The sequence below is a fragment of the Rhodococcus sp. WS3 genome, from assembly GCF_003797085.1.
Classification (GTDB): domain Bacteria; phylum Actinomycetota; class Actinomycetes; order Mycobacteriales; family Mycobacteriaceae; genus Rhodococcus_F; species Rhodococcus_F globerula.
Genome location: NZ_RKMA01000003.1, coordinates 916,537 through 974,207, shown reverse-complemented (window position 1 = coordinate 974,207; position 57,671 = coordinate 916,537). Strand labels below are relative to the sequence as shown.

Sequence of the window (57,671 nt, the reverse complement as noted above, 5' to 3'; positions counted from 1 at the left end):
CTTCAGTTGGTCGATCTGCTCGATCGGGGCTTGCGCGGTCCGATTCCGATGTGGGTCAATACCACCGCCGAATACGCGAAAAGGCGCTTTGCCGGACAGTCGATCGACAATGCCATGAGCAGTGCCGAGGCCACATGGGGGCGGCAATTCAGCGACGGTGACGATCCCAGCAATGTCTACGTCTTCGGTGAATCCAGTTCCTTTGCCGACCTCGCCGCTACGGCGCCACTCGAGGACGAATGTGTCTGGGCCGAGGAGCCAACCCGGTTCGGCGTCCTTGCCAACCGGTTGTGGTTGCCCGTGTTGCTCAACGAAAGTGCGGAGTAGTCATGGACTTCGACCTGCTTGGCCCCCTTCCTTCGGGCACAACGGTATTGGAAGCAAGCGCGGGCACGGGTAAGACCTACGCCATTGTGGGTCTGGCAACTCGGTGTGTCGCCGAAGGTGTGGCGGATATTTCGCAGGTACTGCTGGTGACGTTCAGTAGGGCTGCAACACAGGAGCTTCGTGAGCGGACGCGTGAGCGGTTCGCTGGTGTATCGGCTGCGCTGGCAGACCCGGACGGTGCTCGTCACTCGGACGACGTGTTGATTCGTCTTCTGGCATCTGTCGACGACGAAGAGGTGGCACGTCGTCGCCGCAGACTTCTGCAGGCACTCGCGGAGTTCGATTCCGGCACCATGACCACAACGCACAGCTTCTGCCAGCGGATGCTCGACGGTCTGGGTATCGCGGGTGAGCGGGAACCGGATGCGACGTTTGTCGAATCGGTCGACGATCTGATCGACGAGGTTGTGTCCGATCTCTACCTCGTCCGCTACAGCGCCCTGGATACGTCCCCACCGTTTTCTGTGAAGGATGCGCTGGCGATCGCGCGGAGTGCGGTCGCAGACGGGCAAGCTGTACTCGAACCCGATGCCGACGAGGACACCATCCCGGGGCAGCGGGTGTTGTTCGCGGCGGCAGCGCGGGACGAGGTCGAACGACGCAAACGTGCCAGGGGGATTCGCGACTTCAACGACCTCCTGACCTTGCTGCACGGGGTGCTCGCCGACCCCGATTACGGACAGGAAGCCTGCCGCCGCGTGCGCGAGAAGTTTCGTGTGGTCCTGATCGACGAATTCCAGGACACCGACCCACTGCAATGGGATATCTTGCGCCTCGCGTTTCACGGGCACACCACGCTGGTTCTTGTCGGTGACCCCAAGCAGGCTATCTACGCGTTCCGTGGAGCCGAGGTGCTGAGCTACCTCGACGCCGTACAGCAGGCCGATTCGCATCAGGAACTCACTACCAATTGGCGCAGTGACCCCGGTCTGCTGGCTGCGCTCGAGCATCTGTACGGCGGTGCCGCGCTGGGTAACGACAGCATCGTCGCTCATCCGGTTGCGTCGTCGCACAAGGTTTCCCGGCTTCCCGGGCAGCCGGCGATGCGTTTGCGTTATCTGCCGCGCACCGGCGCAGGTCCGCTCAATCGGTCGCAATTTCCCGCGGTCGGCAGATTGCGGAGCCGCATTGCCGACGACCTGGCCGCCGACGTCGTGCGCGTGCTCTCGAGTGGTTCCGAGCTGAGTCTCGGTGGTGTGAGCCGGCCTGTTGTACCCGGCGACATTGCAGTCCTGGTGCGTAATCACAAGCAAGCCGAGATGATTCGTGGCACGTTGGAACTCGTCGGTGTTCCGTCTGTATTGACCGGCGGCTCCAGCGTCTTCGCGACGGCGAGCGCAAAACACTGGCTGTGGCTGTTGCAGGCCGTCGAGCAGCCTCACCGTGCAGACCGGGTGCGGCTGGCTGCGCTGTCGCCGATTCTGGGCCATACGCCCGAGGCGATGGATTCCGATGGCGACGCCGTCGTGGCTGCCGTGTCCGGGCAGTTGCGAGTGTTTGCCGAGCTGTTCCAGCGAATCGGGTTTGCGGCGGTGTTCGAAAGAATATCAGGTGAAACAGGTTTGGAGCGAAGAATCCTGTCGTCGCCGTCCGGCGAACGTGATTTCACCGATCTGCGTCACGTGGCGCAATTGCTCGGCCGAGTCGCGGCCGAAGAATCGTTCGGCCTGAGCGCCCTCGTACGGTGGTTGGGGGATCGGATCAAGGACCCGGCGTCGGGAAGCGTGAGTGATCGCAGCAGACGTCTGGACAGCGACGCAGCGGCAGTGCAGATCGCCACGGTTCACGCCAGCAAGGGCCTCGAGTTCCCGATTGTGTACGTGCCCTTCGGTTGGGACAGCGTCGGCGGATTCGCCGCAGCGACCCAGATGCTCCACGACGGCGACGGACGCCGGATTCTCGACGTCGGTGGGGCTGAAGGGCCGGGTTACAACACTCGGAAGCTGACTGCTGAAACGGAGGGAGCGGGCGAAGAGTTGCGTCTGCTGTACGTGGCGCTCACCCGGGCGCAGTGCCAGCTTGTTCTTTGGTGGGCGCCGGCATTCGGTACGTCACGATCCGCATTGCACAGGTTGCTGCTCGGGCGTACACCCGGAATCGTGGAGCCCGCCCGAGTGGTGAAAGTTCTTGATGACGGCGCCATTGCCATGCGATTGGAATCGTGGCCTGCTGACCGCTCGGACGTGATTTCCGTCGAGTCGGTCGGGCCGCACCCACCGTCGGTCGATCGTTGGTCCGAATCCGTCTCGGAGACCTACCAGTTGGAGGCAGCTCGCTTCGATCGTGACCTGGATACGCTGTGGCGCCGGACGTCGTATTCGGCGTTGACGGCGGGCGCTCATCATGCGCCCACCACCGGCAGTGAGGTCGAGGATCCGGGGAAGGACGACGAACCGTCGGACTTCGTGGACGTCGGACCCGTGGAAGCCTCACCGCTGGAGGCATTGCCGTCGCCCATGAACGGACTTCCCGCGGGCGCCGCGTTCGGCACGTTGGTTCACGAAATTCTCGAAGTTGTCGATACCTCCGCTGTGGACTTACGCAGCGAACTCGAGATGCGATGTGCACAGGCGGTTTCTGCGCGGGCTGCGGACCTGGACCCGGTGGCGCTGGCGAACGCGCTCTTTGCGGTCATGCACACGCCACTGGGCTTCGGAACGCTGGCGACAATCGATCCTTCGGATCGACTGCCGGAGTTGGACTTCGAATTGCCGCTGGCCGGTGGTGACGATCCGGTGTCATTGATGGTCACGCTGCGTCAGGTGGCCGAACTTCTCCGAAAGCATCTGCCGCACGACGACATTCTGGCGGGTTATGCCGATCACCTGGGGCGGGTCGACGCCATACCGATGCGGGGATTCCTGACCGGCAGTATCGATGCAGTACTGCGCATTCCGGGGCCGTCGTTCGTGATCGTCGACTACAAGACCAACAGGTTGGGGCGCGGTGATCTCACGGCTGCGCATTACACCCGGGACCTGATGGCAGCTGAGATGATTCGCTCGCATTACCCGCTTCAGGCTCTGTTGTACTCGGTTGCATTGCATCGCTATCTGCGGTGGCGACTTGCGGATTACGATCCGGGGCGGCATCTGGGCGGAGCGCAGTATCAGTTTGTCCGGGGGATGCTCGGACCGGAAAGTCCGCCGGAATGCGGTGTCTTCGAGTGGAAACCACCGGCCGCGCTCATCGTCGAGTTGTCGGATCTGCTCGCGGGTCGATCTTCGCCTGACGTACTGGAGTTCTCATGACCGAAGCGCAGTTGGCCCAGCGAGCACGTGGGATCGTGCGCACGTTCAACGAGGCCGGGGTCCTTCTGGCCGCCGACGTCCACGTTGCTGTCAGATTGTGCACGCTGGGCGGGGAACCGTCGCCAGGCGTGATGTTGGTGGCCGCGTTGGCAGTTCGGGCGGTGCGCTCGGGATCGGTTTGCCTGGATCTACGACGCATGCAGGATGTCAGCGTCGACGGGGCCACCGAAGCCGAACTTGCCGCGTTACCCTGGCCGGAACCTGAAGCGGTGATCAGCGCGTTGCGGTTGAGCCCCTTGGTGATCGGCGGAACTGCCGGGCCGTTGCGACCGCTGCGACTGGTGGATAGCGATGACGGAGAGTTGTTGTACCTGGACCGGTACTTTTTGCAGGAGCAGACAATTCGGCGGGTGCTCGACGAGCGAGCCGAGACGCATCCGACAGTCGACACCGAACAGTCGCGCACCCGATTGCAGACAACTTTTCAGGGGGATTCAGGCCATACCAGTGGCCCTGACCGTCAGCGCATTGCGGCAGCCCTGTCGCTTACACACTGGACGACGGTTATCGCGGGTGGCCCGGGTACCGGCAAAACTCACACGGTGGCACGTATTCTTGCGCTGCTTCTCGAAGAGCACGGCAGCGAGTTACGAATCGGTCTGGCTGCGCCCACCGGCAAAGCGGCTGCGCGATTGCAGGAGTCGGTGCGCGAGCAGGCGGAGCAGTTGAAACTTCCGGCAGACCTCACGGCGATGACGCTGCACCGTTTGTTGGGCTGGCAACGGGGCAGCGCCAGCAGGTTCAAGTACAACGCGTCCAACCGCCTGCCGTTCGATGTGATCGTGGTGGACGAGACGTCGATGGTGTCGTTGACGTTGATGGCTCGATTACTCGAGGCCGTGCGTCCTGACGCGCGACTGCTGTTGGTCGGAGATCCGGATCAGTTGACGTCGGTGGATGCCGGCGCGGTCCTCGCGGATCTTGTTGCACGACCGTCGAATGCGGAGGGAAACAAGGCGCTGGCCGACATTGTCGGTGCGGACTTGGAACCTGGAGGTACTGCCGAATCACTCACCGCGCACGATCGTGAACGTCTCCGCGGCGGCATAGTTCAACTTTCCCGTGGCCGACGATTCGGCGGAATCATTGCGCAGTTGGCAAGCGCGGTTCGGGAGGGCAAGGCAGAGGAGGTTATCGGCCTTCTTCGTAGCGGTGATTCCGCCGTGTCGTTTCACGCGCCCGAAGACCTCGACGCGCTGCGTTCCGATATCGTCACGAGCGCTGAGTCCGCGACTGGATTCGCGAAGCAGGGTGACGCGATGAGAGCGCTGAAAGCGATGGAATCGCATCGGCTTCTGTGCGCACACCGCGACGGCCCGTACGGCGTCAGTCGGTGGGCAAAACAGGCCATGGACTGGGTGGGGGCTGCGGCAGGGGAGTTCCTGAATCCTGAACAGTGGTATCCCGGCCAGCCGCTGTTGGTCACAGCCAACGACTACGAGGTCGGCATCTACAACGGAGATACCGGAGTGATTGTCGAGGGCGAGGGCGGAGTGCTCATGGCAGCCTTCCAGCGCGGCGACAACAATTTCCAGTTGCACCCGAGCTCATTGTCGTCCGTGCAGACGGTCTATGCGATGACCATCCACCGAAGCCAGGGCAGTCAATACGACACCGTCTCCGTCATGTTGCCGGCCGAGGCGTCGTCGCTGCTCACTCGGGAGTTGTTGTACACCGCGATTACTCGCGCGCGAACTCATGTTCGGGTGATCGGAACAGAGGAGTCCGTGCGCGCCGGCGTCGAACGCCAAGTGCTCCGGGCCAGCGGCTTGCGTCGTGCCATCCGTCCCTACGACGGTTGAAATGGCTGCATAAGTTCCTCTGGAAGCCCTCGACCTTCAGGTGAGATTGAGTGCGTTTGTATCTGGGTATGTACTTCTGTGCATGCTCCGCTGTCGATGCTTCATCGAGAGATACGAGACACTAGATGGACTCTGCTGATGCTGAACCCCTCAGTAAGTCGGAACGCGCCGAACTCGAGAAGTTACGCGCCCAATTTGCGGCTACCAAGCCGACTGAGCGGCAACGGGCTGAGCATTCGGGGCTTCGGTGGATCGGCGTCTGGATCTTGCTCATTTTGATTCTTGTGCTGTCGTTCGCCGGTGTTCTCGCGCGTTATGCACGCAGCGAATTGCTCGATTCCGAACGCTACGTGCAGACTGTTGCGCCGCTGGGGTCGAATCCTGTCATCCAGGGCGAAGTCACCGACCGGATCACCGATGAAATCGATTCACAGTTGGACATCGAGAAAGTGACAGCGGACGCGTTGGCAACGCTGACCGAGAATGCGGAGCGGGTGCCGCAGGTAGTGGTCGGTCTCGCGCCGGTCATTGCTGATCAGGCAAAATCGTTCATCCACCAGACAGTCGGCTCCGTGGTGTCCTCGGACGCATTCGAGAATCTGTGGGTCGAGGCGAATCGTGAAGCCCACCAATCCTTGACGGCGGTATTGACCGGCGACACGCGGGCTGCGGTCGATATCAGTGACAAGGGTGAGGTCAGCATCTCGCTGGCCCCGCTGATCGAGAAGGCGCGCAGCGCACTCGTCGATCGTGGGTTTGCTTTTGCCGACAAGATTCCCGATGTCGACAAGTCCTTCGTGATCTTCGAATCCCCGAAGTTGGTCAAGGCTCAGCGTCTTGTGTCTGCGCTGGACAAAGCGTCCTCGGTTCTTCCGTGGGTGATCATCATCCTCGCCGCCGGGGCAATCTGGTGCGCGCCCAAGGGATCGCGTCTGCGGACTTTGTCGCTGGTCGGAATCACCGTTGCCGTGGCGATGGCGCTCCTCGCGGTCGCGCTCAGCATCGGGCGCGCGGTGTACCTGGACGACATTCCTGCAGACGTGTTGTCGCCCGCGTCAGCCGGGGTTATCGTCGACACCCTTCTCCTGCCGCTCAAGACCAGCCTGCGGGCCGTCTTCGTTCTCGGCGTCGTGATTGCGATCGTCGGCTATCTGACGGGTGGATCGTCGTCGGCGCTTGCCGTGCGCCGCGGATTCAGCAAGGCAGTCGACTCTGTCAGATCACCGAGTACGGATCGTGAACCACGCGCCATCGAGACGATATGCGCAAAATACATTGTGGCGCTTCGCGTTTTGGTCGTTGTCATCGCCGTGGCTGTACTTGTCTTCTGGCGCTACCCGTCGGGTGTTGTCGTAGCGGTGACGGTGCTCGTGACAGTGCTCGCGTTGGTTGCGCTAGAGGTGATTGCGCGGCCGGCTCGGGTGCATTAGGGCCTTCGGCCCCGTGCGCCTTTGTGGTAGTCGGCACTACCAGAAAGGCGCACAGGGCCCGCAGGGCCTCAGACGTACGGCGAGTACGCGGGCAGATCCAGCTGACCGTTGCCGGACAGGCCGATCACGATCACCTCAGGTTCGGTGACGGAACGCGCGTGAGCGATCGCACCCGCAACTGCGTGGGTGGATTCCGGAGCCGGGATGATGCCCTCGGCGCGGGCGAAGATCAGACCGGCGTTCAGTGCATCGTCCTGATCGATGGCGATGGCATCCATCAGTCCCAGGTTGACAGCATGGGAGACCATCGGCGACATACCGTGGTAGCGCAGTCCGCCGGCGTGGATGGCCGGGGGAACGAAGTCCTTGCCCAGGGTGTGCATCTTGAGCAGTGGGGTCAGGCCGGCAACGTCACCGAAGTCGTAGCGGTACTCGCCCTCGGTGAGGGACGGGCAGGCCGACGGCTCGCAGGCAACCAGACGAGTCTTGGTGCCCTCACGCAGATTCCGTCCCAGGAACGGGAAGGTCAGGCCGGCGAGGTTGGAACCGCCGCCGGCGCAACCGAATACGGTGTCAGGGATGGCGTCGCCGGCTTCTTCGAGCTGAACCATGGCTTCCTGGCCGATGACGGTCTGGTGCAGCATGACGTGGTTCAGGACGCTACCGAGTGAGTAGTGCGTGTTCGGATCCTGCGCGGCAACCTCGACTGCTTCGCTGATCGCCATGCCCAGGGAGCCCGTGGTGTCAGGGTGCGATTTCAGCAGTGCGCGACCGGCTTCCGTCAGATCCGACGGCGACGGGTGGCAGATTCCGCCGTAGGCCTCCATCTGGATGCGGCGGTACGGCTTGGAGTCGAAGGACGAACGGACCTGCCACACCTCGACGTCGAGTCCGAGCAGCGCGCCGGCGAAGGACAGCGACGCGCCCCACTGGCCGGCACCGGTTTCGGTGGTGAGCTTGGTGGTTCCCTCGATGGCGTTGTAGTACGCCTGAGCCACAGCGGTATTCGGCTTGTGCGAACCGACGGGGCTTACGCCTTCGTACTTGTAGTAGATGCGGGCAGGCGTTCCCAGTGCTCGCTCGAGGCGGTGTGCGCGGAAGAGCGGGGAGGGCCTCCACATGCCGTAGATCTCGCGGACGGTCTCGGGGATCTCGATGTACCGCTCCGTCGACACTTCCTGCGCGATGAGATTCATCGGAAACAGCGGTGCCAGGTCCTCAGGACCGAGTGGCTCGCGGGTGCCCGGGTGCAGGTGCGGGGGAACGGGTTCGGGGAGGTCGGCCGCCAGGTTGTACCAGTGCGTCGGAACCTTCGACGGGATGGAAACGCCCAATGGTTCGAGCGAACGGTTGAGTGGGGTGGTGGTCAACTAACTCTCCTTCATGGATTTCGGTACCTGGTTCGCGGTATCGGGTGATCCAATGCTGGAGCGTTGCGGACCACCCGATCTCGTCTGGGCAGCACACAGTTGCGGCTGACCGTCAGCGGTCAGGCCACCAGCTGTGCGGGGCGGGGAAGGTCACGAGCCGATGGTACATCGAGTGCCCGCATGGTTGCTGAACCGTCTCGGTCTGTGGACTGGGCGAGGATCGAGTGAGCACGGTTTGTCTCGAGTGAGCATGGACTTCAGCAGGCAGGAAACCGTGCTCACTGTGCAGAAAGGGTGCTAGCTCCGGGACGTAGCATGAACCCGACAGATGAACGAGAGGAACGGAGGCGCAGTTGCGATGGCAGACCTGAGCTCGCGTGAGCGGATGATCCGCAGCGCTGTCGAGTTGATCAGCCGCAACGGCGTCGACGCGACCTCGTTCAACGACGTGATCAAGCACAGCAGCGCCCCGCGCGGGTCCATCTACCACCACTTTCCGGGCGGCAAAACCCAGCTGATGGTCGAGGCCGTGCAAGCTGCCGGCGCCGTCATCACGCGTCGGATCAGTGCGGCGTCGGCTACCGGATCGCCGGCCGACATCATCGATGCAGTCGGCGATATCTGGCGTCGCAACCTCGCGAACTCCGATTTTGCGATCGGCTGTCCGATCATCGCCGGTGGGCTCGCCCGGGCGAGCGAACCCGAAGTTGCGCAGGCCGCTGCCGAGGTTCTGGCGGGTTGGCAGACACTTGTCGAGACCGCGCTTGGTGAGGCAGGCTCACCGCCGGATCAGGCCAGGTCGATGGCAAATCTGACCATCGCCTCGATCGAGGGGGCCGTTGCGCTGTGTCAGACGACGCGCAGCATCGAGCCCCTCGAACGAGTGATGGCAACCCTGCAGGATCTGTCGGAAATTACTGTGGCGCACCGATATTAAGTTCGTCGGGATGCGCGCCGACGCGAGTGCCGTCGTCGAGCGTGGCGATTTCGCTGAGGTCGAGTTCGGTGAGTTCGAAGTCGAAGACGTCGATGTTCTCCGCGATGCGGGCATCGTGCACGGACTTCGGAATGACGATGAGGCCGTTCTGCAGATGCCAGCGGATCAGTACCTGCGCGGCCGACTTGCTGTGCCGATCACCGATTCGGGTGATGATCGGGTCCGTCAAAAGTGTGTTCGGCTTCGACGCCGGACCCCATCCTGCGTTACTGGTCCCGCCGAGTGGGCTCCACGATTCGACCGCAATTGCGTGCTCGGCAGCCTTCTCACGAATGGCGTGCTGGGGGAGATGGGGATGCAATTCCACCTGATCCACAGCGGGAAGCAGCCCACCTCGATCGACAAGAAGTTGCAGGTGGTGGGGTTCGAAGTTGCAGATGCCGACGGCCTTCGCGCGGCCTGATTCAGCGATCTTCTCCATGGCGTCCCACGTGCGGAGCAGTCGTTCCTTGTCCTGGAGCGGCCAATGGACTAGGTACAGGTCGACATAGTCGACGCCCAATTTCTTGATGCTGGTGTCGAACGCTGCCAACGCCGGTTCGTAGCCCTGATCGGAGTTCCACAGCTTTGTGGTGAGGAAAACGTCCTCACGGGCAACCGATGATGCCGCGATGCCGCGTCCTACGCCCTCTTCGTTGCCGTACGCGGCAGCGGTGTCGATGTGGCGGTAGCCGGCGTCGTCGAGTGCAAAGCGCACGGCGTGTTCGGTTTCGTCGTTGGTGGCCTGCCAGACTCCTAGGCCGAGTTGCGGGATCGTGGTTCCGGAATTCAGGCTGATGTCGGGGATGCTCATGTATTCAGGCTAGCGAGGCTGCCGACGGATTGCCTGGCATCATGTATTCACGTGACCCGAATCCGAATGTTTGCCACCGACCTCGACGGCACCCTGCTGCGCTCCGATCGAACGATTTCGGAGCGGACGGCGCAGGCGATGGAGAGCGCACGCCTGGCGGGAATCGAAGTGGTGTGGGCGACGGCTCGCGCTCGGCATTCGGTGCATACGTTGGCAAGCTCTTGCGGGTTCCGGGGTAAGGCGGTGTGCGCCAACGGTGCTGTGATTCTAGATCTTGCCGACGGTACACCGACGATCGTCGATACTGTCTCGATCGAAACATCCTTGGCGGCAACGGCAATGGAACAAATCCGCACACTCGTTCCCGGCGTCGTGTTCGCGAATGTCGGGCCGACACAGTTCTTTGCGGAACCCGAATACGCTGCGCTGTGCGACTTCACGGATCACCACAGGCACGTCCACGAGATGGTTCTTGCCGATACGTTGCCGCTGGAGATCGAACCGATGGTGAAGATTGTCGCCCGGCATCCGGACGTGTCGAGTTCCGATCTCTACCGAACCGCCGCGGCAGCCGGAATTACCGGCGTCGAACTCACTCATTCCGGTGCCCCGTACATGGAAATGGCGGCATCCGGGGTGTCCAAAGCCAGTGCACTCGCACAGTTGTGCGCCGCTGAAGGCATTGACCCGTCGGAGGTCGCGGCCGCAGGTGACGCCGTCAACGACCTGCCGATGTTGATGTGGGCAGGTACCGCCTTGGCGCCGTCGAACGCGCTACCGGAAATTCTCGAACTTGCAGACCGAGTGCTGGCGAGCAACGACGAGGACGGGGTGGCGAGCTACCTGGAGGAATTGGCGTCTTCGAACCACGGCTAACTCGCCAGTCTGGTGTGATCGCCGCCGGCGGCATGCTGCGCTAACAGTTTGATCGCATGCTCGACTGTCGCGGCGAGAATGTCCTCCGGCTCGCCGCTGAATACCTGTTTCTCAGTCTCGGCGACACCATGATCGACAACCCCGAACCACACTGTTCCAGGATCTTGGTCCTCCTGGGGTTCTGGGCCTGCCTCCCCGGTGACGGCCAGAGCCAGCGTGGCACCCATCAGGGTTGCAGTGCTGTGGGCCATGACTCGCACCGCGTCTTCACAGACGACGGGGCCGTCCGGAACGTGGAGCACGGAATGCTTGACCGCCGGACTGTACGCGACAATCCCACCACTGAACCAAGACCCGGCATCGGGCGCCTTTCCCAGGTGCGCAGCGATATTTCCGGAGGTCAGCGATTCTGCTGTTGCGACAGTCAAACCGCGTCTTGTTGCTGCGGTTGCCAATTGCTCACATACGTCGTCGAGGCCGCGTTCAATGGGGAGTTCGGGTTGCGGATCGGTGCTCACCTCTATTGTCCTTTCAGTTCGCAGAAGAAGTGTGAAAACGTTCCCATACCCGGTGCGTTTTCAGCAGTTCTGTTACGGCGGTGACTGCTTCCTCCGGGGTCGGGGCAACTACCACCCCGAATGCCGAGTCGTCGATTCCGGCAGCCCCAGTGCAAGAATACGGGAATGGTGTTACCTACCAAGTCGAATACACCTTCCTCGGTGTAGAACTTGGTCGCGAACCCGCGAGTGTCGCGCACTGTATCGGCTGAGCCGCGTGAGCCCAGTACCGTCGAGAAGCGAACGAATGTGGGGGTTTGTGTTCCTTTGGCAAAAAGTGCTGCCTTGCAGATACTTTCGGCGGATCCGTTCGCGACGAAGTTGCCGTGTGCGGCAGCGCCACCCGTATGCATAACCCGCTCGGCAATGTGCTCGTGATCGAAGTGAGTGATCTTCTCGGTCTTGTAGAGGTGAGTTCCGATCGCAGTCGTGAGAAATTCGCCTTGTTGTGCCCGGCCGTGGCTGTCCGTCGCGGGCTCGGCTCCTGCGACAGTACGTACTTCGGGCTGTCTCTGATCTTCTTTGGGAGGCAGCGGCGGGCGTGGTTGGACGGGCTCTCGGAGGTCCGGCGCCCTGGGAGCAGGTGCGCCTGGGATGTACGGTGATGAAGGCATCGGACAGCCCCTTCTGTTCGTCACACATCGTGCGAAGAGAATTCCTCTGACAGAGCCCTACCCAACAGATGATTCGACAAACATGGTGCTGCTGAGAACCGGTCGTGTTGTTATTCGACCATCGGTAGTGGACGCGAGGCGCGGCGGCAATTTCAGCCCGTGACGGCTTTCGGTCCGAAGCCCACACCACAATCCGTCATGAACTCCGTGAATACGCGATCGAACCGGTCCGGGTAGTCCAGGTGCGGGAAATGTCCTGCGCGGGGGAAGATCTCGACCCGACCCAGGGGTAGTTCGGCGCGGGCGTTCTCGGTGTGCGCGTTGGGGATGATGGTGTCTTCGGCGCCCCAGACCAAGAGTGCCTGCAAGTTCTGGAACTTCGCGAAATGTGGTGTTGCGGCGACTGTTTGGCCCTGGTAATTGATCACCGAGCGGGCAGTGGCAAGGAAAGCCTGCCGGGTTGCGGCGTCGGATACCGTCGCAAGGCTCTTGCGAGCTTCACTGGCGCTGGCACCCAATTTGAACAGCCCGATCTTGTTGAACAGTTCGAGAGCTTTGTCGGTGACGTCGGTCAGCGTCTTGGACGCCAGGACGGGAAGAACCAGTTCGCTGCCGGGCAAGGTTGCGGCCCGAAGGAGTGGGCTGACTTCGGGGCCCAGGCCACCGCTGGCCACCAGGCACAGGCGCTCGACGCGGTCGGGGAACAGATACATGGCTTGCATGGCAACACCGCCGCCGAGGGAGTGGCCGACCAACGTGGCGGAGGGGATGTCGAGTGCTTCCAGGAGATCGCGCACGGTCGCGGCGTGGGCACTCAGGGAGTAGTCGCCGGCCGGCTTGTCGGACGCTCCGTGCCCGAACAGGTCGGGTGCGATGACGCGGTAGCGCCGCGACAGCGTCTCGATCTGCGGTTCCCAATTGGTATGTGCGCCGAGAAGGCCGTGGATCAGGACGACAACGGGGCCTTTGCCCTGGTCGACGTATTTCAGCTGGTCACCGTGCAGTACAACGGTCTGCAATTGATCGGTTGCCATGGTTGAGCCTTTCGGAGCGGCCGGTTTGTCCAGCGCTCGCGTGTTGTGAGGGCCGCATCTCCGCCCCGACGCGGATTCACGGTATTTGTGACCGGGAGTTACCCCAGTTCCCTCAGTATGCCCATTGCAGGTCGTCCTGTCGTGGTCATACCGGGTGTTGTGACGAACCGCGATTGCTGTTGCGGCGGGAGACGTAGAACTCACTTGGCTGCGGATCAGGCAAAATCCTCGAGCTTTCCGAAGGTCAGAGCAACATCCCAGGGATGGACGTTCCACGTCTGGATGGCTGTTGTGGCGAAGATGCCTGCCGCTTCGATGGTCTCCTGCGACGCCGGCGCCGCGACGGAAACCCCTGGTTGATCGCTGGGAACCTCAGGCCAGACGCCGGTATCGGCGGGTGCGGGTGCTGCCTCCATGACGGCATTGGCTGCGCCGTCCTCGCTGATCACGGCAAACAGACAATGCGGCTGCGCTGGAGCGTCCCAACCACCCTGTTCTACCAGCCAGAATTCGCTGCGCGCCGCAGCGGAGAGAGCAACGTGTGCGAGTGCCAGCTCGAGTTCGTCCCACGGATCTCCGTCGACGGGGATGGGATCGCCGAGTTGGAACGACCCGGCGACGTCGGCGTTGTCGGAAGCGGCGAAGCGCGGTTGCACCGACAGCGTGCCTGACTCCGTGTCCAGGAAGGCAATTTCTCGAGATCGGTTGTCCGGCATCATGGTACGGGCGATACGTCCACGACCGAGCAGCTCGGCAAGACCTTCGGGATTGTCGATGCTCCACAGACGGGTCTCGTCCTCGGACCAGGTGCGGATCATTCCACTGACGACGGGACTGATCAGTACAGGTTCGAGATTCGTAGTGTCACTCTGTTCACTCATCGCGCACTCCCACCGAAGTTCGTACCGCCGGACGGGTTCCAGGGGACTCTCGGACAAGTATGCCGCCTCGCGCTGTGCGCCTTACTAACCGCGGACGGTTGGTAAGGCGCACAGTAGGCGATCACATATGCGTGCCGCCATCGATGCGGATTTCGGTTCCGGTCACGAAGGAGCCGTCGTCGGATGCGAGCATCGCGATCACGCCTGCCACCGCGGACGGGGGAGCAAAACCGTCACCGATGGCCGGTAGCAGCTTGCCGAGCAACGTGTAGTCGATGTCGGCGGGGAATCCGGGGTCGGAGGTCATTCCCGACGCGATGCTTCCTGGCGCGACGGCAACGGCACGTAGTCCCTGCTTGCTGTATTCGAGAGCGAGTGCATGCGTGAAGGATTGGATACCGCCCTTGGACGCCGCATAGGCCGCCATGTACGGGTGGGCAAACGTCGCGGAGGTGGAACTGAAGTTGACGACAACACCGCTGCCGCTTTCCAGCAGAGCGGGAAGCGCCTCGCGTGTCATGAGAAAGGTGCCGGTGAGGTTGACGCCGATGACGGTGTTCCAGAAGTCGAGCGACATCTCGTGGGTGCGTTCGGAGCGCAGAATTCCAGCGGCATTGACGAGCACGTCCAAACCGCCGAGCGCCGTGATCGCAGAACCGATCTGTTGCCGAACGGAGTCCTCTTTCGAGATGTCGACGGTGACGACGGTGAGGCGGTCGCCATGGCCGGCGGCAGCTGCTGCGGCTCGAGTGAGTTCGAGTCCTGCTTCGGAAATATCCGCGGCAACGACGGTGCCGCCTTCCTCCAGGATTCGAGCCACCGTGGCTTGCCCGATGCCGGACCCGGCACCGCTGATGAGGACGCGCTTGTTGTCGAATCGGTTCATGAAAAATCTCCGGTCTGTGGAAGAAAACGGCGCTGCTACTTTTGATTCTCCGGAGAAGAAAAGCTCGAAACCAGGGGTTATCCCATTGAGCGAACACGTGGCATCGACGCTGAGCGAACCAGTGGCAGTTAACGCACTGCCGCAATCCAATTTACGTACAGCGCAAGGCTGTACGTAGCGCGGCGCTGGTCGGGTCACCGCGAGATGAAAGGAGGAATCCTGCTCGCCGACCATGCATTCCCCAACCGCCATGAGTCACGGGTGGAGCGAGTTTGACGCCAAAGCTCTTTGACCGTATTCCTGCTGCGAGGTCTTCGGCGAGCGTTAGGGCGAAAGATGCAACTTCGTAACGTGATCGTGCTGTGTGCTCGACACAAAAGCCCCCTCGGCCTTTGTGAGGCTGAGGGGGCTTCGGGTGTCGTTGCTACAGGCCAGCGGCCGTTGCCAGCTCGGGCAGGTATGCACTCGGCTGGCCGAACAACTGCGCGCTGCTGTGCGCGCGCTTGAAGTACAGCTGAGCGTCGTGTTCCCAGGTGATCGCGATTCCGCCGTGCAACTGAACGGCTTCGGAGGTGATCTGCTGGAAGGCCTCCGAGCAGTACACCTTGGCGATCGCTGCGTCACCGGCTGACTGTGTGGCCACCGCGGCGTAGGTCATGGACCGTGCCGTCTCGACCAGCGTGTACATGTCGGCCATCCGGTGCTTGAGGGCCTGGAAGGACCCGATTGCGCGACCGAACTGTTTGCGAGACTTCGTGTATTCCACCGTCTGTTCGACGATGGCTGCGGCAGCACCCACCTGTTCGGCGGACAGTGCAATCAAGACGACCGTTCGGATGCGATCGACCAGATCCGCAGACCATGCGAGAGGCCGCCCGCGAACACCGGAGAACGTGACCTCCGAGAGCGTGCGAGTCGGGTCCATGGTGGGGACGCGTCGGCGGGAAACACCTTCGGCTTCGGGATCGACTTCGTAGAAACCGTCGGCCGTCAGCACCAGCAAGGTGTCGGCGACGTGTCCGTCGAGGACATAGGCAGCGGTGCCGTTCAACGCGTCTTCAGTGGCGGAGACTCCGAAGGAATCCCAACCGCTCGCACCCGCCCAGCACAGTGCAAGTGTGCTTTCGCCGGCAGCAACGCCGGGGAGTAGACGCGAGCAGGCGTCGGCATCGCCCGAGAGCAACAGGGCCTGCGCAGAGAGAATCGCGGAACCCAGCATCGGCGACGGCGTCAGCGTGCGTCCGAGTTCTTCCTGGACCACATGAACTTCCGCCAAGCTTGCTCCGACGCCGTCGAACTCCTCGGGAATCGCCAGCGCGGCGACGCCGATCTGCTCGCACAGCTTGCTCCACAGCGCGGCGTCGTAACCGTTGTCCGTGGTGATGGCGGCGCGGACGGAAGCTGAGTCTGAATGCTTGCTCAGGAGATCGCGTACCGACGCGCGCAATGCTGCCTGGTCTTCGGTGTCGATGCTCATGACGCAACCAGGGATGCGACGACCCGGGCGCGGTGCTCGGACGGAGTGCCCCACGCGGTAAGCAATGCTCGTACCTTGGTGAGCCACAGCGAGAGATCGTGTTCCATCGTGTATCCGATGGCGCCGTGAACCTGCAGTCCGACGCGAGCGGCCTTGTAGGCAGCATCGCCGCAGGCAACCTTGGCGGCGGAGATGTCACGCGAGGCATCGGTCGACTGATCGCGCACCGACAGCGCGGCGCCGTGCAGGAGCGGGCGAGCCATTTCGAGAGCGACGGCAACCTCGGCCAGGTGGTGCTTCATGGCCTGGAACTGTCCGATGACCTTGCCGAACTGCTTGCGCTGCTTTGCGTATTCGGTGGTGACCTCGAGGAGAGTCTGCCCGAGGCCCTGAAGCTGAGCAGCAGTGGCGAGGGCGCCCATGTCGAAGGCAGCCGAGAAGTCGGCGGAGCCGAGCGACTCGCCGGCGGATACCTCGAAGAGCTTGCGCGAGAGGTCAACCGACGCCTTGGCTTCGCCGGGAACGCCGAGGCTGACTGCGCCGTCCTGTGCCAGCAGAACCAGGTCAACAGAGTTGGCATCGAGCGCAAACGGCGTGTGCGGGGGAGCTGCGACCGTAGCGAGCGAACCTTCGGCAAGAGCGGAGAGACGCTCGGGTGCAACAGAAGCCAGCAGAGTCGGTGCTACTGCGATGGTTTCGACGACCGGGCCAGGTACCGCATGGCGACCGAGCTGCTCGAGAGCAACAACCAGGTCGACGGCGTCGGCGCCCAGGCCGTCATGCTCTTCGGCGATGACAAGTCCGTTGACGCCGGTCTCGGCGAGGCGCTGCCACAGCTTCTTGCCTGGTGCGGTGTCACCGTCGTTCCAAGAGCGGATGACGGCGGGCATGTCGGACTTGGTGAGCAACGCATCGATGCTCGCAGCGAAGTCCTGGTGGGAGGAGTCGAGCGCGAATCTCATCGGTCCGCCTTAGGTAGGCCGAGCAGCCGCTCAGCGATGACATTTTTCTGAATCTCGTTGGTGCCTGCGTAGATCGGGCCGGACAGGGAGAACAGGTATCCGTCCATCCAGTTGTCGGCCAGTTCGGCTTCTGGGCCCTGCAGTTCGAGGGCGGTCTCGTGGGTAGCGATGTCCCACTCGGACCAGAAGACCTTGTTGATCGAGGATTCGGCGCCGAGTTGCCCACCGTCGGCGAGACGGGTGACGGTCCCGAACGTGTTGAGCTGGTAGGCGCGTGCGCCGATCCAGGCGTCGGCGACCTGATTGCGCAGAGCGCTGTCGTCCGTGCGTCCGCTGGCCTTGTACAGCTCGAGAAGGCGGTCGACGGTCGCGAGGAAGCGGCCGGGGCTACGCAGCGAGAGGCCACGCTCGTTGCTGGCGGTGCTCATCGCGACGCGCCATCCTTCGTTGACGCTGCCGATCACACCGGACTCACCCGGGTTGGCCGGGTCGTCGGGAACAAAGACGTCTTCGAGGAAGATCTCGGCGAAGCCGGGCTCACCGTCGAGCTGATCGATCGGACGCACGGTGACGCCGGGCGAACGGAGGTCGAACATGAAGTAGGTAATGCCCTTGTGGCGCTGCGCATCCGGATCGGAGCGGAACAGTCCGAAGCCCCAGTCCGCGTAGCTGGCGCGTGAGCTCCACGTCTTCTGGCCGTTGAGCAGCCAGCCGCCGTTGACCTTCTTCGCGCTCGAACGCAGGCTGGCGAGGTCGGAACCGGACTCGGGTTCGGACCAGGCCTGTGCCCAGATATCGTCGGCGCGTGCCATGCGCGGCATGATGCGTGCCAGCTGCTCGGCGTTTGCATGTTCGAAAAGTGTGGGAGCCAGCAGGAAGATGCCGTTCTGGCTCACGCGTCCGGGTGCACCCGAGCGGTAGTACTCCTCCTCGAAGATGACCCACTCGAGTAGCGACGCGTCGCGGCCGCCGAGTTCCTTGGGCCACGAGACAACGGCGTAGCCGGCGTCGGCGAGAGTGTGCTCCCACTGACGGTGCTCTTCGAAGCCCTCGGCGGTATCCATCGACTTCAGGGGAGTGGCGGGCACATTCGCCTCCAGGAACGAGCGGACCTCGTCACGGAATGCGGTTGTGGCGTCGTCGAATACGAGATCCACTAGTTTGTTCCTTCCTGCGGTGTGCGAGCACTGGCAGCCATAGCTTTGGCGTCGAGACCACCAAGCGAGTCTTTGCCTACCTCGGCGTTGTGAGCGTGAGCGAAGTGATGCAGACCGAAGACGGAATCGATGCCGTTACGCATCCCCATCTGATCCTCACACTGGTTGACGGCCTTCTTGGTGAGTGCCAATCCGAAGCGCGGCATCTCGGAGATGCGTTCGGCAAGTGCAAACGTCTCCTTCTCGAGATCGTCGCGGGAAACAACGCGGTTGACCATGCCGATTTCGTAGGCACGTTGCGCGGTGAACCGATCGCCGGTGAAGAGCATTTCCTTGGCAAATCTCGAGCCAACCATCCACGGATGGGCAAAGTACTCCACGCCGGGGATGCCCATGCGGACAACGGGATCGGAGAAGAACGCGTCGTCGGCGGCGACGATCATGTCGCAGACCCATGCGAGCATCAGGCCGCCCGCGATGCAGGCGCCCTGGACCATGGCGATTGTGGGTTTGGGGATCTCCCGCCACCGGCGGCACATTCCCAGGTACACCTCCATCTCGCGCGCGAAACGTTGGTCACCACCGGGCTTGTCGACGTGATCCCACCACATGGCGGCTTTGTTCTCGTACTCGACGTGATGGTCGCGGCCCGGAGTTCCCAGGTCGTGTCCCGCACTGAAGTGCGGGCCGTTGCCTGCCAGGACGATGACTTTGACGTCGTCGTCATCGACAGCGCGCTGGAAAGCGGCGTCGAGTGCGTACGTCACCACCGAGTTCTGGGCATTGCGGTAGTCGGGACGGTTCAGGGTCACGACGGCCACAGTGCCGCGGACCTCGTAGGTCACGACATCGGCTTCGAAAGGAACGGTCATGACTGTTCCTCGCGCAGAACTGTTTTGAGGACCTTGCCGGAGGGATTACGAGGGAGGTGATCGACGAAGCGCACTTCGCGCGGCACCTTGAATCCGGCGATCTTCTCCTTGAGGAAAGCGATGACGGATTCTTCGGTCAGTCCGGCACCGTCGAGCTGAGCGATGTAGACACGGCCCACCTCACCCATCCGGTGATCGGGAATGCCGATGGCAGCCGATTCGTGGACACCGGGCAGGCGAGCCAGCATTCCTTCGATCTCGGCGGGGTAGACATTGAAGCCGCCGCTGACGTACATGTCCTTGAGACGGTCGGTGATGTCGAGATATCCACGCTCGTCGAGGGTTCCGACGTCTCCGGTGTGCAGCCAACCGTCGGCGTCGACGGCCTTGGCTGTGGACTCGGGATCGTCGAGATATCCGAGCATGACGTTCGGTCCGCGAAGCAGGATCTCGCCCTGGTCGCCGATCTTGACCTCGAAATCAGCCGTCGCGCGGCCCGAGCTCGTGGACACCGTGACCGGGTCGTCGTCGGTGCGGCACATGGTGGCCACCACTGCTTCGGTCAGGCCGTAGGCGGTGAGGACTGCGTCGAACAGTTCGCTTTGCATGCGCTCGACCAACGCGACGGGAACCGGTGCAGCGCCCGTGATGGCGATGCGCAGCGACGAGAGGTCGTACTCGCCGCGGCGGGGGTGATCGAGGATCGTCTGGTAGATCGTCGGCGCGCCCGGGAGGATGCTGACCTTCTCGCGGTTGATCAGTGACAGGGTCTCGTCGATGTTGAAGACGGACACCGGCACGATGGTTGCACCGTTGAGAAGGCAGACCAGAATTCCGGCCTTGTATCCGAAGGTATGGAAGAAGGGGCTGATGATCAGGAAGTTGTCATCGGCAGTGACCTCGGCATTGTCTCCCCATGCCTGTGCGACGCCGATCGACTGGCGATGAGCGCTGATGGCGCCCTTGCTGCGACCCGTCGTACCGGAGGTGAAGAGGATGTCACTGACATCGTCGGGCGTCACCGCTGTAGCCCGAGCGTCGGCTTCGGTGCGGGTGTCGTCCGTCGCGAGGGCGAGGAAGTCCTCGAACTCGATGACGCCGGCGCGAGCGTCGTCGCCGTCTACCGGTACGCGGATCACCGTCGGAATCGACAGGTCGGGATTAGCGTCGAGCAACTGCTGGTATCGATCGGCCTTGAGGAACTTGCCGACGACTACCAGGGCAGCCGCGTCGACGCGCTCGACGATGTCGAGTGCCTCGGTGCCCGTGTATCTGGTGTTGATCGGGATAATTGCTGCTCCGGCGTACTGCGCGCCCAGCAGTGCAATCACCCAGTGGTGGGTGTTGGGCGCCCAGATGACAACACGGTCGCCTGCCTTCACTCCACGTGTGATCAGTGCGCCCGCAAAATCACGAACACGCTGGTGCAACTGTGCAAAGGTCAGTCGGGTGTCGCCATCGGCAATTGCCGCGAGCTCACCGAACTCCTCGGCGGCCCTGATAAGGGCTGATGGGATGGTTCTCGGTTGATCGGTCACTGGACTCCTACCTGACACGCTACCTAGCAAGTGCTTGGTAGGTTATCTTACATATGTGGACCAGAGCGAGAGCCCGGACGGGCAGATGACCGACGACGAGTTTGCGGCAGAAGTTTCGCAGTGGCTGGCAGAGAACCTGACCGGCAAATTTGCCCAGCTCAAGGGTAAGGGCGGACCGGGCAGCGAGCATGAGTTCTTCGAGCAACGCCTCGAGTGGGACAAGCATCTCGCGGCCGCGGGCTGGACGTGCCTTGGATGGCCGAAGGAGTTCGGTGGCCGCGGAGCGACCATCTCCCAGCAGGTTGTCTTTCATCAGGAGTACGCGAAGTCGGGTGCCCCGGCACGCGTCAGTCACATCGGCGAGGAACTTCTCGGTCCGACCCTGATCGCTTACGGAACCGACGAGCAGAAGCGTCGCTTCCTTCCGGGCATCAACACGGTCAGCGAGCTGTGGGCGCAGGGGTACTCCGAGCCCGGAGCCGGCTCCGACCTTGCCAACGTCTCGACGACGGCCCGTCTCGAAGACGGCAAGTGGATCATCAACGGCCAGAAAGTGTGGACGTCGCTCGCGCACGTTGCGCAGTGGTGCTTTGTCGTGTGCCGCACCGAGGTCGGATCCAAGCGTCACCAGGGCCTGAGCTTCCTGCTGGTGCCCTTGGATCAGCCCGGTGTGACCGTGCGTCCCATCCAGCAGCTCACCGGCACCTCCGAATTCAACGAGGTCTTCTTCGACGACGCCGTCACGGACGCAGACCTCGTGGTCGGCGAACCGGGCGAAGGCTGGAAGATTGCCATGGGCCTGCTCACTTTCGAGCGTGGTGTGTCCACACTCGGTCAGCAGATCGGGTTCGCCCGCGAACTTCAAGGCGTCGTAAACCTGGCGAAGGCCAATGGCAGCGACCAGGATCCGCACATCCGCGAGAAGATCGCCCGCGCCTGGGTCGGGCTACGCGTCATGCGCGCCCACGCTATGCGTACTCTCGACGCGGTCGACGCCGGAACCGGTGGCGGCGAAGCGTCCGTCGCAAAACTGTTGTGGGCCAACTGGCATCGCGACCTCGGGCAGCTCTCGATGGACGTCCAAGGTGCGTCGTCGTTGGTTGCACCGTGGGAGAATTCCGAAGGCCAGCCATCGGACATCACCGATCCCGAACATCTCGAGTTGGACGAGTGGCAGCGACTGTTCCTCTTCACTCGCGCCGACACGATCTACGGCGGCTCCAACGAAATTCAGCGCAACATCATTTCCGAGCGTGTGCTCGGTCTTCCCCGAGAGGCTCGCTAAATGTCTGACTCCACAGTGGTTTCGCCCTTGTCCGTAGCGCCGGAGGAAACTCCGGGCCACGGATTGCTGAAGGGCAAGAAGGCCGTCATCACCGCCGCCGCGGGAACGGGTATCGGTTTCTCGACCGCGCGTCGTGTCCTGATGGAAGGCGGCGACGTCCTCGTCTCCGACTTCCACGAGCGTCGTCTCGGTGAGACCGTCGAGAAGTTGAAGGCCGAATTCCCTGGCCAGCAGGTCGAATCGATCATCTGCGACGTCTCCAGTACCGCACAGGTCGACGCACTCTTCGACGGCGCAGCCGAGAAGCTGGGTCGCATCGACATCGTGGTCAACAATGCAGGCCTCGGCGGGGAAACACCGGTCGTCGACATGACCGATGACCAGTGGGATCGTGTCATCGATATCACCCTCAACAGCACGTTCCGTGCGACGCGCGCCGCACTGCGCTACTTCAAGAGCGTCGAGCACGGCGGTGTTCTCGTCAACAACGCATCGGTTCTCGGCTGGCGTGCACAGCATTCGCAGGCCCATTACGCAGCGGCCAAGGCCGGCGTCATGGCCCTGACGCGTTGCAGTGCGATCGAGGCTGCCGAGTACGGCGTCCGCATCAACGCCGTCTCGCCGTCCATCGCCCGCCATGCCTTCCTGGCGAAGGTCACCAGCGAAGAACTGCTGGACCAGTTGGCGTCCGGTGAGGCCTATGGCCGCGCGGCCGAGGTGTGGGAAATCGCTTCGGTGATCGCGATGCTGGCGAGCGACTACACGACATACATGACCGGTGAGATCGTTTCTGTTTCTTCGCAGAGGGCGTAGGCCTGCCGTGCGCCTTTCTGGTAGCACCGACTACCAGAAAGGCGCACAGTGAAGCCCTGGATAGGATTGAAATCATGACGCCATCCCGAAATTCCGACGACACTGCAGGAAAATCCGGTCGCCGCGACGAACTTCTCGCGATCGCAGCCGGCCTGTTTGCCGACCGCGGAGTACGGGCGACGACGGTACGCGATATTGCCGATGCAGCCGGGATACTGTCGGGCAGTCTCTATCACCATTTCGATTCCAAGGAGTCGATGGTCGACGAGATTCTGCACCAGTTCCTCGACGACTTGTTCGGCAAGTACCGCGAGATCGTGGCTGCAGGTCTTGACAGTCGGGCAACGCTCGAAGCGCTGATCGTCACGTCGTACGAAGCGATCGACGCGTCGCATTCGGCCGTCGCGATCTATCAGGACGAGGTCAAGCACCTGGTAGCCAACGAGCGATTCTCGTACCTGGTCGAACGCAACACCGAGTTCCGGGACCTGTGGGTGGGAGTGCTCGAGGCGGGGGTCGCCGACGGAAGTTTCCGCTCCGATCTCAATATCGAACTGGTCTTCCGCTTCATGCGCGACACCGTCTGGGTTGCCGTGCGTTGGTATCGGCCGGGTGGCACATTGACCGCGCACACTGTTGCAGCTCAGTACCTCGCAATTGTTCTCGACGGACTCTCTGATCCGTCTGCGGCAGCTGCCGCACCCAAAACTACTGCTGCACTATCGAACTAGGAGTAAAGATCATGTCCGAGGTTTACATCGTCGATGCTATCCGCACCCCGATCGGTAAGCGCGGCGGCGCACTGTCGGGAGTGCACCCCATCGATTTGGGCGCACACGTCATCAAGGCGGTTGTCGAGCGCACCGGTATCGATCCGGCAGAGGTCGACGACGTCATCTTCGGTTGCGTCGACGCCATCGGTGGCCAGGCCGGCAACATCGCCCGCATGTCTTGGCTCGCAGCAGGATTGCCGCAGCACGTTCCCGGTGTGACGGTGGACCGTCAGTGTGGTTCCAGCCAGCAGGCCGTCCACTTCGGTGCACAGGCAATCCTCTCCGGCACCGCAGACCTGATCATCGCCGGTGGCGTGCAGAACATGAGCCAGATCCCGATCTCGGCAGCCATGATCGTCGGCCAGCAGTACGGATTCGACACTCCCTCTTCCGGTTCCGTCGGCTGGACCGAGCGTTACGGCGATCAGGAAGTGTCGCAGTTCAAGGGCGCAGAGATGATCGCCGAGAAGTGGGATGTCAGCCGCGAAGACCTCGAGAAGTGGGCACTGCAGAGCCATGAGCGCGCCAAGGCCGCCATCGCAGCAGGCCGTTTCGACAACGAGATCGTCACCATGGGCGACGCGACCGTCGACGAAGGCCCCCGTGAGACCAGCCTCGAGAAGATGGCGTCACTCAACGTCCTCGTCGAAGACGGCCGGATGACAGCTGCTGTCGCAAGCCAGATCTCGGACGGAGCGAGCGCACTGCTCCTGGCGTCGGAAGAAGCCGTCAAGAAGCACGGCCTCAAGCCCCGCGCCCGGATTCATCACCTCAGCGCTCGCGGTGACGACCCCATCTTCATGCTCAGCGCGCCCATTCCGGCAACGCAGCATGCGCTGGAGAAGACGGGTCTGACCATCGAGGACATCGACATCGTCGAGATCAACGAGGCTTTTGCTCCCGTTGTCCTCGCGTGGATCAAGGAAATCGGCGCGGATCCGGCCAAGGTCAACGTCAACGGTGGCGCAATTGCCCTCGGTCACCCGCTCGGCGCCACCGGCACCAAGCTGATGGCAACGCTGCTCAACGAGCTCGAGCGCACCGGTGGACGCTACGGCCTGCTCACCATCTGCGAGGGTGGCGGCACCGCAAATGTGACGATTATCGAGCGTCTCTGACAAATCTGCTGTGCCGTTGTTAACCGCCCGCGGTAAACAACGGCACAGCAGTTAGTTCGGGGTATCCGCCACCTGCACGTCGAACTTGACGTTGTCGCCGTCGACGCTGGTCACAGTTCCCGTCACGTCGTATTCGGTGCCCTGGTCGGTCAAGGCGCACACGACGGTCGCACCGACCTCCGCGTCGAGTCCCTCTGGGCAAGTGACGTCGTCGGGTTGCCCTACCGACAGTCGCTGCAAGCTGGCTGGACATCTGGGCTGCGACTTTGTCGGCAGGTACCTGCTTGTCGCCGACGCTGACCGATGCCGAGCACGCGCCGGAAGCCAGTGCGGCACCTACGCAGATTGGCCAGGTCAGCGTCGGCGAACCGACAGCGTGAACCCCTCCGGCATCAGGGTCAGACGCTCGACAACTTTCAACCGGTACTCGGGATCCGGTTCGACGGTGTACTTCTGCAGGATCGTTCCCAGAACGAGAACTGCCTCATGGATGGCGAATTGTCTTCCGATGCAAGCGCGTTCGCCGGTTCCGAAGGGCTTGTACGTGTGGGCGGGGCGCGCCTTGATGTTTGCGGGCAAGAATCTGTCCGGATCGAAGGCTTCCGGATTGTTGCCCCACACGGGATCTCGGTGCAGCGACGGGATGAGGACAAGCATCCAGTCGCCCTTCTTCATCGGGTATTTGCCAATCAACGTGGTGTCCTGCCGAGCGGCGCGGGCATAGGCCGGGGCCGTCGGCCACAGCCGCAGTGATTCGTCGAGGACGCGTCGGACGTACCTCAGTTTTGCGATCTTCTCGAATGCCGGTTCTTCCGTGCCCCACACGGCATCAACTTCCGCCTGCGCTTTGGCCAAGACCTCCGGATTCTGCGACAGGTAGTAGAGCGCGAACGACAAAGCGCCGGAGGTTGTTTCATGCCCAGCGACCAGGAATGTCACGACCTGGTGCCGGATGTTCAGCTCGTCGATCCGGTTGGGATCATTCTCCCGGGCAGCGCGCAGCATCAGTTCCAGAAGATCTTCGTGTGCGCCGCCGGGGCTCTCTCGCCGAGCGCGGATCACCTCGTCCACAACTTCGGCCATGTACGCCTTGCGCACGTCGTCGCGTTGGTCTGCTCGCCGTGCGAGGCGTCGGCCGAGGGCTGTGGATTTGAGGAACGTAGTCCGCTGTGAATGGGACAGGGTGCCGATCATCGCCTTCACAAACGGATGCTGTTCTTCGCGTTCGAACGAATCGAAGGAGTAGCTGAACCCAGTGCGACCGATTGTCTCGAGCGTCAATTTGGTCATGTCAGCCGAGATGTCGATGGGGGAGTCGGTGCCATGACGGTCCCAGTACGCAACCAGTTCGCCGGCCACGTCGAGCATCGTGCGGTGGTACGAGCGCATGGCTGTCTGGCTGAACGCGGGAGCCAGAAGATTGTGGGCCTTGGCCCAGTTCGGTTCGCTGTTGTAGGCCGTGAAGAGTCCGTCGCCGCCGATCCCTCGTAGGGCTTTGACGCCGGGTGCCAGGTGTTTTGCAAACCTGGACTCATCGGAGAGGTCGGCAACCATGTCTGCGCCGGATACGAAGACAAAGCGATTTCCGACTACGTTGCGTTCGAAGATCGGGCCGAGTTCGCGGCCGATGCTCACGGAGTTCTGCAGTGGTGTCGAGGCGTTGACACCCAGAATGTCGCCGAGGAGCGGGAGGCGCCAGGCCGGATGCGGAATAGCAGGCGCGCCCGTGTTCGGCGTTGCGTCGACGCTCATCGTTGTCCCCCGAGAAGAGTTCGCTTACTGAATTGGTGTCTAGTACGCAAAGTACGCCTTACTGAATCGGTGTCAAGTAGTAATCTGAGTTCGCCATGGTCACCCCACGTAAGCGTCTCGATCGCGAGCAGCGACGCACGCAACTCCTCGATATCGGTGCGCAACTATTTGCCGACCGGTCGTACGAGGATGTCTGGATCGAAGAGGTCGCCGAAATCGCGGGCGTCTCGCGTGGGCTGATGTACCACTACTTTCCGACCAAGCGCGACTTCTTCGCGGCGATAGTCGAGCGAGAGTCCCAGCACCTCCTCGACGTGACGGCGCCGGATTCGACGCTGCCCATCCAGGAGCAAATCGCTGCTGGGCTGGATGCCTACTTTGCGTACGTGAAGTCGCACAGTAAGGGAGTGCGCGCAATCAATGTCGGGACGTTGTCGGCTGAAGCGGGTATCCGGGCAATAGTCGAGCGCGAGTTGGAACAGCAACAGATTCGGATCCTCGACGCGCTGGGATTCGACGACGAGCGCAGGCAGATTGCCGCTGTTGCGGTGCGCGGCTGGATCGCCTTCGTTCGTGCCGTATGTCTGAACTGGCTCGATCAACCGTTGATTCCGCAGGAAGAACTGCGTGTGATCTGTCTTCGCACTCTTGCCGGGGCACTCGGAACAGATCTGAGCAGCGCGCAAGAGAACTAGCGAAAACAGGCTGATCTCAGTCGATCTCGGCCATGTTTCGAGATTTTCGCGTGATGGCCGCACCGAATGCCGCTGCCAACGGGAACATCACGACGCCGTAGACCGCGGCCGGTACTGCCAGACGCACGTTGTCCATCAAGCTGACGGCAATGGTGATGGCCAAGGTGCTGTTGTGGATCCCGATTTCCATCGAACTGGCAATGGCTTGGCGGTCCTCGATACCGAAAAGCTTGGGAACGATGTATCCGATCGACAGACTCAGCAGGCAGAACAGTGCTGCGACAACTCCGATGTCGACGAGGTAGTCCGCAATGTTCTCGCGCTCCGATATGACAGTGCCGACTATGACCAGCGCCAGCACGATGGCCGACCCGATGCGCACCGGCTTGTCCATTCGCTGGGCAAAAGCGCTACTGCGCAGGCGAACCCACATCCCGATTGCCACCGGAATCAGGACGACGGCAAAAACCTGCACAACCTTCGTGAACTGGAGGCCGAGGGTGCCGTCGGCGTCGGTAGGTTCGAAATAGCCGAGGGCGAAGTTGGTGATCACCGGCAGGGTAACCACGGCGATTACTGAATTTACTGCTGTGAGTGTCACATTGAGCGCAACATCGCCGCGAAAGAGGTGGCTGAACAAGTTGGCTGTGGTGCCGCCCGGCGATGCTGCCAGGAGCATCATGCCGACAGCGAGCAGGGGATCGAGATCGAAGGCGGTGACAAGCCCGAACGCGGCGGCCGGCAGCAGTATCAACTGGCAGACGAGGGCGATCGAGACTGCTTTGGGTGCTTTTGCGACACGGGCAAAGTCCTCGAAGGTCAGTGAGAGTCCGAGGCCGAACATGATGATCGCGAGTGCAATCGGAAGACCGACCGATGTGAGAGCTGAGTCCATGTGGCCACTTCCAGTCACTTGGGGAGAATTTTACTGAAACTACCGTGATGCTTGGGTTTGCGTGGCCATTTGGATGCATTCGTGTATCGGTCCGTGACGAGGTGGCTGAGCGCGGTTATCGTCGAACTATGTGCCGAAACATCACCGAACTCCGAGGACTCGAACCAGCTGCCACAGCGGAGGAGATCGAGGCAGCCTCTCGCCAATACATACGTAAGGTGAGTGGGATTGCCAAGGTCTCCGATGCCAATCGTGATGCCTTTGAACAGGCAGTTCGGGAGGTCACCGAAACCACGACGCGTTTGCTGAGTGCACTGCCGCCGCGCAAGCAGCCACCCCAAACCGTCCCGCCGTTGCGTCGACCCGAGGTTCAGGCTCGAATCGCTGCTCGTTCGTCCTGACCCGAGTGGATCTCACTGACATCGACGTGTGGGACGTCGAACCACTCGAACAACTTGCCGGTGGACTCGAGGGTGTCCTGGTTGCGCACCGTGTTCGAGACATGCGACGACGGCTGGACTTGTTGCGCAGGGAGGCTGCCTCCGACGAATTACAGATCCGCGAAGACGGTTCGGTATCGGCAGTCGCTCCCATTGCAGAAGGGCATCCCCTTCACGTTCACGCAGAGCTGCTCTCGGCTGCCGCGCGTGAGTTGATCGGGGAAGCTCTGCTGGTATCCGCGGATCTGCACCACGCACTGTCCGTGCGGTCGCAGGTGGGTACGGATCTGCGGGACAAGGCTTTTCGTGTCAACGAAGAGTGGCGCGGTTTCAGTCCGGCGCGCCGACGAGAAATAGTGCAGCGCGCGCCGGATCTGATTGCGAATCTCGACGGTATCCCGACAGGTGTGCGCAGTCCGGTGAATCTGCGACGTGTGCAGGCCGAACGGGCACGGCTACAAGATGATTCGGTGCGTATCTCTCAGGAACTGCACCGCGAATACTTCGGTGGCCGTTTGAGCAATACCGGTGCGGGCCTCTGGTATGCGCAGCGCAAACTCGAGGATCTGAATGCGCTGGACGAGCTGCTGCACGAACAACCCGATCGTAAGCTGGTCCTGATGGATATGCGTTCCGGCGAGCGCGGGTTTGCCGCGATAGCGATCGGCGATCCGGATACGGCTGATCACATTGCCGTGACCGTTCCGGGGCTCAACACCAATGTCAAGGACTCACTGCGCGGAATGGTCGGGGAGGCAACACGATTGCGCGACGAGGCACAGCGTCAGCTCCACAGTGCCGGACGTGACGAAAGCGTTGCCACGATCGCCTGGATCGGATACGACGCCCCTCAAGTCATCGGCCCCGGAAAATTCGACCTCGGTCGGGCAAGTTTCGACGTGAGCCGTTCCGCGAAAGCGGGTATCGCGGCCGATGCGCTGGGGAGCTTCTTTCACGGCCTGCGAGCGGGCGCTGCGAACCCGGATGTGCACATCACCGCACTCGGCCATTCCTACGGCTCCCTCGCGACTTCGCTTGCGCTGCAACGGGGTGCCAGCGCATCGGTCGATGATGTGGTGTTCTACGGATCTCCGGGTGTGCGAGCAAAGGTGGAGGCGGATCTCGGGATCGCGGATCGGCACGTCTACGTCATGAAGGCCGAAGGGGACAGTATCGCCGGCTTCGGGCGCTTCGGTGGTGATCCGACGCGTACGGAGTTCCAGCGATTGTCCACAGCGGAGGGAATCACCCCCGACGGCGTGAAACATGAACGCGCCTTCGGGCATGCGGAGTACGCAAGAACCGGAGACAACGGTGAATTGCGGATGACAGGCTACAACCTCGCGGTTGTGGTGGCGGGGTTGCCGGAGCTTGCTGTCCTGGCCTGAATGCGCCGCCGGTAGTTTCGGTACAGACTGTGAGGGTTGTTCCTTCATTCGATCTCGAGGAGTGTTCATGCCTGTTTCCACCGTCACCCTGGCCGAAGGTCTGACCGTCAGCGCGCAGGGCTACGGCGCTATGTCGGTAGCCCCCGTGTACGGCCCGGTGGATCCGGCAGAAGCACTCGCGACGCTTCATCATGCGGTGGATATCGGGATCACCTTCATCGACACTGCAAACATCTACGGCGACGGTGCGAGCGAGCGGGCCGTGGGTAAATTGCTCGAAGGTCGGCGCGACGAGGTTCAGTTGGCCACCAAGTTCGGGTTGGTGGGCGGCATGTCGGCAGGTCAGCGGGGGATCAACGGCGATCCGGCCTACGTGGCACAGGCGCTCGAGGAATCGCTCGGTCGACTCGGCGTCGACCACGTCGATCTCTACTACCTCCATCGTGTTGATCCGAGCGTTCCGATCGAGGACACCGTGGGCGCGATGGCAGAGCAGGTGAAGGCCGGCAAGATCCGCCACATCGGGCTTTCCGAAGCAACGGGAGACGAACTGCGCCGCGCCTATGCGGTCCACCCCATCTCCGCGATTCAGTCCGAATGGAACATCTCGAGTCGCGACGTGGAGAACAAGGTGGTTCCCGCCGCCGCTGAGCTCGGCGTGGGATTTGTTCCGTTCTCTCCCGTGGGACGAGGGTTCCTCGCCGGGTCGTTCGATCCCAGCGAGTGGGGCGAGAACGATCTGCGTCGACGCTTCCCGCGTTTCACGGAGTCAGCGCTTGTGACAAACCAGAAGGTGCTCGACGTCGTGCGTGACGTGGGCGCCGAATCAGGAGCCACTCCGGCGCAGGTGTCACTGGCGTGGCTCGACGCCAAGGGACGGCATTACGGTCTGCCGTCGGTGTCCATTCCGGGCACTCGTTTTGCGGCGCGCGTGAGCGAGAACGCCGGCGCACTGGACATCGTGCTGACCGAGGATCAGATCGCCCGACTCGACGCGCTTGCGGCCATCACCGAAGGGGAGCGTTCGGCAGATCTGAACTGGATCTCGCAAGGCCGCGAGTAGTCAAAGCCGTAAGCCTGGCGAACTACTAGTAAGATAACTGCGCGATGAAAAAAGTGTGGTTGGTGTGGGGTATCGGTGTATTCGCGTACGTAATCGCCGTCCTTCACCGCACTTCATTTGGTGTCTCGGGTCTGGCTGCAGCAGAACGTTTCTCGATTACTCCCAGTGTGCTGTCCAGTTTCGTAGTGCTGCAGATCGTGGTGTACGCGGGTATGCAGATCCCGGCGGGAGTGCTTCTCGATCGATACGGCTCTCGCATCATGATCGGCGTCGGCGCGTTCATTCTGACGTGTGCGCAGCTGACGTTGGCGTTCACGGAATCGCTGCCCGTCGCGATTGGCGCACGCATCGCGGTCGGGGCCGGCGACGCTCTCACCTTCATCTCCGTGCTTCGACTGGTTCCGCAGTGGTTCCCACCGCGGCAGGTACCACTGGTGTCACAGTTCACGGGAATTCTCGGTCAACTGGGACAAGTACTTTCGGCCCTGCCGTTCATGTTGCTGCTGACCGGGACCGGTTGGACGCTGGCGTACGGCAGCGCGGCCGGTCTGGGGCTACTCGCTTTTGCATTGGCGCTCAGCCTGATTCGTGATTCTCCGCCGGGAACCGAGATTGTTGCGGTTCCCGCCGGGGCAAAGGAGATCGGCCGCCAGATCAAGACGGTCTGGATGCGTCCGGGCACACGCCTCGGTTTCTTCAGTCACATGGGTACACAATTCTCGATCACGACATTTGCGCTGTTGTGGGGAGTTCCGTACCTGTCGTCGGCGCAAGGCCTCGACGCCGCAACAGTCGGTTCGCTACTGACACTGTCGGTGATCTCCGCCATCGTCGCGGGCCCCATCCTCGGCATCCTCACCGGCCGCTACCCGATGCGCCGATCCTGGCTCGTTCTTTCCATCATGGTGAGCAGTGCGGTGATGTGGACGATCGTGCTGGCCCGCAGCGAACCGTCACCGCTGTGGTTGCTGACGATATTGATCATCGTGATTTCAATCGGCGGTCCGGGTTCGGTGATCGGCTTCGACTACGCCCGCACGTCCAATCCCAGTTCGTCGATGGGCACCGCTCAGGGAATGGTCAATATCGGTGGATTCCTGGCGTCGTTGATCGTGATCCAGGTGATGGGCGTGATTCTCGGCCACATGGGCGGCTACACCTTCGACGGCTTCCGGGTGGCCTGGTTGGTTCAGTACCCGGTCTGGATTCTCGGCATCATCGGTGTGCTTGTCACCCGGGGCAAAGCCCGACGCCAACTCGAGGCAGACGGAGTTCGGTTCCGTCCGATGCGCGAGGTTCTCCGAGGTCGTCGGCAGTAATTCATCCGCGACGGGTGAAGCGAGTGCATGTGCGCTCGTACCACCCTTGATGGATGAACGATCCATTGGACATCGGCCCGGTTGAATTGGTGGTGCTGGGGTTCCCAGGTTCGAGAGTGGACCCGGATACCGTCGCCGCATTGCAGAATATCGTCGAGCGTGGGTTCGTGACCCTGCTCGATCTCGTGTACATCGCCAAAGATCTCGATGGCAGCATCAGGCAGGTCGACGTCGATGAAGACCTCACCGACATCGGCCTGGCGATCCTGTCGATCGAGGCAAAGGCTCTGATCAGCGACGAGGATCTCGACGTGGTTCGTGAGTCCCTGGAACCAGGTACCTCAGCGGCAGTCATCGTCTACGAGCAGACGTGGGCGCGAGACTTCACCACCAAGGCCCGCGCAGGCGGTGGCGAGGTAGTTCTCCATGTTCAGATCCCACACGACGTCGTAGTGGCCGCAGTCGCTGCGGCGCTCTAGGTAGCTCAGGCATCGTCTCAAGCAGAGGAGATCAGCATGGTTTTTCGAGGTGGACGCAGAGGACGGCCGGGATTGCTCGGCACCGTCGCGCGCACAGCAGTGGTGGCCGGAACGGCAAAGGCGACGTCCAATGCCATGGATCGGCGTAGCCAGCGGAAGGCGAGCGAGCAGCAGGCGCAGTATGAGCAGTACGAGCAGCAACAGGCGCCGCCCCCGCAGCAGCAGGCCGCCCCGGCAGCGCCGCCGGCCGGTGACGACCTTGTCTCGAAGCTTCAGGAACTAGGTCGATTGCATCAATCGGGGGTCTTGTCCGACGAAGAATTTGCGGCGGCAAAAGCGCGGTTGCTCAGTTAGCTTTCACGCCAGCGTGATGTCGGCAATCAGACCGTGATGGTCGGATCCTTTGACGTCGATACGCTCGAGTGACGTCGCCACCGCGCCTCTGGTGAGGATGTGGTCGATGCCGACTATCGCGGGATACGGCTTGTCGGTCGGGTAGGTCGGGATCAGACCCGCACCTACCTGATCGGCTGCGCTGACGTACCCGTTCGTGAGGAGATCACGAAACTCCTTGTGTGAGTAAGTTGCATTGAAATCTCCGCTCGCTATGACGTTATCGCGACCGTCGACGTCGGCCAGGTAGCTGCCGAGCGTGCGCTGTTCCGCTGCCCAGACCGAGGCGGGCGAGATGTACGGCGGTGCGGTGTGGACGGCAAACAGTGTGACCGGCTGCGCCAGGCCGACATTCAACTCGGCCGCGAGTGTTTCGGGGGAGAATCCGTCCAAACTTCGTGTGGCGGACAGAGGGAAGCGACTGTAAATTCCCGCTCCACCTCCGCCGCCGCCATAGGGAACCAAGAACTGGTGGGGCAGAACATCCTCGAGCCCAGCGGTTTTCAGCGCGTCGGCCGCACCTGACGTCAACTCCTGCACCGTCAACACGTCCACGTCTCGATCGCGGACGGTGGCAACCAGAGATTCCGGGTCCGCTGAACCGACCATCAGGTTCGCCTGCATGATTCGAATGGACGGTCCGTGCGCGGCGCCGGTCGGCCCACCCACGTACAGCGGACCCACCGACCACGCGAACAGGCCAAGGACTACCGCCGATCCTGCGCACAAGATCCAGCGTCGGCCGAAGCCTGCCGCCACCCCACCGATCAAGGGTGCAAGCATCGCCACCGGGGCGAAGGACGCCAGAACAATCACCACATTGCGCTCTACGGCCAGGCGCGTTGCGATCAAGGCAACAAGCCCGACGACGATTCCCGCCACCCCGATAATCGTCGCGAGGCGACGTAGAGTTCGTCGTCGGGTTGTTGTCGTATCGGTGTGCATGTTCTCTATAGAAGCAGAACACCAAGATTCAGAGTCCGTGTCAGATGGTATTTCTTGCCCTGCGGTCCCGGTCACGGTCGGCGAACATGACCTCCATCCGAGCTTTGATCTCTGCGGTACTGATTGCTCCACCGCGTGGGGCAGAGTTCGTGGCGGTAATCGGGGATGTCGGGGATTGCGGAATCTGGAAGCCCATGGTGAATGTCCCTGTCCTGGTTGCGGATGTGGCGATCGTTGCAGGAGTGGTGGATTACAGGCCGGCGCCGGTTTCGAGGAGTTCGAGTTCGGTGCCTAGGTGATCGAGCAGCGGGTTGAGGTCCGGAACGGCTCTTCGGCAGCTGGTCAGCCCGAATGAAATTTGATCGTCGCTGCTGGTGCAGGTGATGTTGAGGGCTTGTCCGGTTGTCGGGATCGACAGCGGGTGGAGGGTGTCGAGACGGAATCCGTTCCAGTACAACGGTGTACGCGGACCGGCAATATTGGAGATGATGATGTTGAACGGTGGCCGCTGCGGTCCCCGCTGCCCGACAAGCATTTCCATTCCGAGGGGAGCGATTCCGAGGGCGCTCATGGCGAGCACCTGGGCGGGACTCATCGCGCGGAGTGAGTCTTTTCCTTCATTCATGCAATTGCGTATCACGTCGAGTCGGTCTGTGGGGTTGTCGAGGTGAGTTGCCAAGTTGCACATAAGCAGTCCCACGCGATTGCCGCCAGGGGTGCGATCGTCGGCGTTGTCGTCGGCGCGCAATGACACGGGAACCATGGCAACCAAGGGGGCGGACGGTAGCGCGTCTCGCTCGTGCAGGTAGTGGCGGAGGGTGCCGGCGGACATTGCCAGAATGATGTCGTTGATGGTGGCGTCGGAGTGCTTGGCCAGCAATCGGATCCGTTCGAGAGGGAAGGAACGGGCGGCGATGTGGCGGCTTCCACCGATCGGAACGTTGAACAACGAGTGGGGCGCGGTCACGGAGACAGCGCTGCCTTTGCCGCGTACGGCGCGGTCCATGGTGCGGACCGTCGTCGGTATCAGTCCGGCCACCTCACCGACGGCGGCCCGAGATGCTCCCCACAAGGTTGCAGGTAGGGACGATCCTTGCGCGCTGGACTTTGCCGAGACCGGTGTCGGCACCGATCTCAGTGAGTGCGGAACCTGCCAGGGGGCGGACATGTTTCGACGGTGGGGATCTTCACTCATGCTCTCGCGGAGCAGCCTCATCGCGCTGGCTCCGTCGGCGAGGGCGTGGTGGATCTTGGTGTACACGGCGTAGCGGCCGTCGGTGAGCCCTTCGATCAAGTGCATTTCCCATAGTGGGCGGCTGCGGTCGAGCAGAGTGCCGTGCAATCTCGAGATCAATGCGGTGAGTTCGGTCATGCCGCCCGGGGTGGGAAGTGCATCGCGGCGTACATGGTGCTCGATGTCGATCTCGTTGTCGGCGAGGGTTTCCCATCCCCACTGGCCAAGCGAGGTGAGGGAGCGCCGGGCCCGCTTACGGAACACTTCGGCTACTTTGCCGCCGGTGAGGGCGATATCGAACATCGCGCGCATGTCGGTTGCGGATGCTCCGTCGGGTGGGGTGAAGATCGCCAGGCCACCGACGTGCATCGGGTTCTCGCGGGACTCGCCGAGAAGAAATAGCGAATCGGTGGGTGCCATCGGTAACAGCATGCATGTCCTTCACTCATGAAGTCGGGGTTGGTGCGCGTAGGTCTTCCCGAGAACTGGTATTCGAGTGGGTGTTATCGATCGGTCGTGGACTTTCGGCGTGGTCGAAGTCACATTGAAGTATCTCGCTATCGGTTCTACAGCCCGGGCACGGTCGGCGCTATTCGACATGTCAGGGCACTGACCTGGACGTTTGCTTAGGTGGCAGGTAGGGCATTGTGGGTTGAAACTAATCATCAAAATGAAGTGATATGTCTCACATTTCGAGTGTTGGTCGGTACCTGCGTCCGTTCCGACCGCACTCCTTTTTTGAGGCGTCTGCGCCCGGGTCGCGAAAGTGCGCTGCGTTGACGGCCAGGCCCGTGTGGGCACATTATCGAGAGGTAACGCGACGGTGCATCATCGACGATGCCGCGGAATCGAAGTAGCACATGGACGAGAACGATCCACTCCAAACGCGTCGTGACGTGCTTCCGTTCATTTCGGATGAGCTGCGAGAGGCGGGATTCGACGATGCCCGTGAGATCGGGCGCGGCGGCTTCGGTGTGGTGTACCGCTGCACGCAGGCCGGGCTGGACCGCACGGTGGCCGTGAAGGTCCTTACCGCCGACCTCGACGAGGAGAATCGGGCGCGCTTCTTTCGGGAACAGCGAGCGATGGGGCGACTGACCGGGCATCCGAATATCGTGGGTGTCCTGCAGGTTGGAACCACCGATACCGGTCGTCCCTACTTGGTGATGCCCTACCACCGTCAAGGGTCCGTCGACACCAAGATTCGCGAGAACGGCCCGCTCGACCTGGAGGAAGTCCTGCGGCTCGGGGTGAAGATGGCGGGGGCGCTCGAGACCGCGCACCGACTCGGCATTCTGCATCGCGACGTCAAGCCTGCCAATATTCTGCTCACCGACTACGGCGAACCGGCCCTGACGGACTTCGGAATCGCACACATTGCAGACGGTTTCAAGACCGCGACCGGCACTGTCACGGGCTCGCCCGCGTTCACTGCCCCGGAGGTTCTCGGTGGTGAACCGCCAAGTCCCGCCTCGGATGTGTACGGGCTCGGGGCCACTCTGTTCAGCGCCCTCACCGGGCACGCGGCATTCGAGCGCCGCAGCGGCGAGCAGGTTGTTGCCCAGTTCCTACGGATCACCGCGCAACCGGTACCCGACATGCGCGAGCACGGTTTCCCCGACGACGTATGTGCCGTCATAGAGAAGGCAATGTCCCGCGATCCAGGGGACCGTCCTTCTACGTCGGTGCTCGGTGAGAATCTTAGGGAGTTGCAGGTCCGCCGCGGTTTGCCGGTCGATGAGATGGCGCTACGCGCCGCCCCAGTGGCCGACCCACGGGATCCGCAGCCGCCGTCGGCGCGATGGCATCCACCCGCATCGCCGGTGGCTCGGAAAGCCGATAGAAATCTGCCGCTGGAGCTGACGAGCTTCGTCGGTCGTCGCACCGAGCTGGCGGAGGTGAAGAATCTGCTGTCGGTGTCCCGGCTGGTGACGTTGACGGGGATCGGTGGTGTCGGTAAGACGCGTCTCGCATTGCGGGTCGCGAGCAATGTCCAGCGGGATTTCGCCGATGGCGTGTGGCTGGTCGAGCTGGGCGAGTTGCACGACGAGTCGCTTGTGGTCGGCGCGGTGGCCGCAGAACTCGGTGTGCGCGACCAGTCGTCGCGGCCGTTAACGGAGATTTTGGTGGAGTTCCTGGCCACTCGGACATTGCTACTGGTCCTCGACAACTGCGAGCAGGTGATCGATGCCGTGGCGGGATTGGCCGAAGTGCTGCTGCGTGCGTGCCCGCAGCTGCGGATTCTGACGACCTCGCGCGAGCCCCTGGGTATCGGCGGGGAATCGGTATTGCGAGTGTCCCCGCTAGCGGTCCCCGACCCGGATCGGGAGCCGTCGCTGCGGGGCTTGCCCCGGTACGACGCGTTGACGTTGTTCGCCGAACGTGCGGCCGCTGCGGTGCGCGGCTTCGAAATCACGGAGGAGAACAAGGCGACGGTAGCCCGGATCTGCCAGCGTCTGGAAGGGCTGCCGCTGGCGATCGAGCTGGCGGCTGCCCGACTGCGCGCGATGTCGCCCGAGCAGATCCTGCAGCGGCTGGACGATCGTTACACGCTCCTGACCAGCGGCAGCCGGGGCGCGCCGACGCGTCAGCAGACCTTGCGATGGAGTATCGACTGGAGCTACGACTTGTGTACGCCCGGCGAGCAGCATCTCTGGGGCAGGTTGTCGGTGTTCGCGGGAAGTTTCGAACTCGACGCGGCGGAGGAGATATGTCGTGGCGACCTGACACCCGAGGGGCTGCTCGACACGTTGGGGTCGCTGGTGGACAAGTCGATCCTGATCCGGGAGGAATCGGACACAGTGGTTCACTTCCGATTGCTCGAGACGCTCCGTGACTACGGCCGGGAGAAGATTGTCGAGACCGGCGAGTACGAGGTGCTGCGTCGTCGGCACCGGGACTGGTACCAGCAGTTGGCGCTCGACGCGGCAGCCGGATGGATCAGTCCCCGGCAACTCGAGTTGATTGATCGGCTAGACCGGGAAGTTCCGAATATGCGGGAAGCGCTCGAGTATTGCCTCTCCGACAACGACGACGGAGTCGCTGCCGGACTGAGTATGTCCACCGCGCTTTATCACTTCTCGCTGACTCGCGGTCTGTACACCGAGTCGCGGCATTGGCTCGATACTTTCCTGGCTCGCGACGCCGGAAAGCCCACGGTGGAACGCATTTGGGCGATACACGCCGACAGCCTCCTGGCAGTGGTGCAGGGCGATCTTTTGGCAGCAACCGCGTTGGTGGAGGAGGGGCACGCTCTTGCCGAGCACCTCACCGACCCCCTTGTTCACGGACTCCTCGACCAGTTGGACGGGATGCTGGCGCTTTATCGCGATGATCTTCCCCGCGCATCCTCGGGGCTGGAGAGCGCACTGGAGGTTTTCGACACTCGTGGTGATCTCACACTGCAAGTGGGCGTGCTGCAGATACTCGGGTTGGTGTACGAGCTGCTCGGTGAAACGAAGCGGTCTGTTGGCTGTTACGAAAAAGCGCTCGCGATCTGCGAATCTCACGGGGAATCGGTCTATCGGTCGTACACCCTGTGGGCCATGGCTGTCGCGGTGTGGCGGCAGGGTGATCAAGATCGTGCCGTGGCGTTGCTCGGGCAGGCGTTGCAGCTCACCGAGCAGGTGAACGATCCACTCACCTGCTCGGCATGTCTGGAGGTGTTGGCCTGGATTGCCGCCGCGGAACCGGATCCTCGACGCGCCGCCGTGCTGATGGGAGCAGCAGAGGAGTTGGGTCACTCCGTGGGCAGCATTACGATCGTCTTTCCCTCCCTGCAGCCTTACCACGAGGAAGGTGCGGCGACGACGCGGCGTGCATTGGGAGAGAAGGCATTCGGGACGGCACGTCGTCAAGGTCGACTCATGAGCATGAATGAGGCGGTCGCATTTGCGCTCGGCCGGCAACCTCTGGATACAACGCCCACCGGGGCGTCGGTGGTGCTGACCAAACGTGAGCGTGAGGTCGCCGAACTCGTCGCTCAGGGACTGACGAACAAACAGATTGCTGCCAAATTGGTGATCTCGCTCCGCACCGCACAGGGCCATGTGGAGCACATTCTCACCAAACTCGGATTCAACTCGCGTGCGCAGATCGCAGCATGGGTGGTCGAGAAGTCGGGCGGGCAGGCCTGAATGTGCTGCGCACAGCAAGTGATTCGCGGGCGCCGTTCCTGGGCATTCGAGGTCAAGTAAAATCCCCGGGACCAGTAACGAAGAAGAGAAAGGGATCGAAGTGACCGCGCATACCGAGCAGCTCGAGTTCCAAGCAGAAACACGTCAGCTGCTGGATTTGATGGTTCATTCAATCTATTCGAACAAGGACAGTTTCCTTCGTGAGTTGATCTCCAACGCTTCGGACGCGCTGGACAAACTCCGTCTCGAGGCATACCAGGACAAAGACCTCAACGTCGACGTCTCCGATCTTCATATCGAGATCGACATCGACAAGGACGCACGCACGCTCACGATCCGCGACAACGGCATTGGTATGTCGCGTGACGAGGTCGTCGACCTGATCGGCACGCTCGCGAAGTCCGGCACTGCCGAGGTCCGTCGCAAGCTCAAGGAAGCAAAGGATGCCGCAGCTTCCGAGGAACTGATCGGCCAGTTCGGTATCGGTTTCTACTCCACGTTCATGGTCGCGGACAAGGTGACGCTGCTGACCCGCCGCGCCGGTGAAGACCACGCGACGCGCTGGGAGTCGACCGGCGAAGGCACGTACACGCTCGAGCATGTGAACGAGGCGCCGCAGGGCAGCTCCGTGACACTGCATCTGATGCCCGAGGATTCCGAGAACGGCCTGCACGACTACACGTCGGAATGGAAGATCAAGGAACTGGTCAAGAAGTACTCCGACTTCATCGCGTGGCCCATCCGTATGGATGTCGCTCGCACGTCGACGCCGGCCGAGGGTGAAGAGCCCGAGGTCACCATCGAGACCGAGACCATCAACTCGATGAAGGCTCTGTGGACTCGCTCCAAGGACGACGTGTCCGAGGAGGAGTACAAGGAGTTCTACAAGCACGTCAGCCATGCGTGGGACGAGCCGCTCGAGGTCATCCCGATGAAGGCCGAAGGTACGTTCGAATACCAAGCGCTGCTGTTCATTCCGTCGACGGCGCCGTTCGATCTCTTCATGCGTGAGCGCAAGGCCGGCATCCACCTGTACGTCAAGCGCGTCTTCATCATGGACGACTGCGAAGAGTTGGTGCCCGACTACTTGCGTTTCGTCAAGGGTGTTGTTGACGCACAAGATCTCTCGCTCAACGTCTCTCGAGAAATTCTGCAGCAGGACCGTCAGATTTCGGCGATCCGTCGTCGACTGACCAAGAAGGTCCTCTCGACGATCAAGGACATGAAGGCAAACGAGCCCGAAAAGTACTCGACCTTCTGGACCGAATTCGGCCGCGCGCTCAAAGAAGGCCTGATGGCCGATGCCGACAACCGTAAGACGTTGCTCGACATCTCGTCTTTCGCCTCGACCAACAGTGAAGACGGCGTGACCACTCTCGCCGAGTACGTCGAGCGCATGAAGGACGGTCAGGAACAGATCTACTTCATGACCGGCGAATCTCGCCACCTCATCGAAAGCTCCCCGCACATGGAGGCTTTCAAGGCCAAGGGCCTCGAGGTTCTGGTTCTCACCGATCCGGTCGACGAGATGTGGGTCGACGCTGTTTCGGACTTCGACGGCAAGACCTTCCAATCGATCGCCAAGGGTGAGGTCGACCTCGACACCGAGGACGAGAAGAAGGCAGCCGAGGCTGAACGTGAGGAGAAGGAAAAGGAATTCGGTGCGCTGCTGACGTGGCTGACCGAAACCTTGTCAGACGACATCAAGGAGACGCGGCTCTCGACGCGACTCACCACGTCGGCTGCCTGCATCGTCGGCGACGCATTCAGTATGTCGCCGACGCTCGAGAAGATGTACCGGGCGTCGGGGCAGCCGGTTCCGCACAGCAAGCGGATCCTCGAACTCAACCCGTCGCATCCTCTCGTAACGGGTCTGCGCGATGCGCAGGCGGCAGATGGTTCTGCTGAAAACCTTACGGAGACAGCGCAATTGTTGTACGGGATGGCATTGCTCGCCGAGGGTGGCGAGTTGAGCGATCCGGCGCACTTCACGCGCCTGCTGGCTGACCGTTTGGCTCGCACCGTCTGATCTTCGTTCCCGTTCGGTTGAACTCCCGGCATTCGCCTTCATCGGCGGATGCCGGGAGTTTTTTTGTGGAGAAGTTCTAATGAGGACCGTTTCTGTCCGCATTGGGTTCTACCGTTGTTTTCACAGGCAAGATCCCACAAACAAAGGACGAACCGATGAACGCATCGACCAGCACCCTCACCGGCGAGCGCGCGGACCTTATCCAGACCTTGCGCGAGCATCGCGGGTTTCTACTTGTCACTGTTCGGGGCTTGACCGACGAACAGGCAGCGTCGCGGCCCACCGTGAGTGAACTGTGCCTCGGCGGATTGATCAAGCATGTGGCCCACACCGAGCGGGGATGTGTGGATTTCATCCTGGAAGGCCCATCCGGTATGGGTGGGGATGTTGATCCGGCGAAATTCACGCCGGCGATGCTTCAGGCGCGCGTGGACGAGTTTGCCATGGTGGGAGACGAGACCTTGGCCGGCATTGTGGCCGAATATGAGCAGATCGCGGCGAGGACGGATGAGTTGGTGGCATCCTTGGACAGTCTCGACATCTCGCATCCGCTGCCGTCTGCGCCGTGGTTCGAGCCTGGTGCGCGCTGGTCGGCCCGGCGTACGCTGCTCCACATCATTGCCGAGACTGCCCAGCATGCAGGCCATGCGGACATACTTCGCGAAGCGATCGACGGTTCCAAGACAATGGGATGATCGACCCACCTATGTTTACACATCACACTGATGTGTAACACTGGTAGGCATGAGTACCGAGAAATCTGCCTTGCAACCGCCGATGCAATGGGACGCGTGGGGCGATCCGGCAAAGAAGCGTGAGCTGTCGGACGCGGTCGTAGCTTTGCTGACCGGATTTCTTGGTGTATCGGCCCCGAAGCAATCCCGACTTGCCATTGGGGACGTGCGAGTGACGCCGTCCGCTCTGTCTCAGGCGCACGTCGACGCGCTGGCTGACGTGGTCGGCGCGGAGTACATAACTACGGAGGATTCGGATCGGATTCTTCGAGCCGGTGGCAAGAGCACCCCGGACTTGTTGCGTCGCCGTAGCACCGAACCCCAGGACGCGCCGGATGCAGTAGTCACACCCGGCACGGACGCCGAGGTGGAGCAGGTTCTGCGGTACTGCGGGGCCAACAAGATTGCCGTAGTGCCGTTCGGCGGCGGTACCAGCGTCGTCGGCGGATTGGATCCCATCCGGGACGGGTTCGACGCGGTACTTTCTCTTGATCTTCGACGGTTCGATCAGCTTGTCTCACTGGACGAGGAATCCGGCATCGCCACGTTCGGCGGCGGAACAACGGGACCGCACGCCGAGGAATTACTGCACGAGTACGGCTTCTCCGTCGGACACTTCCCGCAAAGTTTCCTCTTTGCCACGCTCGGTGGTTTCGCGGCGACGCGTTCCTCGGGACAGGCGTCGGCCGGTTACGGACGTTTCGAGGATATGGTCCAGGGTCTCACCGTGGTCACTCCGAGTGGTGTGCTCGAGACCGGTAGAGCGCCGGCATCGGCCGCGGGTCCTGATCTCGGGGAACTGTTTGTCGGCTCCGAGGGTACTTTCGGCGTCATTACGCACGTGCGAGTGCGGGTTCACCGACTTCCGGAGACGACGGTTCGCGAGGGATGGAGTTTTCCCGACTTCGCTACCGGCGCAGCAGCATTGCGCGAGCTTGTTCAGGAAGGGTCAGCACCGACAGTGCTGCGGTTGTCGGACGAAGCCGAGAGCGGCGTGAACCTGGCGACCACCGACAAGATCGGCGAAAATGCCTTCACGGGTGGCTGCCTCGGCATCACCACCTATGAAGGCACGGCCTCGCATACCGCAGAGCGAATGGCTGAAGCCCGCGCAATTCTCACCGCGCACGGCGGAACGTCGCTCGGCGCTGAACCTGGAAACAGTTGGGAACACGGACGGTTCGATGCACCGTATCTGCGTGACGCACTGCTCGACGTCGGCGCGCTGTGCGAAACTCTCGAGACGGCAACGACGTGGGGCAATCTTGCGAACCTGCGCTCGTCGGTCACAGAGGCATTGACCAAGGCATTGGTCGAGCAGGGCACCCAGCCGCTTGTGATGTGCCATATTTCGCACACATACAAGACCGGTGCATCCCTGTACTTCACCGTGGTGTGCGCTCAGACCGAAGATCCGATTGCTCAGTGGCATAAGGCCAAGACAGCAGTCGGCGACGCCATCATCGCTGCCGGTGGCACGATTACTCATCATCACGCTGTCGGTGCGGACCATCGGCCGTGGATGAAGGACGAAATCGGTGAATTGGGCGCGAATATTCTTCGCGCAGTAAAGAATGCAGTGGACCCCGCCGGCATCCTCAATCCTGGAAAGCTGATTCCTTGAGCCAAACCCGCAGTCAGATCGAGAAGGTAACCGTCCTGATCAATCCGATGGCGGGACATGGGCATGCGCCCACAGCCGGCCGCAAAGGTGTTGCGCGACTGCGTGAACGTGGAGTTGCCGTCACCGAGATCATCGGCACTGATGCTGACGACGCCAAGAAACTGGCGCGTCGGGCGATCGAAGACGGTACCGACGCTCTCGTGGTGGTCGGTGGAGACGGTGCCATCAGCATCGGACTGCAAGCGGCGGCGCTGACCGACACGCCGATCGGACTCATTCCGGCGGGCACGGGAAATGATCACGCCCGCGAATTCGGAATTCCCACAGGTGATCCCGAAGCTGCCGCTGACGTGATTGCCAACGGGATCGTGCAGCAGTCAGACCTCGCGAAGATCACGCTGGCCAACGGGTCCGTGGTGTGGTCAGGCACGATCATTGCCAGTGGCTTCGACTCGTTGGTCAGCGAGCGGGCGAACAAGATGACTTGGCCCAAGGGGCGAATGCGCTACAACCTGGCGATGCTTGCCGAGCTGGCGAAGATGCGGCCGCTGCCGTACCGGATCGAACTCGACGACGAGGTGATCACCATGGACGCGACGCTCGTGGCAGTCGGTAACGGGCGATCCTACGGCGGCGGCATGCTCATTACGCCTGGTGCGTCCAAGACCGACGGTTTGCTGGATGTGACTGTTGTCGGGCATGGTTCACGGCTGCGTCTGGTGCGCCTCTTTCCCCGGGTCTACAAGGGAACACACATCCATCTGGACGCGGTGTCGACGTATCGATCCAAGAAGGTCAGGCTCATCTCCGAGGGCATCATCGCTTACGCCGACGGTGACCGAGTGGGGCCGCTACCGATCACGATCGAAGCAGTGCCGGAGGCTCTGAGGATTCTGAGCGCTGAACCTGTGTAACCGGAAGGGGTTTTGCCGTCCCGGCGCAGGCGGTGGTGTCAGACTTCCCCGATGAACGAATCGTCGAAGTCGGTGAACCGCCGCACTGCGTGGACGTCGGAACAGGTGGCGGATCTGGCCGAGGAGGTTCGATCATTGGCTACGCGGGCGCACGGCGTTGATCTCACGTCCGTCGACACTGATGCACTGCGCCGCGAATTGGCGTCGAGGAGTGCTCTGCCGCGGCGCTCTCCGTCGGAGAACTGATTCGCTGGGCAGATAACAATAGACTGGTGGTCTGATATTCTGGCCGGATGGTGGCGACTCACGGATTTCAGCGCGCGCGCAAACCGGAGCAGATCGAGGCTCGGCGATGCGCCATTCTCGACACCGCCCGCGCTCTACTCGGATCCAGGTCCGTTGCAGACATCAGTTTGCGTGAACTCAGTGAAACCGTCGGACTGGCAAAGTCGAATGTGCTGCGGTACTTCGACAGTCGTGAGGCCATCTTCCTGGAAGTCCTGGACGAGAACTGGGTGGCGTGGCTCGACGGTTTGGAAGCCTCGGTGATCCCGACCGACGACAGCTCGCCGTTTGCCGCCGAGATCCATCTGGCGTCGACCATCGCGGAATCGCTTGTCCCTCAGCGTTTGCTGTGCGAACTGCTGAGCGTGATGGGGAGTGTTCTCGAGAGGAACATTTCGGAGGACTTCGCCCGCGACTTCAAGAAACGTGCAGCGGTCAACACGACTCGGCTTGCATCACTTGTGCATTCGCAATTGCCTGATCTTGCAGATAAGGACGCGGCACATTTTGCCAAGGCAACTCTGGTGATCGTCGCAGGAATGTGGCCATACGCTGAACCGGCAAAGTCTATGGCTGTTGTTCTGGGTGAGATGCACGCACCACCCGCCGCGGAAATGTTTGCCACGGGGCTCCGGGAAGGTCTGGTCAATCAACTCGTCGGGTTGTCTGCACGGGCGGCAACCCGAACGAGCTGACTGACATCTCAGGAGCTGTGCAAGGTCAGTACGGTGATCTCGCTCGGCGCGAAGACTCGGAACGGTGGGCCCCAGAATCCTGTGCCACGGCTCGTGTACAGCTGGGTGCGTTCGCCGTGACGGGTGAGTCCGGACACTGACGGTTGATCGAGTTTGACCAGGAAGTTGAAGGGCCAGATCTGACCGCCATGGGTGTGTCCGGCCAGCTGTAGATCAACTCCGGCAGAAGCGGATTGGGGAACCTGCTTCGGTTGATGGGCGAGCATCAGGATGGGCAGTTCAGGATCGGCTCCTGTCAATGCGTCCTCGAAGTTCGCCCCGTGCCCTTCCAGTCGCGACCCCAATGCGGTGGCGTCGTCGACGCCGGCGATCACCAGGCTGTCGCCGCCTTTGGTGACAACGATGTGGCGGTTGTGGAGCGAGTCCCAGCCGATCGACGTCATGTAGTCGAGCCACTCCTGTGCCTCGTGGAAGTACTCGTGATTGCCGGTCACGTAGACGCGGGCAAGCCTGGCATCCACCGAAGCGAGCGGAGACGTTTGGTTGCGTCGCTGCTCGACTGTTCCGTCGGCGATGTCTCCGACATGGGCCACGATGTCCGCGTCGAGTTCGTTGACGGCGGCAACAACCCGAGACGACCACTTCGCCCGGTTGATCGGACCGAAATGGGTGTCGGTGATTGCGACGACACGAAGCTTGTCCATGCCGGCGCCGAGGCGCGGAATCGTGACGTCCACGTGCTTTATCCGTGGCAATCGCATCGCTTCGCGATAACCCCAGATCAGTAGAGCTGCCGAGATGATCAGTGCCGCAACGGCAACAACGCGTGCGCGAAGTGGGTTCTCCACCCCGCCGACGAGTAGGCCGAGCCGCAAGACCTCGCCGAGCAATGTCCAGACGAACACGACCCAGATGATTCCGAGGAGCGCATCGCCGACCAGTCGAAGTCGATCACGATCGGTGTGTCCGTTGCTCAGCACCATGCTGGCGGGCAGGGCGATCAGGAGGGCAGCAAACACGACGGTGCCGATAATCGTCACGGCGCCCGGCCAGTCCGGTCGAATGACCAAGCTCCACCAGGGATAGGCGAACAGCAATGCCAAGATCGAGGCGACGATCGCGCTGATGGCGACGATCCTCAGTGGCTTGCGGCGCTGGACGTGGGCAACTTCGGTCGCCGGTGGTGTAGTCACCCCGTCCAGAGTAAAGGTCCAGTGGTCTATTAACAAGGGGACGGCGGTCCGCTATTTGGACGTCGGTACCTTCGGATAGGTTGCGAGGCGTTGGAACTCGACCCGAGACCAGGTGGGTGGCACATGGAAAAGTTCGACGTCAAAAAGGCATACAAGGAACTGTATGCACCGAGTCGGCGCGATTTTTCGCTGGTGACCGTGCCGCGTTTCAGTTACTTTGCCGTCGATGGCCACGGTGATCCCAATACCGCCACCGAGTACTCCGAGGCGCTCGAAGCGCTCTATGCAGTGTCCTATGCCACCAAATTTGCGAGCAAGAAGGAACTGGACCGGGACTATGTGGTGGGACCGCTTGAAGGATTGTGGCGGGCCGACGACCCCGAGGCGTTCGTAACGCGCGACAAAGCGTCGTGGGACTGGACGATGATGATCTCGCAACCGGAGTGGATCACGTCAGCCGAACTCACTGCCTCGATTACCGCAGTCGGTGCAAAGAAGAACCTCGCAGCTCTCGACAAGGTGCGGTTCCTCGAACTGGAGGAGGGCCTGTCTGTGCAGATCCTCCACATCGGGTCGTACGACGACGAAGCTCCGACCTTGGATCGCCTGCACCACACCTTCATTCCGGCGAACAATCTGAGTTTCAACGGTGATCATCACGAGATCTACCTCAGTGATGCACGCCGGACGCAGCCCGAGAAGCTCAAGACGGTTCTGCGTCAGCCTGTTTCGAGGCCGTGATTGCGGATCCCGGCATACGCGCGTGGTGCATATCGTGCGCGAAGTGGCAGAAGATGCCAGAAACGATCCGACAACGTCAGAAAGCGCGCGAACCAGACGTATATGCGCTCATCTCGCGCAGTCCATTCCCATTCGAGGGTCTGACGTGCCTTGTCGGGCATCAGTGCCTTGCAGATCCAGTTCGAGGCAGCAACCGTCGGGCGCGAGATGAGCGTCCACGCCCAACGTGGCACCTTGGGTGGTGGGGCGATTCGGTGTTCGGCGACGCGTGTCGACCACTTGGTGGTGTGGGTATTGATCAATTGATTGTCGAGCATGTCTTCCCAGTATGCGTGAAAGCTCGCGTAGTTGTCGAAAGCCGGCCGATCAGTGAGACCGTAACAGCGCCACCACGTTACGGCTTCGCGGACGAGTTGATCCTTCTGTTCTTCGGTGAATTTCTTGTACGCAAACCGCTCGTTGAAATCGAGGATTACCTCGAAGAACGTAACGTGGGTCCACCAGAAAGTGTCCGGAGTCAGTGCGTGATACCGCCGGCCGGTTTCGTCGGTTCCCTTGAGTTCGGTGTGAAAGTTACGGACGAGCGTTCCGGTGCCGTGATCGTTCTGGTCGTACACAACGCCGTAAATGGGGGGAAGCGAGCGGAACAGCCGATCGAGAGGATCGGTGAAGAAGTTCGAATGATCTTGCAGCGCACCGCTGACCGCTGGATGCATATTCTGAAGGGTTCCAGCGCGTGCGAGGTACAGCAAGCCGCGAATGTCGCCGAAGTGCAACCACGTCAGGGAGCCGGGTCCGATGGGAGCAGCTCGAAGTGTTCGCGGCTCGGGATTGCTGACCGACTTCTCGGAAACCGTATCTGCATCGTTGGTCATTCCGGTGACCTCTGTCTCTCGCGCGGACATGACAACGCATGTTGTCATGTTTCGACTTTCGCGTCACCGGGCAGAAATGTCAATGGTTATGCGGAGATTGACGCCATCGAAGTTCAGAGATCGATGCCCCGTAGTTTCTCGAGATCGCGTCGTTCACGTTTGGTGGGGCGGCCCGCTCCGCGATCGCGCATCGGTATCGACGCCAGCAATTCCGGGGGCGGGGGCGGCGGTGAAATGTCCTTCAAGCAATCGTCGACCAGCACTGCGCCAACTCGTTTGGTGATGGGCTTGACCACGACCACGATGCGTTCGACGCCCGAAACGCGTACCCGAACCTCGTCGCCGGCTTTCACTTGCTGAGCAGCTTTTGCCGAAGTTCCGTTCACCCGCACATGGCCGGATCGGCACGACGCCGCAGCCTGGGACCGGGTCTTGAAGAGGCGGACAGCCCACGTCCAACTGTCCACGCGGACACTGATCGCGTCGGGAGGTAGTTGGGCCATGGTCACGACGATACCGGCCGTGTGAGTGGTGATGCGACTACGGAACCTTGAGGGTAGTGGAGGCGCTCGCCGGCTCGTCTTGCTCGATGTCCGCTAGTTGCTCGATACCGGTCTTGGTGCCGAGAACGGCATTCGGGAGGAAGATGACGCAGATCAGGGCAATGACGGCAAACGGAATCGAAATGAGGAATACCTCCCCGACTCCCTGCCCGTATGCCGATTCGACGATGTCGCGTACGGGATCTGACAACGTGTCGATGTTCGGGAGTGCCCCCTCCGTCAGTCCGCTTGCCGATCTCGCGATACCGGATTCTTGTAGCCCGTTCTCGATTTCGGTATCGACTCGCGCAGAGAGGGCTGCTCCGAGCATCGTCACACCAAGGACGCCGCCCAAGCTGCGGAAGAATGCGGCGGCCGAGCTGGCCGCGCCGATCTCGCGCACGTCCGTGGCATTTTGTACAACGAGGACAAGGTTTTGCAGCAGCATGCCGAGGGCGAGACCGACGAGCGGCAATGCAAGAAAGAGCACGACGATATTGGTGTCGACTCGCAAGGTCGAGAGCAGGATGCTGGCCACGGTAAGTAGAGATGCTCCCGTGATCAGCCATGGTTTCCAGTGCCCGGTGCGCGAGATGAGCCCACCCACGACAGTGGATGCGATTAGGTTTCCGGCGACTTGGGGGAGCGTGATCAGGCCCGCTCCGGTTGCCGATGCGCCGCGGCTGAGTTGCATGTACTGGCTGATGAAGATGGCGACGCTGTAGAGGACTATGCCGACGCACACGCTGGCCACGATCGACAGCGTGAAGGTTTTTCCGCGGAACATATGCAGGGGGAGTACGGGGTACTTCACCTTGCTCTCGACAACCAGCGTCACGGCAATCAGCACCGCGGTGCCGATGCCCATGCACCAGGACACCGCGGAGTTCCACTCGAATACCTTGCCGCCGAGCGAGAGCCAGATGAGGAGTGTCGAGATCGCGGCAGTGAGAAGGACCGATCCGATGTAGTCGATCCGTCCGGTGCCCTTTCGTCTCGGCAGGATGAGCTTCAACTGGATGACGATCATCGCGACTACCGCAAAGGGAATGACGATGTAGAAGTTCCAACGCCAGCCGATGGTATCGGTGACGAGGCCGCCCACGAGAGGTCCGCCGGCGGTGCCTGCCACGACGACAGCCCCGAGGACGCCCATGTACTTGCCGCGTTCGCGAGGGCTGATGATGTCCGAGATGGCGATCTGAGAGAGGGTGATCAGCCCGCCGGTTCCGATTCCCTGAACCAGCCGCGCTGCGATCATCAGTGTGGGTTCACTCGCGAAACCGGCCGCAAGTGAGCCGACCATGAAGATCAGGAGCGCGATGTGCAGTAGAAGTCGACGGCTGAAGAGGTCGGCCAGCTTGCCCCAGATCGGTGTGCAGACGGTGACTGCGAGCAGTGATCCGGTGACGACCCAGGTAAGGGTCGTCTGATCGCCATGGAGATCGGTGACGATGCGCGGGAGGGACGTGTTGATCACCGACGTCGACAACACGGCGACAAGCATTCCGATGAGGATTCCGCCGAATGCTTCGTTCACTTGGCGTCGAGACATTGTCGGCGCTGGTCCGCTTTCGCCGGTCGATTCCGTCATGGGGTTCCTCGCCTAGCCGTCAAAGTATGTGACCGAAGTCAATCACATTTAGTTGATTTCAGCAACTATATTGCGGAACGGGTGACGTGGAAGGTCCTATGCTGACCAGGTGAGGTCGACAAAACCTGAAGCTGATATTCACGCGATTCAATGGGCAATCCGGCGGCTGGTGCAAGGTTCCCGGAAGACGCTGATCGCCGACGCGGGTGCGGCTGTACCGGAGATGACTCCCGCTGCTTTTGTCATCATGACGCGCGTCGTCGATATGTTTCCGGTGTCGCCCGCGGCCATCATCGCGGTTACAGGTTTGGACCGAAGTGTCGTGAGTCGAAATCTGACTGCTCTGACCAAACAGGGCTATGTGGTGTCCGAATCCGATCCGGATGACGGCCGGGTCTCGCTGTTCTCTCCGACGCCGGACGCTGCGGCAAAGTTCGGTGAGGCGAGCAGGGTGAATCGTGATCGGATCGCCACCGCGATCGGCGACTGGTCCCCAGAGGATGTGTCGACGTTCGTCACATTGTTGGAGAGATTCAACAAGTCTGCCTACGAGAGCTGAAGGATACAGAAGGACTTTCGGCCCCACACCTTCGGAAAAGTATGGGGCCGAATGCAAATGCCGAACAGGTTACGCGTAGTCGTAGAAGCCGCGACCGGTCTTCTTGCCGAGGCGGCCGGCGTCGACCATGCGGCGCAGCAGTGCCGGGGGAGCGTAGTGCGGCTCGGCGAACTCTGCGTACAGCGACTCTGCCGCTGCGAGAGCAACATCGAGGCCGACGGTGTCGAGGAGCGTCAGCGGGCCCATCGGGTAACCGCAGCCGCCCTTCATTGCCTCGTCGATGTCTTCGGCGGTGGCGTAGCCGGAATCGAGCATCCGGATTGCCTGGCACAGGTACGGGATGAGCAGTGCGTTGACGATGAAGCCCGAACGGTCGCCTGCGCGAACTGTCTTCTTGCGCAACGTGTTCTTCGCGTAGTCGGTGACCGCGAGGACAGTCTCTTCGGACGTGGTCAGGCTGACCACGATCTCGACGAGCGGCATGACCGGCACGGGGTTGAAGAAGTGAACGCCGACAACCTGGCCGGGGCGCGAGGTGGCCTTGGCGATCTTGATGACGGGGATCGACGACGTGTTGGTCGCCAGGATGCCGGCCGGCTTCACGATCTTGTCGAGCTTGCCGAAGATCTCGTACTTGAGGGCTTCGATCTCGGGAGCAGCCTCGATCACCAGATCGCGATCGGCGAACTCTTCCATGTCCAGGGTGACGCGGACGCGAGCGATGGCGGCGTCTGCTTCTTCCTGGGTGATCTTGCCCTTGGCTACGCCGCGGTTGATCGACTTGGCGATCCGCTCGCGTGCGGAAGCGGCAAATTCTTCCTTGGTTTCGAGTACCAGCACCGAGCTACCGGCTTTTGCACATACCTCGGCAATGCCGGCACCCATGGTGCCGCCGCCGATTACGCCTACAAGTTCCACAATTCTCCTCAAAATTAGGGGCAAGCCCCTGTGCGCCGTTCCGGTAGTCAGAACTACCAGAAAGGCGCACAGGGGCGCGAAGCGCCTTACTTCAACAGCGCACGCGACATCACGACGCGCTGGATCTGATTCGTGCCTTCGTAGATCTGCGTGATCTTGGCGTCGCGCATCATGCGCTCGACGGGGAAGTCGGTGGTGTAACCGGCGCCGCCGAACAGCTGAACGGCGTCGGTGGTGACCTCCATGGCAACGTCGGATGCAAAGCACTTGGCTGCAGCGGAGATGAAGCCGAGGTTCTTCTCGCCGCGCTCTGCGCGAGCAGCGGAGGTGTAAACCATCAGACGTGCGGCTTCGACCTTCATTGCCATGTCGGCGAGCATGAACTGCACAGCCTGGAAGTCGCTGATGGACTTGCCGAACTGCTTGCGATCCTTGGTGTAAGCCAATGCCGCGTCGAGGGCGCCCTGAGCAAGGCCGACGGCCTGTGCACCGATGGTGGGACGCGTGTGGTCGAGGGTTTCGAGTGCCGTCTTGAAGCCGGTGCCCGGTGCGCCGATGATGCGGTCGCCGGGGATGCGGCAGTTCTCGAAGTACAGCTCAGCAGTGGGGGAGCCCTTGATGCCGAGCTTCTTTTCCTTCGGTCCGACGACAAAGCCCTCGTCGTCCTTGTGGACCATGAAGGAGGAGATGCCGTTTGCACCCTTGTCCGGATCGGTGACAGCCATGACGGTGTACCAGGTGGACTTGCCGCCGTTGGTGATCCAGCACTTGGAGCCGTTGAGGATCCAGTCGTCGCCGTCGGCCTTTGCGCGGGTGCGCATGGCGGCTGCGTCGGATCCGGCTTCGCGCTCGGACAGTGCGTACGACGCCATTCCGCCGTTCACGAGGTCCGGGAGAACCTTGGCCTTGAGCTCTTCGGAGCCCTTGAGGATCAGGCCCATGGTGCCGAGCTTGTTGACGGCGGGGATAAGTGAGGAGGAGCCGCAGACGCGGGCAACTTCTTCGATGACGATGCAGGTGGCAACGGAATCGGCGCCCTGGCCGTCGTAGGCCTCCGGGACGTGGATGGCGTTGAAGCCCGACGCGTTCAGTGCGGTGAGTGCTTCCTCGGGGAACCGGGCGTTCTCGTCGACGTCCTTGGCGTGCGGCGCGATTTCCTTCTCGGAGAGTCCGCGGATAGCGGCCCGCAGTTCGTCGTGCTCTTCGTTCAGAGAGAAGAGATTGAAGTCTGGGTTTCCGGCCATGGGAGCACTCCTTGATGGAAGGTGGATCGAACGGCGCCAACAGAACCAGCATGGCTCGTCGGCGGACTGGTGCCAATGACGTCAGTCAAACACGGCACTCAGTGCCAGGTCAAGGAAACGGAGTGTGACGTTGTGGTGCACGATGCGTGTCAGCCGAGTTGTTCGTGAATTTTCCTGCTGATCTCGTCGGCCGAAGTGCCCGGCGGAAATGCTACTACCAGCACAGACCTTTCTTCGGGAGTGCTGGTCTTGGACCCAGGGGCCACGCCGTACGTACGACGCACATTCAGGAGCGCTTGGCGTAGTGCATCGGCCGTGGCGTCGGAATCGCCCTTGATCATGCTGCGCAAGAGATAGTTGTGGCACGCGGTGACAGCGGCTGCGAATCCGACAACCTCGATCACCGGTTCGCGGGGGACAGCGCTCCGCAGATAGTCGACAAAGAGTCGCTCGTACCGGAACCCGGTGACCAGTTCGCGGTCGCGGAGAGCGGGAACATGCTGCACGACGCGATATCGCCGCATCGACAGATCACGGTTCTGCTGGAAGAAGTCGAAGACCAGGCCTGCTGCTTCGCAGACTGATGCCCACGGGTCCGCGGATTCGGTGGACAGGAATTGCGCGACATGCGTGAGAAGCGATTCGTGATCGGCGAAAATCACGTCTTCCTTGGAGCGGAACTGCCGAAAGAACGTGCGCCGCGATACCCCGGCAGCAATGGCAATCTGTTCGACGGTGGTGGCTTCGTAGCCGTTCTCCGAGAACAACCGGATCGCTTGAGATGCGACGTGCACCCGAAACTGCGCGGGGTCAGTTCCGGGTATGTCTGCGCGTTCACTCATGGGGACAAGTATTGCGCCTGACGCTAGTTACCCGGTGTGATGGGGCAGTAACCGGATCGGCTGTCTCTCAACGGTGTGCGGTGGACGTGAATTGGTATGTTGCCGCCTCGACGATCTCCTTGGGCGTAATGGAGATCTCCTCGTTCAGCCACGCGGTGACCAGTTCGGCAAGGCCGCCCACGAACAGCAGTCCGTTGATCTGACCTTGATGTGGCGGCCACGCTCGGTCGCCGTACATTCGCGTGGCCTCGTCCGCGACCATTTGCGCGAAGCCGTGCAGTACCGCGCGCCGGTGTGCACGGAGGGGTTCGTATGCAGCGGATTCGATCATTGCCACACGCCCCTTGCGGGGATCGTCGGTGAGGAGGGTGACAAACGACGCGATCGCATTTCGTACGCGTTGCTCGAGCGTCCCGGTGCTCGCTCGAAGCGCGGCCAGGCCCGCGTCGCGGATCTCGTCGGCGATTTTGTCCAATACCTTCTGCAGGAGTTCGTCTCTGCTGGTGAAGCTTTCGTAAAAGTATCGCTCCGTCAACTTGGCCTGGGCGCAAATTGCGGTCATCGTGGCGCCGCGATTACCTGCGGCAGCAAATACTTCCAGCCCTGCCTCTAGCAAGGTTTCCCGCCGCAGCGCCGCCCGCTGATCGCCGCTCAGGCCGGCATATCGACGCGGCATCGGAGGAGTCATAGGTCGATATTGACAGACACAGCAGGTGTGACGCAGACTACATACATCTGACAGGATGCAATGTCAGATAGAACGGGAGTAGAGGTCATAGTGTCCAAGATCCTGGCTCGCCCACCCGCACACTCGCAGTTACACCCGGTTTCGGGCCGCTCAGGGCTGCCCTTCGTCGGGCACGCACTCGAGTACATCCGTGATCCGCTCGCCTTGATGCAAGAGAACTGGGATCGTTACGGCGAGGTCTCCTGGTTTTCGATGGTCGGTCGGCGTTGGATCGCTGTTCTCGGACCTGACGCGTGCCAAGAAGTGCTGCAGAACAAAGATCGAGCATTCGTCAACAGTGACGGGTGGTCGGTCCTTATCGGCCCCTTCTTTCACGGTGGGCTTATGCTTCTCGATTCGGACGAACATCTACGACATCGTCGAATCATGCAGCAGGCGTTCACCCGATCACGACTCGAGAAGACTGTCGACGTTCTCAACCCGGCGATCGACTCGACACTCGACGCATGGACGCCCACTGACGGATTTCGTGCCTATGCGGCACTGAAAACGCTCACCCTCGATCTCGCCACCGACATCTTCATGGGCGGGGCGGAAGGAAGTAGCGAAAGCGAAATATCGGCGGTGAAAAAGGCTTTCGTCGATTGCGTTCAGGCGGCAACCTCGTTGGTCCGCTATCCCGTACCCGGGACTCGATGGAAGCGTGGGCTGGACGGCCGCCGAGTCCTGGAAGCTTTCTTTCGTCGCTACCTACCGGCGCGTCGAAATCGCGAAACCGACGACTTGTTCTCCGTGCTGTGTCACATCGAATCCGAAGCGGGACAACGCTTCAGTGATGACGAGGTGATCGACCATATGATTTTCCTCCTGATGGCCGCGCACGACACCTCCACGATCACCATCTCCACGATGATGCAATACCTGGGCCAACACCCGCAGTGGCAGGACAGGTGCCGGGCGGAGTCGCTCGCGTTGGGGACGTCGACGCCGAGTTATGCAGATCTCGACGGACTGGCCAGCCTTGATCTGGTCATGAAGGAATGTCTCCGAATCGTCTCTCCGGTACCGGTTATGGCGCGCCGAGCGATCCGCGATACCCAAGTGCAGGGGCACTTCGTGCCTGCGGGAACGTATACCGCGGTTGCTCCTCATTTCACCCACCACATGTCGCAGTACTGGCCTGATCCCGAGTGTTTCGATCCCGACCGCTTCGCGGAGCATCGACGCGAAGACAAGGTGCATCGATTCGCGTGGGAGCCCTTTGGCGGTGGTGTGCACAAATGCCTCGGAATGCATTTCGCCGGTGCGGAGATCAAAGCAATCGTGCATCACCTACTCCTACGCTTCGACTGGCACGTCGACGCCGACTATGTCGCCCCACTCAACTTCACATCCCTGCCGTTCCCGTCCGACGGACAACCTGTCGATCTACGTCGGCGTTCCACTCCGGTGCCCTGAGCCCCTACGACCGAGTTAGTTCGACGCCCGAAGCTCGAACTTGAGAACCTTGCCGGTCGGGGTGCGGGGAAGGTCGAGGGGGAAGACGATGTCGCGGGGTACCTTGTACCCGGCCAGCAAGGTGCGGGTGTGCTCGACGATGTCTTCCGCGGATGCCTGTAATCCCTTGCCCAGAACCACGAATGCCTTCGGACGCTCGCCCCACTTCTCGTCCGGAACGCCGACGACGGCCACGTCGATCACGGCGGGGTGGCTCATGATCGCCTGCTCCACCTCGACGGTAGAGATGTTCTCGCCGCCGGAGATGATGATGTCCTTCGCGCGGTCCTTGAGCTGAATGTATCCGTCGGGATGCATGACGCCGAGGTCTCCTGAATGGAACCACCCGCCGGCAAAGGCTTCCGCGGTTGCGGCCTCGTCACGGTAGTACCCGAGCATGACGTTGTTGCCGCGGAGCACGATCTCGCCCATGGTCTGACCGTCGGCGGGAACGTCGTTCATGTCGGGGTCGACGACCCGTGCATTTTCCGCCTGGACCATGCCAACGCCCTGCCGGGAAAGCAGCGCGGCGCGCTCGGACTGTGGCTTCTCGTCCCAGGTTTCCTGGTATTCGCAGATCGTGTACGGCCCGTACACCTCGGTGAGGCCGTACACGTGGACGACGGTCACACCGATGTCCTCGAGCTTGCCGATGATCGTCGGCGACGGGGGAGCACCTGCGGTGGTGATGCGAAGGGCGTCGACCTTGTGGGCATGATCCGCGTCGGCGATGGTGGAGCAGACAGTTGGTGCGCCGCACAGGTGGGTCACGCCCAAGTTGTCGATCGCATCCCAGATCGAATCGGCGCGGACGGCGCGCAGGCAGATGTGGGTGCCGGCGGCCTGGGTAACTGCCCACGGTGTGCACCAACCGTTGCAGTGGAACATCGGCAGTGTCCACAGGTACTTGGTGGAGCCGGTGAACCCGTTGTGGAAGGTTTCACCGAGGGAGTTCAGGTACGCGCCGCGGTGGGAGTACATGACGCCCTTGGGTTTTCCGGTGGTACCCGACGTGTAGTTGATGG

The 57,671-nt window shown here is 61.8% G+C and carries 53 protein-coding genes and 1 pseudogene (2 of these 54 only partly in view); 27 read left to right on the top strand and 27 right to left on the bottom strand.

Going from position 1 to position 57,671, the window contains the following annotated elements; translation table 11 throughout:
• The 4 genes from recC to EEB13_RS25710 all read left to right on the top strand — a co-directional run.
• Positions 1-327, top strand: the final stretch of a protein-coding gene (recC, locus tag EEB13_RS25725) for an exodeoxyribonuclease V subunit gamma (protein ID WP_141486545.1). It extends 2,952 nt beyond the left edge of the window; 327 of the gene's 3,279 nt are visible here — the last part of the coding sequence; its start codon lies beyond the left edge, outside the window; its stop codon occupies positions 325-327.
• Between the two features lie 2 nt (positions 328-329).
• A complete protein-coding gene (locus EEB13_RS25720; RefSeq protein WP_141486544.1) occupies positions 330-3,638 on the top strand; it encodes a UvrD-helicase domain-containing protein in 3,309 nt (1,102 codons plus the stop codon).
• Positions 3,635-5,500 carry an exodeoxyribonuclease V subunit alpha gene (recD, locus tag EEB13_RS25715; RefSeq protein WP_141486543.1) on the top strand — a complete coding sequence of 622 codons (1,866 nt, stop codon included), beginning with the start codon at positions 3,635-3,637 and terminating at the stop codon, positions 5,498-5,500. The genes EEB13_RS25720 and recD overlap by 4 nt, the downstream gene beginning before the upstream one ends.
• A gap of 125 nt (positions 5,501-5,625) precedes the next feature.
• Complete coding sequence (locus tag EEB13_RS25710) at positions 5,626-6,930, top strand: hypothetical protein (protein ID WP_141486542.1); 1,305 nt, start codon at positions 5,626-5,628, stop codon at positions 6,928-6,930.
• 68 nt (positions 6,931-6,998) lie between these two features.
• On the opposite strand, the gene EEB13_RS25705 is transcribed toward EEB13_RS25710, so the two are convergent.
• Positions 6,999-8,300 carry a TrpB-like pyridoxal phosphate-dependent enzyme gene (locus tag EEB13_RS25705; RefSeq protein WP_033232418.1) on the bottom strand — a complete coding sequence of 434 codons (1,302 nt, stop codon included), beginning with the start codon at positions 8,298-8,300 and terminating at the stop codon, positions 6,999-7,001.
• A gap of 358 nt (positions 8,301-8,658) precedes the next feature.
• Here EEB13_RS25705 and EEB13_RS25700 point away from each other — a divergent pair, with 358 nt between their 5' ends.
• On the top strand, positions 8,659-9,237 hold the full coding sequence (locus EEB13_RS25700; protein WP_092806828.1) for a TetR/AcrR family transcriptional regulator: 579 nt from the start codon (positions 8,659-8,661) through the stop codon (positions 9,235-9,237).
• On the opposite strand, the gene EEB13_RS25695 is transcribed toward EEB13_RS25700, so the two are convergent.
• Positions 9,215-10,090, bottom strand: a complete 876-nt coding sequence (locus EEB13_RS25695) for an aldo/keto reductase (protein ID WP_095888210.1) — start codon at positions 10,088-10,090, stop codon at positions 9,215-9,217. The genes EEB13_RS25700 and EEB13_RS25695 overlap by 23 nt on opposite strands.
• A 51-nt stretch (positions 10,091-10,141) precedes the next feature.
• Here EEB13_RS25695 and EEB13_RS25690 point away from each other — a divergent pair, with 51 nt between their 5' ends.
• A complete protein-coding gene (locus EEB13_RS25690) occupies positions 10,142-10,966 on the top strand; it encodes an HAD family hydrolase (protein ID WP_141486541.1) in 825 nt (274 codons plus the stop codon).
• On the opposite strand, the gene EEB13_RS25685 is transcribed toward EEB13_RS25690, so the two are convergent.
• The 11 genes and pseudogenes from EEB13_RS25685 to EEB13_RS25640 all read right to left on the bottom strand — a co-directional run bounded on the left by EEB13_RS25685 (position 10,963) and on the right by EEB13_RS25640 (position 20,944).
• Positions 10,963-11,484 (bottom strand): CinA family protein, encoded by a 522-nt coding sequence (locus EEB13_RS25685; RefSeq protein WP_045068535.1) that lies wholly within the window; start codon positions 11,482-11,484, stop codon positions 10,963-10,965. The two genes, EEB13_RS25690 and EEB13_RS25685, sit on opposite strands and share 4 nt — an antisense overlap.
• Before the next feature lie 13 nt (positions 11,485-11,497).
• A complete protein-coding gene (locus EEB13_RS32490) occupies positions 11,498-11,599 on the bottom strand; it encodes a hypothetical protein (protein ID WP_162487752.1) in 102 nt (33 codons plus the stop codon).
• Positions 11,600-11,639: 40 nt separating this feature from the next.
• Positions 11,640-12,137 (bottom strand): annotated as a pseudogene (locus tag EEB13_RS25680) (catalase); the annotation flags it as partial.
• A 152-nt stretch (positions 12,138-12,289) separates the two neighbouring features.
• The gene (locus tag EEB13_RS25675; RefSeq protein WP_092806198.1) at positions 12,290-13,171 is read right to left on the bottom strand and encodes an alpha/beta fold hydrolase; all 882 of its coding nucleotides are present in this window, start codon (positions 13,169-13,171) and stop codon (positions 12,290-12,292) included.
• A gap of 215 nt (positions 13,172-13,386) precedes the next feature.
• Positions 13,387-14,052 (bottom strand): hypothetical protein, encoded by a 666-nt coding sequence (locus EEB13_RS25670; protein WP_045068541.1) that lies wholly within the window; start codon positions 14,050-14,052, stop codon positions 13,387-13,389.
• A gap of 121 nt (positions 14,053-14,173) precedes the next feature.
• Positions 14,174-14,938: an SDR family NAD(P)-dependent oxidoreductase gene (locus EEB13_RS25665; RefSeq protein ID WP_045068543.1), complete on the bottom strand. Its 765-nt coding sequence runs from the start codon at positions 14,936-14,938 to the stop codon at positions 14,174-14,176.
• Between the two features lie 424 nt (positions 14,939-15,362).
• Positions 15,363-16,415, bottom strand: coding sequence for an acyl-CoA dehydrogenase family protein (locus EEB13_RS25660; RefSeq protein ID WP_045068544.1), 1,053 nt, complete (start codon positions 16,413-16,415; stop codon positions 15,363-15,365).
• Entirely contained in the window at positions 16,412-17,377 is a 966-nt protein-coding gene (locus EEB13_RS25655) for an acyl-CoA dehydrogenase family protein (RefSeq protein WP_045068546.1), read from the bottom strand. Before EEB13_RS25655 ends, EEB13_RS25660 begins: the two co-directional genes overlap by 4 nt.
• Positions 17,374-18,534 carry an acyl-CoA dehydrogenase family protein gene (locus tag EEB13_RS25650; protein WP_141486539.1) on the bottom strand — a complete coding sequence of 387 codons (1,161 nt, stop codon included), beginning with the start codon at positions 18,532-18,534 and terminating at the stop codon, positions 17,374-17,376. The genes EEB13_RS25655 and EEB13_RS25650 overlap by 4 nt, the downstream gene beginning before the upstream one ends.
• Complete coding sequence (locus EEB13_RS25645; protein ID WP_033232406.1) at positions 18,534-19,406, bottom strand: enoyl-CoA hydratase; 873 nt, start codon at positions 19,404-19,406, stop codon at positions 18,534-18,536. Before EEB13_RS25645 ends, EEB13_RS25650 begins: the two co-directional genes overlap by 1 nt.
• Complete coding sequence (locus tag EEB13_RS25640; protein WP_033232405.1) at positions 19,403-20,944, bottom strand: FadD3 family acyl-CoA ligase; 1,542 nt, start codon at positions 20,942-20,944, stop codon at positions 19,403-19,405. Before EEB13_RS25640 ends, EEB13_RS25645 begins: the two co-directional genes overlap by 4 nt.
• 55 nt (positions 20,945-20,999) lie before the next feature.
• On the opposite strand from EEB13_RS25640, the gene EEB13_RS25635 reads away from it, so the two are divergent.
• The 4 genes from EEB13_RS25635 (at position 21,000) to EEB13_RS25620 (ending at position 24,933) form a co-directional block, all read left to right on the top strand.
• A complete protein-coding gene (locus EEB13_RS25635) occupies positions 21,000-22,229 on the top strand; it encodes an acyl-CoA dehydrogenase family protein (protein WP_033232403.1) in 1,230 nt (409 codons plus the stop codon).
• Positions 22,230-23,042 carry an SDR family oxidoreductase gene (locus EEB13_RS25630; protein WP_033232401.1) on the top strand — a complete coding sequence of 271 codons (813 nt, stop codon included), beginning with the start codon at positions 22,230-22,232 and terminating at the stop codon, positions 23,040-23,042.
• Between the two features lie 74 nt (positions 23,043-23,116).
• Positions 23,117-23,773: a TetR/AcrR family transcriptional regulator gene (locus tag EEB13_RS25625; RefSeq protein ID WP_045068555.1), complete on the top strand. Its 657-nt coding sequence runs from the start codon at positions 23,117-23,119 to the stop codon at positions 23,771-23,773.
• Between the two features lie 11 nt (positions 23,774-23,784).
• Positions 23,785-24,933: an acetyl-CoA C-acetyltransferase gene (locus EEB13_RS25620; RefSeq protein WP_033232400.1), complete on the top strand. Its 1,149-nt coding sequence runs from the start codon at positions 23,785-23,787 to the stop codon at positions 24,931-24,933.
• Positions 24,934-24,984: 51 nt separating this feature from the next.
• Here EEB13_RS25620 and EEB13_RS25615 read toward each other — a convergent pair whose 3' ends face one another.
• On the bottom strand, positions 24,985-25,173 hold the full coding sequence (locus tag EEB13_RS25615; RefSeq protein ID WP_233363987.1) for a DUF4333 domain-containing protein: 189 nt from the start codon (positions 25,171-25,173) through the stop codon (positions 24,985-24,987).
• Between the two features lie 114 nt (positions 25,174-25,287).
• Positions 25,288-26,685 carry a cytochrome P450 gene (locus EEB13_RS25610; protein ID WP_095888217.1) on the bottom strand — a complete coding sequence of 466 codons (1,398 nt, stop codon included), beginning with the start codon at positions 26,683-26,685 and terminating at the stop codon, positions 25,288-25,290.
• Positions 26,686-26,780: 95 nt separating this feature from the next.
• On the opposite strand from EEB13_RS25610, the gene EEB13_RS25605 reads away from it, so the two are divergent.
• On the top strand, positions 26,781-27,380 hold the full coding sequence (locus tag EEB13_RS25605; RefSeq protein ID WP_092806210.1) for a TetR/AcrR family transcriptional regulator: 600 nt from the start codon (positions 26,781-26,783) through the stop codon (positions 27,378-27,380).
• Positions 27,381-27,396: 16 nt separating this feature from the next.
• Here EEB13_RS25605 and EEB13_RS25600 read toward each other — a convergent pair whose 3' ends face one another.
• Positions 27,397-28,275 (bottom strand): bile acid:sodium symporter family protein, encoded by an 879-nt coding sequence (locus EEB13_RS25600; RefSeq protein WP_095888218.1) that lies wholly within the window; start codon positions 28,273-28,275, stop codon positions 27,397-27,399.
• Positions 28,276-28,403: 128 nt separating this feature from the next.
• On the opposite strand from EEB13_RS25600, the gene EEB13_RS25595 reads away from it, so the two are divergent.
• From EEB13_RS25595 to EEB13_RS25570, 6 genes are all read left to right on the top strand, one after another.
• Positions 28,404-28,676, top strand: coding sequence for a DUF2277 domain-containing protein (locus EEB13_RS25595; protein ID WP_033232393.1), 273 nt, complete (start codon positions 28,404-28,406; stop codon positions 28,674-28,676).
• Positions 28,677-28,681: 5 nt separating this feature from the next.
• Entirely contained in the window at positions 28,682-30,103 is a 1,422-nt protein-coding gene (locus EEB13_RS25590) for an alpha/beta hydrolase (RefSeq protein ID WP_095888219.1), read from the top strand.
• Positions 30,104-30,170: 67 nt separating this feature from the next.
• Positions 30,171-31,166, top strand: a complete 996-nt coding sequence (locus EEB13_RS25585) for an aldo/keto reductase (protein ID WP_033232391.1) — start codon at positions 30,171-30,173, stop codon at positions 31,164-31,166.
• 44 nt (positions 31,167-31,210) lie between these two features.
• Positions 31,211-32,485, top strand: coding sequence for an MFS transporter (locus EEB13_RS25580; RefSeq protein WP_092806214.1), 1,275 nt, complete (start codon positions 31,211-31,213; stop codon positions 32,483-32,485).
• 53 nt (positions 32,486-32,538) lie between these two features.
• Complete coding sequence (locus tag EEB13_RS25575) at positions 32,539-32,964, top strand: DUF6325 family protein (RefSeq protein ID WP_045068561.1); 426 nt, start codon at positions 32,539-32,541, stop codon at positions 32,962-32,964.
• Between the two features lie 36 nt (positions 32,965-33,000).
• Positions 33,001-33,318, top strand: a complete 318-nt coding sequence (locus tag EEB13_RS25570) for an SHOCT domain-containing protein (protein WP_045068564.1) — start codon at positions 33,001-33,003, stop codon at positions 33,316-33,318.
• A 3-nt stretch (positions 33,319-33,321) separates the two neighbouring features.
• On the opposite strand, the gene EEB13_RS25565 is transcribed toward EEB13_RS25570, so the two are convergent.
• Together EEB13_RS25565 and EEB13_RS25560 are read right to left on the bottom strand one after the other, a co-directional pair.
• A complete protein-coding gene (locus tag EEB13_RS25565; protein ID WP_141486538.1) occupies positions 33,322-34,302 on the bottom strand; it encodes an endonuclease/exonuclease/phosphatase family protein in 981 nt (326 codons plus the stop codon).
• 250 nt (positions 34,303-34,552) lie between these two features.
• The gene (locus EEB13_RS25560; RefSeq protein WP_141486537.1) at positions 34,553-35,968 is read right to left on the bottom strand and encodes a WS/DGAT/MGAT family O-acyltransferase; all 1,416 of its coding nucleotides are present in this window, start codon (positions 35,966-35,968) and stop codon (positions 34,553-34,555) included.
• Positions 35,969-36,396: 428 nt separating this feature from the next.
• Between EEB13_RS25560 and EEB13_RS25555 the strand changes: the two genes are divergently transcribed.
• The 7 genes from EEB13_RS25555 (at position 36,397) to EEB13_RS25525 (ending at position 45,953) form a co-directional block, all read left to right on the top strand.
• Positions 36,397-39,672 (top strand): protein kinase domain-containing protein, encoded by a 3,276-nt coding sequence (locus tag EEB13_RS25555; protein ID WP_141486536.1) that lies wholly within the window; start codon positions 36,397-36,399, stop codon positions 39,670-39,672.
• Between the two features lie 100 nt (positions 39,673-39,772).
• Positions 39,773-41,701, top strand: coding sequence for a molecular chaperone HtpG (htpG, locus tag EEB13_RS25550; RefSeq protein WP_045068594.1), 1,929 nt, complete (start codon positions 39,773-39,775; stop codon positions 41,699-41,701).
• A gap of 155 nt (positions 41,702-41,856) precedes the next feature.
• A complete protein-coding gene (locus EEB13_RS25545) occupies positions 41,857-42,396 on the top strand; it encodes a DinB family protein (RefSeq protein ID WP_092806222.1) in 540 nt (179 codons plus the stop codon).
• Positions 42,397-42,445: 49 nt separating this feature from the next.
• Positions 42,446-44,059, top strand: a complete 1,614-nt coding sequence (locus EEB13_RS25540) for an FAD-binding oxidoreductase (RefSeq protein WP_410055780.1) — start codon at positions 42,446-42,448, stop codon at positions 44,057-44,059.
• Positions 44,056-44,973, top strand: coding sequence for a diacylglycerol kinase (locus EEB13_RS25535; protein ID WP_141486535.1), 918 nt, complete (start codon positions 44,056-44,058; stop codon positions 44,971-44,973). Before EEB13_RS25540 ends, EEB13_RS25535 begins: the two co-directional genes overlap by 4 nt.
• 51 nt (positions 44,974-45,024) lie before the next feature.
• On the top strand, positions 45,025-45,219 hold the full coding sequence (locus tag EEB13_RS25530) for a hypothetical protein (protein WP_095888232.1): 195 nt from the start codon (positions 45,025-45,027) through the stop codon (positions 45,217-45,219).
• Positions 45,220-45,266: 47 nt separating this feature from the next.
• Entirely contained in the window at positions 45,267-45,953 is a 687-nt protein-coding gene (locus tag EEB13_RS25525; protein ID WP_095888233.1) for a TetR/AcrR family transcriptional regulator, read from the top strand.
• A gap of 8 nt (positions 45,954-45,961) precedes the next feature.
• Here EEB13_RS25525 and EEB13_RS25520 read toward each other — a convergent pair whose 3' ends face one another.
• Entirely contained in the window at positions 45,962-47,146 is a 1,185-nt protein-coding gene (locus EEB13_RS25520; protein ID WP_045068605.1) for a metallophosphoesterase, read from the bottom strand.
• A gap of 123 nt (positions 47,147-47,269) precedes the next feature.
• Between EEB13_RS25520 and EEB13_RS25515 the strand changes: the two genes are divergently transcribed.
• Positions 47,270-47,887 (top strand): GyrI-like domain-containing protein, encoded by a 618-nt coding sequence (locus tag EEB13_RS25515; protein WP_033232375.1) that lies wholly within the window; start codon positions 47,270-47,272, stop codon positions 47,885-47,887.
• On the opposite strand, the gene EEB13_RS25510 is transcribed toward EEB13_RS25515, so the two are convergent.
• The 3 genes from EEB13_RS25510 to EEB13_RS25500 all read right to left on the bottom strand — a co-directional run bounded on the left by EEB13_RS25510 (position 47,866) and on the right by EEB13_RS25500 (position 50,898).
• The gene (locus tag EEB13_RS25510) at positions 47,866-48,810 is read right to left on the bottom strand and encodes an oxygenase MpaB family protein (protein WP_261984647.1); all 945 of its coding nucleotides are present in this window, start codon (positions 48,808-48,810) and stop codon (positions 47,866-47,868) included. The genes EEB13_RS25515 and EEB13_RS25510 overlap by 22 nt on opposite strands.
• Before the next feature lie 65 nt (positions 48,811-48,875).
• Positions 48,876-49,265: an RNA-binding S4 domain-containing protein gene (locus tag EEB13_RS25505; RefSeq protein WP_033232374.1), complete on the bottom strand. Its 390-nt coding sequence runs from the start codon at positions 49,263-49,265 to the stop codon at positions 48,876-48,878.
• 37 nt (positions 49,266-49,302) lie between these two features.
• A complete protein-coding gene (locus tag EEB13_RS25500; RefSeq protein WP_141486534.1) occupies positions 49,303-50,898 on the bottom strand; it encodes an MFS transporter in 1,596 nt (531 codons plus the stop codon).
• A gap of 109 nt (positions 50,899-51,007) precedes the next feature.
• Here EEB13_RS25500 and EEB13_RS25495 point away from each other — a divergent pair, with 109 nt between their 5' ends.
• Positions 51,008-51,457 (top strand): MarR family winged helix-turn-helix transcriptional regulator, encoded by a 450-nt coding sequence (locus tag EEB13_RS25495; RefSeq protein ID WP_141486533.1) that lies wholly within the window; start codon positions 51,008-51,010, stop codon positions 51,455-51,457.
• Positions 51,458-51,526: 69 nt separating this feature from the next.
• On the opposite strand, the gene EEB13_RS25490 is transcribed toward EEB13_RS25495, so the two are convergent.
• The 4 genes from EEB13_RS25490 to EEB13_RS25475 form a co-directional block, all read right to left on the bottom strand.
• Positions 51,527-52,375 (bottom strand): 3-hydroxybutyryl-CoA dehydrogenase, encoded by an 849-nt coding sequence (locus EEB13_RS25490; RefSeq protein ID WP_033232372.1) that lies wholly within the window; start codon positions 52,373-52,375, stop codon positions 51,527-51,529.
• Positions 52,376-52,461: 86 nt separating this feature from the next.
• Positions 52,462-53,619: an acyl-CoA dehydrogenase gene (locus EEB13_RS25485; RefSeq protein WP_045068613.1), complete on the bottom strand. Its 1,158-nt coding sequence runs from the start codon at positions 53,617-53,619 to the stop codon at positions 52,462-52,464.
• 149 nt (positions 53,620-53,768) lie between these two features.
• Positions 53,769-54,461, bottom strand: coding sequence for a TetR family transcriptional regulator (locus EEB13_RS25480; protein ID WP_141486532.1), 693 nt, complete (start codon positions 54,459-54,461; stop codon positions 53,769-53,771).
• 67 nt (positions 54,462-54,528) lie between these two features.
• Positions 54,529-55,149 carry a TetR/AcrR family transcriptional regulator gene (locus EEB13_RS25475; RefSeq protein WP_141486531.1) on the bottom strand — a complete coding sequence of 207 codons (621 nt, stop codon included), beginning with the start codon at positions 55,147-55,149 and terminating at the stop codon, positions 54,529-54,531.
• 90 nt (positions 55,150-55,239) lie between these two features.
• Between EEB13_RS25475 and EEB13_RS25470 the strand changes: the two genes are divergently transcribed.
• Complete coding sequence (locus tag EEB13_RS25470) at positions 55,240-56,607, top strand: cytochrome P450 (RefSeq protein WP_141486714.1); 1,368 nt, start codon at positions 55,240-55,242, stop codon at positions 56,605-56,607.
• Between the two features lie 15 nt (positions 56,608-56,622).
• Here EEB13_RS25470 and EEB13_RS25465 read toward each other — a convergent pair whose 3' ends face one another.
• Positions 56,623-57,671 carry the 3' portion of an acyl--CoA ligase family protein gene (locus EEB13_RS25465; RefSeq protein ID WP_141486530.1) on the bottom strand. Its footprint extends 556 nt past the window's final position, so 1,049 of the gene's 1,605 nt are visible here — the last part of the coding sequence; its start codon lies off the right edge, out of view — the gene reads right to left on this strand; its stop codon occupies positions 56,623-56,625.

What these genes read in the sequence shown, in the direction of transcription:
- EEB13_RS25505 (WP_033232374.1), bottom strand. Translation starts at nt 49,265, where the DNA reads ATGGCCCAACTACCTCCCGACGCGATCAGTGTCCGCGTGGACAGTTGG.
- EEB13_RS25600 (WP_095888218.1), bottom strand. Translation starts at nt 28,275, where the DNA reads ATGGACTCAGCTCTCACATCGGTCGGTCTTCCGATTGCACTCGCGATC.
- EEB13_RS25555 (WP_141486536.1), top strand. Translation starts at nt 36,397, where the DNA reads ATGGACGAGAACGATCCACTCCAAACGCGTCGTGACGTGCTTCCGTTC.
- EEB13_RS25575 (WP_045068561.1), top strand. Translation starts at nt 32,539, where the DNA reads ATGAACGATCCATTGGACATCGGCCCGGTTGAATTGGTGGTGCTGGGG.
- EEB13_RS25700 (WP_092806828.1), top strand. Translation starts at nt 8,659, where the DNA reads ATGGCAGACCTGAGCTCGCGTGAGCGGATGATCCGCAGCGCTGTCGAG.
- EEB13_RS25620 (WP_033232400.1), top strand. Translation starts at nt 23,785, where the DNA reads ATGTCCGAGGTTTACATCGTCGATGCTATCCGCACCCCGATCGGTAAG.
- EEB13_RS25605 (WP_092806210.1), top strand. Translation starts at nt 26,781, where the DNA reads ATGGTCACCCCACGTAAGCGTCTCGATCGCGAGCAGCGACGCACGCAA.
- EEB13_RS25545 (WP_092806222.1), top strand. Translation starts at nt 41,857, where the DNA reads ATGAACGCATCGACCAGCACCCTCACCGGCGAGCGCGCGGACCTTATC.
- EEB13_RS25695 (WP_095888210.1), bottom strand. Translation starts at nt 10,090, where the DNA reads ATGAGCATCCCCGACATCAGCCTGAATTCCGGAACCACGATCCCGCAA.
- EEB13_RS25540 (WP_410055780.1), top strand. Translation starts at nt 42,446, where the DNA reads ATGAGTACCGAGAAATCTGCCTTGCAACCGCCGATGCAATGGGACGCG.
- EEB13_RS25675 (WP_092806198.1), bottom strand. Translation starts at nt 13,171, where the DNA reads ATGGCAACCGATCAATTGCAGACCGTTGTACTGCACGGTGACCAGCTG.
- EEB13_RS25510 (WP_261984647.1), bottom strand. Translation starts at nt 48,810, where the DNA reads ATGACAACATGCGTTGTCATGTCCGCGCGAGAGACAGAGGTCACCGGA.
- EEB13_RS25530 (WP_095888232.1), top strand. Translation starts at nt 45,025, where the DNA reads ATGAACGAATCGTCGAAGTCGGTGAACCGCCGCACTGCGTGGACGTCG.
- EEB13_RS25720 (WP_141486544.1), top strand. Translation starts at nt 330, where the DNA reads ATGGACTTCGACCTGCTTGGCCCCCTTCCTTCGGGCACAACGGTATTG.
- EEB13_RS25630 (WP_033232401.1), top strand. Translation starts at nt 22,230, where the DNA reads ATGTCTGACTCCACAGTGGTTTCGCCCTTGTCCGTAGCGCCGGAGGAA.
- EEB13_RS25610 (WP_095888217.1), bottom strand. Translation starts at nt 26,685, where the DNA reads ATGAGCGTCGACGCAACGCCGAACACGGGCGCGCCTGCTATTCCGCAT.
- EEB13_RS25625 (WP_045068555.1), top strand. Translation starts at nt 23,117, where the DNA reads ATGACGCCATCCCGAAATTCCGACGACACTGCAGGAAAATCCGGTCGC.
- EEB13_RS25655 (WP_045068546.1), bottom strand. Translation starts at nt 17,377, where the DNA reads ATGAGATTCGCGCTCGACTCCTCCCACCAGGACTTCGCTGCGAGCATC.
- recD (WP_141486543.1), top strand. Translation starts at nt 3,635, where the DNA reads ATGACCGAAGCGCAGTTGGCCCAGCGAGCACGTGGGATCGTGCGCACG.
- EEB13_RS25560 (WP_141486537.1), bottom strand. Translation starts at nt 35,968, where the DNA reads ATGCTGTTACCGATGGCACCCACCGATTCGCTATTTCTTCTCGGCGAG.
- EEB13_RS25660 (WP_045068544.1), bottom strand. Translation starts at nt 16,415, where the DNA reads ATGAGCATCGACACCGAAGACCAGGCAGCATTGCGCGCGTCGGTACGC.
- EEB13_RS25670 (WP_045068541.1), bottom strand. Translation starts at nt 14,052, where the DNA reads ATGAGTGAACAGAGTGACACTACGAATCTCGAACCTGTACTGATCAGT.
- EEB13_RS25580 (WP_092806214.1), top strand. Translation starts at nt 31,211, where the DNA reads ATGAAAAAAGTGTGGTTGGTGTGGGGTATCGGTGTATTCGCGTACGTA.
- EEB13_RS25595 (WP_033232393.1), top strand. Translation starts at nt 28,404, where the DNA reads ATGTGCCGAAACATCACCGAACTCCGAGGACTCGAACCAGCTGCCACA.
- EEB13_RS25710 (WP_141486542.1), top strand. Translation starts at nt 5,626, where the DNA reads ATGGACTCTGCTGATGCTGAACCCCTCAGTAAGTCGGAACGCGCCGAA.
- EEB13_RS25475 (WP_141486531.1), bottom strand. Translation starts at nt 55,149, where the DNA reads ATGACTCCTCCGATGCCGCGTCGATATGCCGGCCTGAGCGGCGATCAG.
- EEB13_RS25565 (WP_141486538.1), bottom strand. Translation starts at nt 34,302, where the DNA reads ATGCACACCGATACGACAACAACCCGACGACGAACTCTACGTCGCCTC.
- EEB13_RS25585 (WP_033232391.1), top strand. Translation starts at nt 30,171, where the DNA reads ATGCCTGTTTCCACCGTCACCCTGGCCGAAGGTCTGACCGTCAGCGCG.
- EEB13_RS25480 (WP_141486532.1), bottom strand. Translation starts at nt 54,461, where the DNA reads ATGAGTGAACGCGCAGACATACCCGGAACTGACCCCGCGCAGTTTCGG.
- EEB13_RS25665 (WP_045068543.1), bottom strand. Translation starts at nt 14,938, where the DNA reads ATGAACCGATTCGACAACAAGCGCGTCCTCATCAGCGGTGCCGGGTCC.
- EEB13_RS25485 (WP_045068613.1), bottom strand. Translation starts at nt 53,619, where the DNA reads ATGGCCGGAAACCCAGACTTCAATCTCTTCTCTCTGAACGAAGAGCAC.
- EEB13_RS25500 (WP_141486534.1), bottom strand. Translation starts at nt 50,898, where the DNA reads ATGACGGAATCGACCGGCGAAAGCGGACCAGCGCCGACAATGTCTCGA.
- EEB13_RS25645 (WP_033232406.1), bottom strand. Translation starts at nt 19,406, where the DNA reads ATGACCGTTCCTTTCGAAGCCGATGTCGTGACCTACGAGGTCCGCGGC.
- EEB13_RS25515 (WP_033232375.1), top strand. Translation starts at nt 47,270, where the DNA reads ATGGAAAAGTTCGACGTCAAAAAGGCATACAAGGAACTGTATGCACCG.
- EEB13_RS25570 (WP_045068564.1), top strand. Translation starts at nt 33,001, where the DNA reads ATGGTTTTTCGAGGTGGACGCAGAGGACGGCCGGGATTGCTCGGCACC.
- EEB13_RS25525 (WP_095888233.1), top strand. Translation starts at nt 45,267, where the DNA reads ATGGTGGCGACTCACGGATTTCAGCGCGCGCGCAAACCGGAGCAGATC.